This window comes from Nibrella viscosa (genome assembly GCF_039541875.1).
Taxonomy (GTDB): Bacteria; Bacteroidota; Bacteroidia; order Cytophagales; family Spirosomataceae; genus Nibrella; species Nibrella viscosa.
On record NZ_BAABHB010000011.1, the window covers coordinates 172,172 to 213,775 of the forward strand.

The window sequence follows — 41,604 nt, forward strand, 5'->3', positions numbered from 1 at the left end:
TTATCGGTAAATGCATGCTGGAGAGCGGGGCCGCCGAACGTACTGTCCGATCGATGCTGCGGTTCACCGGCATCGAACGGGCCCCCATTGCGTTTCTGGTCAGCAGCTTTTTCATCGGCGTACCCGTCTTCTTCGACACCGTTATTCTGCTGATGATCCCCATCGCCAAGGTAATGACCATGCGCATCGGTAAGAATTACCTTTTGCTGGTACTCTGCATCCTGGCGGGTGCGGCTATGGCTAACTCGCTGGTACCGCCCGCGCCCGGCCCACTGTTTCTGATCGGCGAAATGCGCATTCCCATCGGACTGATGATGGTTACCGGTACCATTGTGGGCCTGATTACCATCTTTTTCGGGTATTTGTTCGCCGTTTGGGCAAACCAGAAATGGCCGATTGCCCTGCGCGATTCGCTGGATGCGCGGCTGGAAGATATTAAGCTGGTAGCGGCCAAAGATGATACACATTTGCCGTCGCTGGGCGTATCCCTGCTGCCGGTGCTGATCCCGCTGATCTTTATCTGTGCCGATACGTATGCCGATGCGATGCCGGTTGCCCAGAGCACAAGCGTTAAACAGGCTGCTGTGCTGGGTCAGATCTTTGGAATCGTGCAGTTTTTCGGGGATAAGACCATTGCCCTGATCACCGGGGGGGTGGTGGCGCTGCTGGTGCTGGCTGCCAACAAAAAAGACAGCAAAGAAGGCATGGGCGCATTCCTGCAGGCGGCCCTGATGAGCGGAGGGAGCATTATTCTGATCATCGGAGCCGGGGGCGCGTTTGGCGGTATGTTGCAGCAAACCGGCATCAGCACGCGCATTGCCGGCCTGACCAGCGGCTACCAGATGGCCCTGATTCCGCTGGCCTTCCTGATCTCAGCCGTGGTGCGCACCGCCCAGGGATCGGCTACGGTGGCGCTGATTACGGCATCGGGTATTCTGTCCGGCCTGGCCATCAACGGCAAGCTGGATTTTCATCCCGTGTATCTGGGGCTGGCCATCGGTTGCGGCTCTAAACTGATACCCTGGATGAATGACTCCGGTTTTTGGATCGTGTGCAAGATGAGCAACCTGACCGAGAAAGAAGCGCTGAAAACCTTTTCGCCGATGCTCTGCATCATGGGCATTGTGGGTCTGATCGTCATCATGATAGGCTCTCAACTCTTTCCGCTGATTTGATACCTGGTATAACCCGTTTTACATGGAAAAAATAGGATTTATTGGTTTGGGCATCATGGGTAAGCCCATGGCGCTGAATATACGCAAAGCCGGCTTTCCGGTGACGGTGCTGAACCAGAGCAAAGCGGCCAATACGCTGGCCGAAGCCGGGGCCGACATAGTGGCTTCCGTTAAAGAACTGGCGGAGCAATGCGACATCATCATCACCATGCTGCCGGACTCGCCCGATGTAGAGCAGGTGGTGTCCGGGCCGGATGGGGTGCTGGAAAGTATCCGGCCGGGTTCGCTGTTTATCGATATGTCGACCATTGCGCCTTCTACCGCCCGGACTATCGCCAGACAGATGCAGGAAAAGGGCGTAGAAGCATTGGATGCACCCGTATCCGGCGGGCAGGTGGGTGCCGAGGCTGCGTCGCTGTCTATCATGGTCGGTGGGCGTGAGGCCGCGTTTCAGCGGGCGCTGCCGGTCTTTCAGGCCATGGGCAAAAACATTGTCCATATCGGTGAGCCGGGCGCAGGGCAGACAACCAAAGCGGCCAACCAGATGATCGTCGGCATGACTATTCAGGCCGTAGCCGAAGCCTTTACGATGGCCCGAAAAGCGGGTGTTGATCTGGAAAAAATGCGGGAGGTGCTGTTAGGCGGTTTCGCACAAAGTCGTATCCTTGATCTGCACGGTAAGCGCATGATTGAGCGAAACTTTGCGCCTGGTTTTAAGCTCAAGCTCCATAAGAAAGATATGCGTATTGCCCTGCAGGCAGGCGAGGAGTTTGCCGTGCCGTTGCGGGGTACGGCCCAGGTGGCTGCGCAGATGGACGCTGCGCTGGCGCAGGGCAACGGTGAGTTAGACCACAGTGCTCTTTTGCTGGTGCTGGAACAGGAATACAAAAACTAAACCCTTAACTGTCGAAACAACATGGAACGTAAACATTTTATCCGGGTCATCACCGCCGGTTCGGTGGGGGCAGCTGCATTTAGCCCTGAGTCGGCAAATGCCGCCAGCAAAGCAAAGCCGATTAAGAAAGTGTTGATGAAAGTGGGCTGCCAGTCGGGCGGCACCACCAAAGAAAATCTGGAGTTCAAAGCCCGGCATGGCGTGTATAACCTGGATGGGGGTTCGCCCAAAACCATCCCGGGCAAAGGATGGGATCTGGACGATTCGCTGGCGAAGAAAGAGGCCTGCGAAAAGTACGGTATCAGCCTCGATGCCTATCACTTTCCGCTGACCTCGGCCGGCATCGACAAGGTTGAATACCCGAACATCATGCTCGGCAAAAGTCCGGAGCGGGACCGCGAAATCGAGATTCTTCAGCAGATGATTCAGGTAGCCGGCAAGACAGGCATCAAGGTACTGAACTACAACACCACCATTCTGCCGGTATTGCGCACCGGCCGCACCATCGACCCCAAGCGGGGCAATGCCGATTACAGCACCTGGAACTACGCCGAAGCTATCAAGCGCAACGATCCGAAAACGATAGCCGGTGATGTGTCCATCGACCAGATGTTTGAGCGCATCACCTATATGCTCGACCGGCTGCTGCCCGTGGCCAAAGAGTACAAGGTTAAAATGGCCAACCACATTGCCGACCCGCCGACGCCGGTCGGGTACCGGGGTATTACCCGCTGGAACAGTCCGGATGTGTTTGCCGGTATCCAGCGTTTTGCCAAACTGTACGATAGCCCCTACCACGGGTTCAACTTCTGCATCGGCTCCATCGCGGAGGGACTGAAAGACCCCAAAACAGAGATCTTCCCCATCATCAAATGGGTGGGTGAGCGAAACCAGATCTTCAACGTACACCTGCGCAACATCAAGGGCGGCTGGAACAACTTTCAGGAGGTATACCCGGATAACGGCGATATGAACTTCCTGCACGTGGTGCGTGCCCTGCGCGATGTGGGCTTCGACGGCATGGTTATGCCCGATCACGTGCCGCACCATGCCGATCCGAACAGTGGGTCACAAGCCTTCTCGTTCTGCTACGGGTATATCAAGGGCCTGATTCAGGCCGTATCCGATGAGGTTGAACTGGCTTCGGTCAGAAACTAATTTCAGGGGCGCTCCCGGTATGTTCAGGCCGGGAGCGCCTTTTCTGTTCAGATAACCTCATCTGTACCGTACCAACGTCGTTACTGCCCTATGCCATCCCCTGCTCTTTCTACCGCTAAAGCTGGTCCGAGAATCAAAGAAATTCATATTACCCCCATTGCCATTGTTGACCCTCCGCTGCTGAATGCCGCCGGTCTGCATGCCCCGTATGCCCTGCGTACCGTGGTGGAACTGGTGACGGACGACAATATTTCCGGCATCAGCGAGATTCCCGGCAATCGGGCGATTGATGAGGCTCTGGCGGCTTCCCGGCCCCTGCTGATTGGCCGGGACGTATTTCAGCTCAACGACATCCGGCAGGTGCTGGAAAGCAATTTCGGCCGGGAAACCGCAGCCGAGCGGGGGCTCACGCCCTGGGATCAGCGGAAACTGGTGCATATCTTCAGCGCCATTGAGGTAGCCTGCCTGGACATTATCGGCAAAGTTGTCGGTCGGCCGGTGGTCGATCTGCTGGGCGGCAGAATGCGCGACCGCGTACCGTTTGCGGCTTATCTGTTCTATAAATACGAAGGAGCCGGCGGTGAACTGGGCTTCGGTACCGATCCGGAGGCCGCCGGTTGGGCCGCTGCCCGGCAGGCCGAAGCCCTGGACCCCGCCGGCATTGTGGCGCAGGCTAAAGCCATGTGTCACGAGTTTGGGTTTCAGTCGATCAAGCTGAAAGGGGGCGTATTTGAGCCGCAGCAGGAAGTGGACGCTATGTTTGCGCTGTACGAGGCCTTTGGGCCCGACGTACCGCTGCGGGTCGACCCGAATGCGTTATGGACCGTTGAAACGGCTATTCGGTACGGCCGGATGATGGAGCCGATTCTGGAGTACCTGGAAGATCCGGTCAGGGGGCAGGCCAATATGGCCGAAGTTCGCAGAGCCGTCAAAACGCCCCTGGCCACCAATATGTGTACCACCTCGTTTGCCGATATTCCCAACAGCATTGTGCTGGGTTCGGAAGACATCATCCTCAGCGACCATCATTTCTGGGGCGGCTTGCGGGCTTCTATGACGCTGGCGGGTATCTGCGAGACCTTCGGGCGCGGCTTATCCATGCACTCCAACAGCCACCTCGGCATCTCGCTGGCCGCTATGGTTCATCTGGGGGCCGCTTTACCGCAACTGCCCTATGCGCTGGACACCCATTATCCCTGGCAGTCGGATGAGATCATCACCGCCGGGCGCTTCACCTTCGAAGACGGAGCCGTTGCCGTGCCGCAGGAACCCGGTCTGGGCGTTGAGCTGGACCGGCAGGCGCTGGCTAATTTGCACGAGTGCTACCTGGCCTGCGGCCTGACCAAACGCGACGACGAGATTGAAATGCAGAAAAAACAGCCCGGCTGGACGTTTCAGGCTGTGCGCTGGTGAAGCGGCCAACCGGCCATGTAGCAAAACCCTGAATTAGGTGTAAGACCGTCTGCAACCCCGAAAACCGTGAAGAATTCATGAGGGCTACGGCTAGCCTGCAAAACACCACGGCGTGGCCGCGCTTCGGCAGGCGACTACCACGTCCAGCGATTTATTTGCCTCCAGCTACGCCACTTACCTGGAAGTTATTACGGCGCAACGTAATGTGCTCGATGCCGAATTGTCGCTGATTAACACCAAACAGGCCTGGTTTCAAACGCTGATCGATCTATGTCGGGTACTGGAGGTGGTTGGCAATAGTCGGTTGTTCGCGTACCTTAGTCCACCGGAATGTTGCTGCCGACCCTAACCGGTTGCGCAGCACCCTCTCTCACGCTTTACTGGTTTCGGAATGATTGTTAATTTCTTATTGACCTTACTTCTGGTGGGCCTCAACGGTTTTTTGTGGCGGCTGAATTTGCCATCGTCAAGGTACGTGCGTCGCAGCTTGAACTCCGGGCGCAGGCCGGCAGTGCGCCCGCCCGGCTGGCCACAACCATGCTCTCGCACCTCGACGGCTACCTGGCCGCTACGCAGTTCGGCATCACGCTGGCCAGTCTGGGGCTGGGCTGGATCGGCGAACCGGTAGTAGCCGAGATGCTGACTGCCCTGTTCAACGTACTTGGGTTAGCGTTAAGCGATGAGATGGCCCACCGGGTATCCCTGCCTATCGCCTTCGCCTTCATCACCGTGCTGCATATCGTTTTTGGCGAACTGGCTCCTAAGTCACTGGCTATTCAGCGATCCGAAGGGACTACCTTGCTGGTGGCTTATCCGTTGCAGGGGTTTTACCTCCTCTTCCGGCCCTTCATCTGGCTGTTGAACGGATTCGCTAACTTCATTCTGAAAAGGTTTGGTATTGAAGCCAGTCATGGCAATGAAGTACACAGCCCCGACGAGTTAAAGTATCTGGTTCGTCAAAGCCAGGAAGAAGCTGAATCATCCGATCATCCTACCCCCTCGTCGGATTTGACGATTGTAGAGCGGGCGTTTGACTTTTCCAATCGTACCGTCCGGCAGATTATGGTACCCCGGACGCAGATTTTTGGTTTGGATGTCAATGAATTTGACGAGGAGGTGCTGGAACGCATCCTGGACCAGAAGTACTCCCGAATACTGTGCTACGAAGACGACCTGGATCATGTACTGGGCGTTATTCACCTGCGCGACCTGCTGATCGCCCTGCGCCAAAACGCGACGGTTGATCTGCGCTCACTGGTCCAGCCCGTGCTGGTTGTGCCGGAAACCAAAACCATTCGCTCGTTGCTGCGCGATTTGCAGCGGCAACGCAAAGTCCTGGCCCAGGTGGTTAACGAATACGGCGGCACAGAAGGACTGGTAACCATGGAGGATATTCTGGAAGAACTGGTGGGCGAAATTCAGGATGAAAAGGACGATGAACATCCGCTGGTGGAACACGTTAGCGAAGGCCTGTACATAGTGGAGGCTACTCATTCCCTCACGGACCTCAATCCATTGCTCCCCCATCCCATTCACCGGCAAAGCGCCTACGAAACGCTGGCGGGCATCCTGCTGGGGCGGTTTGGCCGATTGCCCAATGAAGGCGAACGGATTACCCTGAATGGATACGAAGTGACTGTTTTGACAAAAATCAGGAATTTCATTGAACGGGTACAGTTGCGGGATTTGATTAAAGGGGAGAAGGCCAACGGACCCAAAACCTAAAAACAGCCGGTTTGCCAGGTAGATGCCGGTATCCTATTAAGCAGGTCGCTAAGGACCTGCTACCTCAGCGTGAATGCCGTAGATCAGAATAGCCGGCCACTCGCTTCGTTATAAACCCAGCGGTCGGCTGCTCCGGCCGGTAGCTCGTTCCAGTTCATCCTGAATCACCGGCTGATTTTTCAAGTCCTGGGTTTACTTTCCTTCTGTATTCATAGGCTGTAGCGTATCCTCTGGCTAAGAATAGGCCAGAAGCCGTAGGGCGGAAAACGGGCTTCCCCAGTAAACCAAAGTAGCCCTTGTCCAGGAAAAGGAGATAGTTGTTTAACCACATTACGGTATTAGAGGTTATAGGCTTTAAGAACAGAATACACTTCCCGAACAGATTCAAAAATTTGCGCAGGGCTCCGCTAATCAGATTCTAACCTGATGTTAAGCTTCTGCTAATTAATATGATGGTTTATTGCAGAGGGGCCTTTGGCAACTGAAGACTCAACGTGTTACCCCGCTTTGCCGGACCACTTACTGTAGTTGCAGTAATAGAACCAAAAACAACGTTAATGAATCCTAATCAGGCTAACCACCCCAATACCTATACGGCAAAACAGGTATTTATCCAGCGGGCAGGGATTGTGCTGGCCCTTACCCTGACGGCACTGTTGGTTTTGGGGCTGCTGGGAGCCGCTTTCGACGTGCTGTTGCTGGTCCTGGCGGCTACCCTGATCGCCCTGCCCCTGCGGGCGGGTGCGAATTGGTTAAGCAAAAAAACAGGCTGGAAAGAAGGGATTGCGCTGGCCATTGTGGCGATCCTCACCCTGGCGTTGCTGGTTGGCATGGGCTGGTTTATGTCCTACTCCATCGGCGGACAAATTGACCAGTTGAAAGCAATGGCTCCCAGAGCCATTCAGAACGCCGAAGCACATCTCAGGCAAACCCCATTTGGGGAATGGTTGCTGGAGAATAACGTGAAGCCCCAGCGTTTTCTGGAAGGCGGCTCGTCACGCTGGCTGGGAAAGATTTCAGGGGTGGTGTCTACTACGCTGGGGAGTTTGGCTAATGTATACGTGATTTTGTTCCTGGCCGCTTTTTTTGCTGCGGAGCCTAATCTTTACCGGCAAGGCATTGTTCTGCTGGTGCCGAAGTCGGGCCGCAAACGGGCCGCGGAAGTCTTAGACCAGATAGGTACCACCTTACGGGGCTGGTTAATGGGAAAATTGTTTTCGATGACGGTGGTGGGCATACTGACCTATGTGGGGCTGCGGCTGCTGGGTATACCGATGGCCGGCGCACTGGCCCTGTTTGCGGGGCTGATTACCTTTATCCCCAACTTTGGTCCCCTTCTGGCGCTGCTTCCCGCCGTGCTGTTTGCCCTGCTGCAGGGACCGCAACTGGCACTCTACGTCTTGCTGCTCTACACAAGCATTCAGTTTATTGAAAGCAATATACTGACACCCCTGGTCCAGCAGCGGATCATTTCCCTGCCCCCGGCCCTGGTCCTCATCGCTCAGTTGATCGTCGGTATTTTCGCCGGCATACTTGGACTGGCGCTGGCCACCCCAATCGTGGCCATTGTGCTGGTTCTGGTCAAGATGCTATACGTTCAGGATGTGCTTAAAGACGACTCGGTTAAGGTATAAATAAACTGTAGCGCTGACTCAGTAGCTAACCTATAAAGTTTACCCCATGCACGTATTCCGACGAATTCTACTGTTTTTTCTGATCAGTATAAGTTTCCTGATTACTGTGCTTAGTGTAGCGTCGCTGTTTCATGACGTAACCCGCTGGTACTTCGAGATGGTCGATTTTCCCCGGCTCCAGTACATGCTGGCAGCGGTTGTATGTATTCCGGCGCTGATAGTCGTAAAAAAGCACCGGGACTGGACCCTCTGGCTGCTGATTACGGGTTTAGCAGGCACGATTGTGATTCAGGCAACCTACATCTTCCCTTATTGGCTGGGTGAAAAAAAAGTACCCGACGCCACGGCCACCAGGACCTCCAACTCCGGTTCTGTTGGCATACTCATCGCCAATATCCTGATAAAAAACCGGCAGGCCGATACGTTTCTGCGGTTAGTGCGGGAGGTAAACCCCGACGTGGTGCTGGTTATGGAAGTGAACACGTGGTGGGTCAATCAGCTTCAGGCTCTGAAAAATACCTACCCGCACGTCATGGAATGCCCCCTCGACAATGGCTATGGAATGGCACTGTACTCGCGCCTGCCCCTGAGAGACGAACAGATAAAATACTTCGACGATGAAAAGATACCTTCATTCCTGGCAAAAGTCCTGCTGCCAAACGGGCGGTCCTTCCAGTTCTACGGCGTTCACCCGGTAGCCCCCTATCCGAGCGACAAATACCCGGACGGCAAAGGCGAAAAGGAAGTTACGCTCCTGCAGGTGGGCAACATGGTGAATCAGGATACCATACCATCGGTAGTAGCTGGCGATTTCAATGATGTTTCCTGGTCGTACACCTCCGAACTGTTTAGCGCCAGGGGTAAGCTCAATAATGTTCGCTTAGGCCGGGGGCTGTTCAACTCGTTCGACGCAGATTCGCCCGTTGCCCGCTGGCCGCTGGATCACTTTTTCGTCACGAAAGAGTTTCAGTTGCAGCAACTCGAACGCCTGCCCGACATTGAATCGGATCATTTCCCGGTTTTCACCCGGCTGGTGCTGCCAGAGTAGAGTCCTCTGTGGGCGGTTAAACGCACTTTGGTAAGTTTGTTTCTGTACCGATACACTATTGCGACTAAGGTTTAGAAAGTTTCAGACCGCAGTCAACACCGTGTTCTGAAAACACTACTGATAAAATTCATAGGTTAGGGAATAATAGGTCAGGGGCGGCCCGGTTGGGCTGCCTTACTGCCTTTGCTCCAATGGAATACCAAAAAGTCCCTTTTTTACAATCCGGTGCAGGGGCGGTCGGCTACTTTTGACCAAATTAAATAGCTGCACAACATGAAACGATCGGTATTCCTTTCTCTGGTAATCAGTTCTCTGGTAATCAGTCTGGTTGCCCTGTTCGCCGATGAACCCTTCAGCAAACTCAACGGTGCGTTCCGGCAAGTCCGCTATAAATACGGAGCTATGACCAACTGGGGCTCACGCGACTCGGTAACGGTCATTAAGGTATTTCGGGATGGTTATTGGCTGGGTGCTTTTTACGACGACAAACGGCAAAGTCGTTATGATGAAAAAACAGCGGGGATCCGCTCGTTCAATGGGGCCTGTGGCGGTACCTATGAACTGAAAGGAGGTAAGTACATCGAGACGGTAAACTTCTATTCCTGGGATTCTACGGCGGTAGGCAACACGTTTGCTTTCGACTACAAGGTGTCTGGTTTATGCAGGAAGGCACCTGGGGTGGCAACAGTCACTTTGGAGAGGGTAAGTACAAAGGCGTTCAGGCCATCAAGATTTTCAACTATCCAATGGTAGTTTACGCCTACTATAACCCCACCACGCGGCAGTTCGACGGAGCCGGCGGTGCCCGCTACCAGTTTGACGGGAAGACGCTGACGGAAACCAATGAGTTTTGGTCGTGGCAGGAAAATGGTGCCCGAAAAGGGAAGGTCGAGACCTTTCGCGTTACGGTGAAAGATGGCCAGTACATACAGGAGGGCTGGTCCGGAGTCCTGCGCGAAGTATGGAGTAAAGCCCCGGCCCGTTCCAGTGTTGCGTTGAAAAAGTAATAGCCTGATTGGTGGTTTATTGGGGCCTTACCCGGGACAAGTCTGACGGATTCAGGAAGCTGATGATCCCCAGATTTGGGGATTGCCCCGCGTTCGCTATTGTTTGAATTTAACGCATCTTTTGCTAAAGGTTAGGTGTATTGCTCAGGGGTGGCTCAGTTGAGTCACCCCTATGACTTGCTTGATACAGCAGACGGATTCTGGCGAGGACCTGGCCGTTAGCCATTTATTTTCTTTATCGTATGTTATATATTTACCAGCCTCTACCTGTACCAACCAAATCATGCAACGGCGAACCCTACTCCACTCTCTTACGGCCATAACTGCTGCGGCCGTATTGCCTGCCCCGGCTGCCACAAAACCCCAGGCTGCTCCTAAAGATGCCTTTCTGAAGGATTTTCTCGAACGGTGGGAAACGTCTCATCAGTATACCCTGGCGGTAGCCGAAGCGATGCCCGACAACGGGTATGATTTTAAACCCACGCCGGAGGAAATGACCTTTGCCGAGCAACTCATGCACATGGCTTTTGTCATGGACTGGCATGCCTTTGCCAAAGCCGATGGGCAGGAATTTAAACCGCGCCGGGACGCTTATAAGCCTGAAGGTTTATCCAAGCAGCAAATTATTGGGGTGCTGGATAAAGAGTTCGGGCGAGTTACCAAACTCCTGAATGAATACGATCCGGCCAAACTGGAGCAAACCAGTACGTACATCAATTTTACACGTACCCGCCGGCAATTTTTTATGCTCCTTACCGACCACGTCACGCATCATCGGGCGCAGTTGCTGGTATACCTCCGGCTTAAAGGGATTGTACCGCCGAAGTACGTGGAATTCCAGTAGCGCAAATCAACCATTCATCCTTGAATATAACCGCTAAAGTACTATGCATTGCAAGGTACTATGGTTAGGCCTACCTTTGACTCAACAATTAGCCAACAGGCTATCCACACCAGAAAACACAGAACCATAAAAACAATCATCCACACCATGAAAACATTCATTGCTTCCGCACTTTTTGCCCTGGTCAGTGTATCATCCACCGTATCGGCAGTAGCCGGTGATGACCATTCGAAAGCAGCTCCTACCGCAGCAGCTTCCGTCCAGTCCTCGATGTATGTCGTCGCTAATTCCACGAAAATGGTGGTGGCGGTCGATAAAGCGGCCGGCGCAACTGCCGACATTTTGATTAAGAATGTAAACGGAGATGTGCTGATGGCTAAGCACCTGGGTAAGAAGGAAACAACCTTTCGGGGTCGCTTCGACATGAGCCAACTCGCCGACGGTACATACCAGCTGGTAATTACCAACGGCAAGGAGGAAACAAAGAAAGAGGTTACGCTGTCAACCAAGCCGGTCACCGCCACCAACCGGGTCATTGCGCTTCAGTAAATCCGCTCATCCACACCAGACCAGTGCCCAACGCCGGGGTATCCCCCCGGCGTTGGGCGTTTTTATGAGTAGATAACTGATTTTCTTCTGTATTCTACGGCTCAATTCGGGGATTCGCGTTACAAACGCGGACGAGCGTGGGTTGCGCGAAAGATCTTAGCCTTGCAACCTTCTTAACGACAGCAGACACAGCGCCACCGAACCCGAGACGTTGATCTGGCCGGATAGGACCATCGCTTCTACCTCGGTCAGTGGTACGGTCAGGACTTCAATGGCTTCGCTTTCGTCCAGATCCTGCTCCGCCACTTTACGGACGTTGCGAGCCAGAAAGAAATAGATCCGGTTGGTGTCTTTGGTGGGGTTGTCAATGACTTCCAGCAACGGCTCTATGTCGTCGGTGACGTAGCCGGTTTCTTCCAGCAGTTCGCGTTTGGCGGCTTCGGCCGGGCTGGTTTCGCCTTCGTCGATGACACCGCCGGGGAGTTCGATAAAAATATCGCCGGCGGCATGTTTATACTGGCGCACAAAAATCACCTGGTTATCCGCCGTAATGGGAAAGGTCAGCACCACATCCGGGCGCACGCTGATGAAGTAATCATCCAGCACCTGGCCGCTGGGTAGCTCCACATGGTCACGACGGAGCTTGTACCATCTGTGATCAAAAACCAGATCGGACTTCAGTATCTTCCAGCGCTCGATTTTGCTGCTCATTTGACAATATGATAAGGAAAGGATAGACGTAAAAACAAAAATTACCGGGCTCGGTTGTGAGTTAAGTAGCAGCTACAAAGCTGCTGGCGTTCGAAATTGATCCGGAATGGCAAACTTACGGTAATATGGTGAAACTGGCTGCTCAGGCCGTAAAAGCCGAAAACCCCGGCATTCTCCGCGTGCTTGGCGGCATTTCACCCATCGACCCTTTCTTTATCAGAACCCTGCAGCAACACGGTGCCCTCGATGAACTGAACACGGTGGCTGTTTACGGCTTTCCGCTCGACTGGAACAACGGGCAGATCAACGAGTGACCCACCAAAATTGCCGGAATTGAAGCTGTAACGGAACTGTCCGTCTGGGTAACCGAAGTCGGAATTTCCACGTTTGGGGCCGAAGAAGTACAGGGTTTTGGCCTGCGCCGGACCGCCGAACTGTTGCTGGGCCGGGTCGACCGCATACACTGGTATAGCCTGTACGACCTGCCCCGCGCCTGAGGACGGTACGCACATCAAGGAGGGGGCTACCAAAGCCGCCCTGGCCAGGCATGATATTTTCAAGCAACTGATTAAATTGCAAAACATCCTGCGTCACCTGATGGGCGAAGACCTGATTACGCACCTGGGTCTGGGTTACTATCAGGGCCTGATGGAAGCCCGTTGATTGGTTGACTGGTTCATTCGGTAACTGGTTAATTGGTTGACTCACTCCACGTACCGGGTGTGTGACGTTTCTTTTATAGCTATGCCTACCCTGAACCCTACCACGACCATTTTTTCGGCGGAACAACTGCGCCGGTTTACTACCCGGGTATTTATCCATTTTGGCGTTCCCGAAGACGATGCCGTACTGGCGGCCGATGTGCTGGCCTACAGCGACGAACACGGCATTGACTCCCACGGCATCGCCCGGCTTAAAACCTACGTCGACCTGCTCCATGCCGGTCGCATCAACCCCCATCCGGAAATTAAAATCATTCGCGGCAAAGGCAGCGTGGCTACCGTCGACGGCGACAACGGCCTGGGCCTGGTAGTTGGGCCGAAGTGCATGGAACTGGCGATGCAGAAAGCCCAGGAACACGGCTCCGGCTGGATCAGCGTCTCTAATACCAATCACTACGGAGCCGCCGGTTACTACCCGGTGATGGCCTTGAAGGAGGACCTGATCGGCTTGTCGATGACCAACACCACTAAAGGCGTTGCGCCCTTCAACGGAGCTGAAAAGATGTTAGGCACCAACCCCATTGCCATGGCCTTTCCCGGTCTGAGCGAACCGCCGGTACTCATCGATTTTGCGTCCAGCGCTGTGGCCTACGGGAAGGTGGAGATTGCCAGTCGGAAAGGTCAGACCATGCCGGTCGGCTGGTGCATCGATAAGGATGGCTATGCTACGCAGATACCAGCCGAGATGATGCAGGGCGGTGCCCTGTTGCCGCTGGGCAGCACCACCGAAGGCAGCGGGCATAAGGGCTACTGTCTGGCCGCGATGGTCGATATTCTGTCGGCGGTGCTGAGCGGAGCCAACTGGGGGCCGTACGCCACGCCCTTTGCCATTACGGTAGCGGCTATGGACCGGCAGGTGGGCAAAGGCATTGGCCACTTCTTCGGGGCGCTGGACATTGAAGGCTTCCGCGACAAAACCGAGTTCAAACAAGACATTGACGATTGGATACAGACCATGCGTAGCACCAAACCGCTACCCGGCACCCAGGGTGTACGCATCCCCGGCGATCCGGAACGCGAGGCTTATGCCAGCCGGATGCAGGAAGGCATTCCCGTCAACCACGAAGTAGTGGCTTCACTGGAGGATGTTGCGGCTTTAACGGGAGTTGCCTTATATTAGCCGCTTGTAGTTGATGCTGGACGTTGGATACTAGACTTTAGACTACTCTCTCGTAACAGAATCTATACAAAACGGCAGCTTGCTACTTCTATCTTAAGTCTAACATCCAACATCTAACGTCTGATCCTAAACACCGAACCTGACCATGAAAGCAAAAGCCGCCGTCGCCGACGGGACCGGTACGTTTACCATTGATTTTGTTGAGATAGATGCACCCCAATCGGATGAGATTGTGGTGGAGATGAAAGCCGCCGGCATCTGCCATACCGATTACGATTCGCTGTCGTGGGGTAAGCCGATCATTATGGGGCACGAAGGAGCCGGTATTGTCCGCAGCGTGGGGCCGGCCGTTACCAAACTGCAGCCGGGCGATGCGGTGGTTCTGAACTGGGCCATTCCCTGCGGGCAGTGTTTCCAGTGCCTCGAAGGCAATCAGCATATCTGCGAAGTCAACTCGCCCGTCACAGCCGGCAACCGTGCCAGCGGAGGCCACGCCCGGCTGGAATCGACCACCTACCAGGGTCAACCCATTGAGCGGGCGTTTAGCCTGGGTACACTGTCGCAACTGGTGGTGGTCCGGCAGGCGGCAGCGGTGAAAATTGGGGTCGATATTCCGTTTCCGTCGGCGGCAATCATTGGTTGCGGAGTGATGACGGGCGTGGGTTCGGTGATCAACGCGGCTAAGGTAAAGCCGGGCCGGAGTGTGGTTGTGCTGGGCACCGGGGGCGTGGGCCTGAACGTCATTCAGGGTGCCCGATTAGCTGGAGCGGGCCTCATTATCGGGGTCGACGTAAACCCGAACCGCCTGGAGATGGCGAAACAGTACGGCGCTACCCATACCCTTCTGGCCGACCGTACTGATACTGGTCTATTGCAGGCGGCTGCGCAGGTGAAGCAGATGACGGGCGGTCGCGGGGCCGATTACGCCTTCGAGTGTACGTCGATACCCGAATTGGGAGCGGCCCCGCTGGCGATGATCCGGAACGCCGGCCTGGCCTGCCAGGTGAGCGGTATCGAGCAGGAGATTGCCATCGACATGAACCTCTTCGAGTGGGACAAGGTCTACATCAACCCGCTTTACGGACAGTGCCGGCCGGAGATCGACTTTCCGATATTGCTGAACCTCTACGCCAAAGGCGATTTGCTGCTGGACGAACTCATCACCCGAACCTATTCGCTGGACAACCTTCAGCAGGCCCTTGACGATATGCTGGCCGGCCGCAACGCCAAAGGCGTCATAGTATTCGACTAAACCAACCACCTGACTACCCGATGCACCCACCGTTTCGCACCATCCGTATCTCCGATCCTCGTTTCAGCAGTGAGGGTCTGCGGTATGTAACCGTCAAATCAGCCAACCTTGCCGGGCGCGGAGACATTACCTTCTGGTGTCCTGAGCTACCGGACGCTCATACCGAGCCACTGCCGCTGGTCATGCTGCTGCATGGTGTGTACGGCAGTCACTGGGCCTGGACCCATAACGCGGGTGTTCACCGCACAGCAGCCCGATTAATGGAGGAAGGGTACCTGCAGCCGATGGTGCTGGCTATGCCTTCCGATGGTCTTTGGGGCGACGGCAGCGGCTACCTGCCGCATCCGCAGCAAGACTTTGAACGGTGGATTCTAGACGATGTACCCCTGGCAGCCGCAGCCGCGTTTCCGGAGCTGTTTCCGACGGGTGCCGCCAGTACCCTGTTCCTGACGGGTCTGTCGATGGGTGGCTTCGGTGCCTTACGGCTGACGGCCAAATACCCGGAGCGGGTGCGGGGTGTGTATGGACTGTCGTCCATCACCCACCTTGACCAAATGAGCCTGTTTGTCGAAGAGCCGTTGAGCGCGTACCGGCAACCAGACCCGGCCAATGAATCGGTGCTGGAACTGATGCTGCAAAACCGGGAGCGCCTGCCGCCCATCGGCTTCGACTGCGGCACCGAGGACTTGCTGCTGGAACACAATCGCGAACTGCACCATGCCCTCACCAGCCACGGCATTGCGCACACGTACCGCGAGTGGCCGGGCGGTCACGAATGGCCGTACTGGGAGCGGCATATTGAAGATGCGTTGCTGTTCTTCAACGCGCTGCTCCCGGCCGGTCGGAACTCGTAATTTGGGTTACCTGCTGATGGCGAGTCTAAAGCAAAGCACAGACAGGATCAGCGTCAGGGGTGTAAACAGCAGCTTTTCGAGCGGGTTTGTCGACAGCAGGTTGCCCAGCGTATTCAGCAGGAAGAGACCGCACATGAGCCAGAAGACTACCTTCAGCACCGTTGGGTTGAGGTTGACGCGCAGAAAGCCACCTTTCACAGCAACAATAGCCAGCATAACCAGATTGGCAGCTATCGAAATGGCCTCAAACCGCAGCATTTCCGCTCGGGTATTCATTCGTCCACCCCACACCATATCGAACGGGATAATGCCGAGCATGATGGTTGCGTGAAAGAGAACGATAAACGTAAGTGTGGCAAACACGCCAAGTACGGCGGTGCGTTCAGAAATTAGGTTGGCCATTGGGTACTAAAAAAGAAGGTAAAAGGGTTTGGTTAGCGGCTGCAAAAGCATACAAACATATGCATGGGAATGCATTGTGTTATAGGGCCTGTTCGACAATTCCGTTACATAGCCTCTGCCAATCTTTGGCGACCAGCTTCTGCTAATACATAAGTGCGGTGACAAGATAAAGCGAGAGCGTCGCTCAGAAATTTTACAGCGTCATTTACAGCGTCACTTACAGCGTCATTAAGAAGAAAAGGCATACAGATAGTGCTAACATCCCTACTTCAGTAAGGCAACTATGTGCGTTCGTTTACGACTCGCATAGAAGATGAGTAGACGACTAAAATTATTACATCCAGTCAATCGCCAGTTGTTCTGATTTAATTTTCTGTTTCAGGCCGTGGTTGTGCGGAGTAAAAGTGTCAACATCAAAGTTACAAACGAGCGCTTCAACGACGGTTCGTCTGTTTTCGATGCTCGCACCATTGTGATAGAAATGGTCTTTTGTAATAATATTGAATTTGTTCCAGAATTTTTTAATCATTTCATTTTCCCGCCAATCGTTATGGTGCCAGGTAGACAGAATAAATTTAGCCGGAGTTTCCCGTAATAAGTTAAACAACAGTTCTTCGTCCTGTTCTTTCCAGCCATTGTAATAATCAACATGCCGGCCGAAATAAGGTGGATCGCAATAAATCAGGTCATTTTCGGTAGCTAAGGGAATTATAGTAGAAAATGACTGATTGTAAAAAGTCCAGCTAGGTTCAGGCTGAATAATTTGTGAAACTGCTGCAACCTGATTAGTTATCTTTGTGATATAAGCCGGTGCAAAGCGGTCGGGCTTTTTGCAAAAAGGAATGTTCCAGTTACCTTTACTACCAAAGCGCATCATACCGTTAAAACCAGCACGAGACAGAAAAACAAAGTCGTAAGGAGAAAATTCACCACTATTGAACCGGGCTCTAACTTTCAGATAATGCGTATAACCCTTGTTCTCTGACTTACTTAATAACTCTCCTTCCTGCTCAAGGTATTGCTTCATCAAAGGAGCAGTAATCGTCTTTCGCTGTACCCCCTGGTAGAAGTTGATTATATGCGGATTAGTGTCGTTAAGAATTGCTTTTTTTGCCCCTGAATTAAATGCAACAACACCTGTTCCCAGAAAAGGCTCTATCCACCGGCCGCTAACCTTGGGGGCTACGTCCATTATCCAGGGAACCAATTTAGTCTTGATACCCTGGCTTTTTATAGGTGGAATAATTACTCTCATTTTATTTTTCGTAACTATTTAGCTAGTCTATTCTTAGCTAACCGACTGACAATCAGGAGGTATTTGGCTTTCCTCTATGCGAAATGGCGTCAAGATATTGCTCCATTTTAGCTAAAATCCTCATATTAGTACCAAAAATTGTACTTTTCTTAGCCAATTTAAGCCTTATCATTGCATAATTTGGCTAAAATGGGAACCTAAATAGTTACTATTTTTCTGTTATAGGTTTTGCTGACTATTTTCTCCCACAGATCGTTTCTGCCTTTGAATTCCAAAAAGTCCTTAAGCGCGGTAATTTTAACGAGCTTTCCGTTCTTTAGCATGGTTGCAGAGCCGAAATTAATCCAGTACTCATCAAACCATTCTTCGCCTAACTGGCTAAATACTCCGTTTTCAGTTTTCAAATCTTCAATATCAACAATGGAGCCGATATTGGCTGTGTTACCAGAGCCTTGCTTATCACTGGCAATTTTCCATTTTTCGGCCGCAAAGAAGTCAAAGTCCTTAATTACAGAGGTGATAAATTGTAAATTCTTAACAGTCGTGACTTCACGTTCGCCAACTTTTTTATTTGGCTCATCATATTCTTCCTGTAATTCTTCAACCTGATAAATATCAGTCTCCGGAAAATCTTCGCTTACGGCCGTTCTTGAGTAGATAACGCCAAGGCAATAATGGCCCAGATACTGGTTATAAGGGAATTGGATATTTTTATCTTTATCCCTTTCTTTGAAGTAAGCACCGTGGCTTCCCAGCGTAAAGCCGGCAATCTTGTCCTTTCTTCTAAACGTTGTTTTAATATCGAGCGCAAACTTTATTTGCTCATTATCAGTATGTATGAACGTGATGTCAGGATACCAATTTTGCTTTTCTGCAAATTTGATTTTATAACCAATAATCTCGGCAAATTGTAGAAGCTGAGGGAAGATATGTATTTCCAGAATTTTGGAGATTATTTTGGTGTCTGCCGATATGGTGTAAATATTTTTGACAACATCAATAAATCCCTTTACGGTCCAGTCTCCCTTATCCGTCGAAACGTAACCCTGTAGCTTATTGGCAAATATGTCGAGTTCCTTCTTAAATGCGGATTTATAGACTTCCTTATCTGACAGGTTCATTTTTCAAATATAATGAAAATTGCCGTCAGTGAACAAGCCGCTGCACTGCCTGCGCCGTTGACTGTCGGATAACCAGCTCGGCCTGAAGGTTTACCTGCGTAATTTTGCTGGTTTTGTCGATGTTCTCCAGCAGAATTTTAGTGGCCTGCTGCCCGATCTCCCGCAAAGGCTGGCGGATGCACGTAACCGGCGTGGAGAACAGGTCGAGCGCGTCGGTTTCGTCGAAACAGACAATGGCCAGATCGTCGGGGACATGCAGCCGCAGCGATTGAATGTGTTTAAGACCGTGCAGCGCTACCGTATTGTTGGTAAAAAATAAGGCTTCTACCGGTTGCGGTCCGGCCAGCAGATCGCCGATTGCTTTTTCGGTCTCAGCTTTTACCTGTTCTTCGGGTACCTCTTTAAGCCAGCTCTTATCCAAGGTCAGGCTGTGGTCTTTCAGCGAAGCAAGATACCCCCGCTTCCGCTCATTCATGTGGTAAAGAGACGATTGCAGGGTAATCAGGCCGATGCGCCGGTAGCCCTGGGCGATCAGATGATCAACGGCGCTGTAGGCGACCGCGCAGTTGTCGAGCGCTACATAGCTGGTTTTCAGGTCGGGGAAATACCGGTCGATAAGCACAAACGGAACGTGTTGCCGTTGCAGGTCGGCAATCTGCGATTCAGCTTCCTGGGGCGGGGCAATAATCAATCCGTCTACCTGCCGTTTCAGGAGGGTGTCGATCAGTTTGCGGGACTTTTGCGGGTTTTCGTCCGAACTGCCGAAAATGACCGTATAATCATGCCGGCTGGCTTCGTCTTCGATGATGCGGGCCAGGCTGGATGAAAACGGGTTGGCAATATCGGCCACGATCAGCCCCAGGGTAGCCGTTTTCCGCGTCTTCAGGCTTTTGGCAATCTGGTTGGTGCGGTAGTTCAGCTCCTGCGCCACCTCTCGTATCTTTTGCGCCACCTCTTTTTTGATGCGGTTCTCTTTCTGGTTGTTCAGTACGTACGATACCAGCGTGGTCGACACTCCAACCCGCTGCGCAATGTCCTTCAGCGAAACCTTCCTGTTCATGGGACTGAGAATTAGATGTGGCACCTCTTTTTGTTAATCGTTTGACCACCTAAAAGTTTTGAATACGGCCGGAGACGGTCAAAGGTTCTTCGTTAAATCAAATTTACAATTCATTTTTTGTACTATCCTAATAACAGTAGGGTTAATTATGATGAATTTAAGCCGTATGAAGGAAGATTCGTTGAAACGATTAAACAAAAATGAAAACTGTAACGTTTACCGGGCAAGGCTCTCGTACTCAAGTGTTGACACTGGCAGAAGGAGAAAATGGCTGAAGGTTGGCGCCGGCCTAAGGGCTTGGCCCGGTCGGCAAGCCAGGTAGCGGGAGCCTAAGGAACCAGTCCGGAAGCGCCAGGTTTTTCTGCGCCTTCAGGACCTTTAACAACTAGAATCCATGACTGCATTACATAATCAACTCGCTGCTATACAACAACAAATTGACCTCCTGACCGAATCTCTGCTACAGCTTAAGCAGGAGGTGGCCTCCCGAACTGTGGGCAACTCCCGGCAGGAGGATCCGGAAAAAGAAATAGGCATCATCCGGTATCGCAAGCTGCACGGCAAAGACCGGCAGTACAGCCGGGAGTTTATATCGTAAGGGCTCACTTAAACTTGTTAACCATGAAACGTTTTTCGGTAGTGTACCGGCTCAAGGAGCAGTACTACCATATCCCTTGTTTTACCTATATCAAAGCTACAACGCTGTTGCGAAAAGCGCATAGTACCCCGTTTGGCAAGCCCATCGGCATTTACGATGCGAAGACGGAACTGTTTAAGTGGGGACCCCTGCAACAGTCTTTATACAACACCCTGAGTCTGGGCGAGCAGGGCCGGCAGGGCAGTGTCATCATTGACCGGGTTCAGCTTTTGCGCCGGCAGGACGAACGGCTCGCTGAAGAAGAGATTCCCCTTGATCTCTATTAAGTGAACGGGGCTGATCCGTACGGCTGCTTTTTACAGACGTCCAACAAACAGGAGGCATGTTAGAAGATATTGAACATATTTTATAGGTGACAAGATTTTGTTCTGCATATCAGACAGATGTTAATAAAATATTTTGTGAATTTCAGGAAATGTTTGAATTTGGTATTGGCCGCACATTCCTGTTGCTCAATATCCACTCATCTACCTCATTCGGTATGGATCGTCGACATTTTCTGAATGCAGCCGGCCAGAGCGGTCTGGCGGTTGCGTCGGGCGTTGTGCGGTGTACACCTATCCGAGGGTGGTCAGGTGTTTCAACTAACGGGACCAATACCCAATCGGCAGGAGTTACACACCAGACAGCATCCGTTTACGGGCAAGTACGTAACCTGGCGGTCGAACAGGTGTTCAACCTACCCGGCTACCTGCACTACCAGGGAATGGTCTGTTAATCAGGATTCATTACCCGTTACCAACGATGACCGAATCATACTGTAACGGAAGCTCATTTCAAGAATTTTTTTCCTGTAGCTTACTCTTAATCATATACTGGTTTTTAGCGGCCACTTTCTCCCGAACGGCTTCCTGCCAGTTCTGGCCAATGGCCGATAAGTATTCGGAGTGGTTCCAGTGCTGGCTCCGGCGCCGGGAGTCGTCGGCTTCCAGGATAGACCTCTCGTGGCCGGGTCGGGCGGTGACCTGCAGGCCGCAGGAGCGCATCATGGCTTCAAGGCAGGCGTGGTTGGGCGCCCACCAGTTGGTTGTCGCCGGCCATCCGCTTGTCGATGGATGCCATTTTGGGCCAGTCGCGCTTAAGCATCCACTCCCGGTCGTTCAGGTCGAAATCGTGGGGTGGTTCAGCGGCTTTTTTGCCGGGCATGGTGAGTGGGCCAACCGTCAGGAGTATAGTTGGTATCCGAGCCTTACCAGCCAATGCCGTAGTCTTCGCCATGGTTGCTGGAACCGCCCCAGAAGGTATTGTGCGGCCAGTCGAACCAGATGGCGTTGATGGGTCCCGATGTTCGTTCCTGATACGAAATGGTGTAGCCCATGCGGGATAAGTCTTTGCGGGTCCAGGCGGGCATGGCGGAGTTCAGGATCAGGCCCCCCGGTACTTTCTTGTGGTCACCGAAACTGCTGTACATCTGCAGGGTTTTGAAGCTCGGGGCTTCGCAGGCTTCCTGCACCGTCATGTTAAACTCGACCATGTTCAGGAAGAATTGCAGCAGCAGTTGATCCTGTTCGTCGCCGGCCTGTTTGGCAAACGACAGAAACGGCTTCCCGTCTTTCATGGCCAGTGTTGGGGTGAGGGTAACCCGCGGACGCTTGCCGGGGGCCACTACATTGAACGGCCCTTCGGTTTCGTCCAGCACAAAGCTCTGCATCCGCTGGCTCATGCCGATACCCGTATTGCCGGCAATGCAGGCCGGTACCCAGCCTCCGCTGGGTGTAATAGAAACTACCCAGCCTTCCTTATCGGCGGCTTCGACCGAGGTGGTGCCGGCCTGAAACTGCTCCATAAACTGTGCATCGGTCAGCGGATTGCCGGGTGTATGAACCCGGCTTTGCAGGTTCTCCCATTTTTGCAAAAGCTGCCGGCGGGGGTTTTGTTTTCCCTCGAAGGGGTAGGGGTCGCCGGGCGCGGCTTTGCTGTCGTTCACCTCCATATTGATAAGTTTGCTCCGCGCTTTGGCGTACTCTTTGGAAAGCAGACCATTGATGGGGATTTCGGGCGAAAAAGCCGGGTCGCCGTAGTAAAAATCACGGTCGGCAAAGGCCAGGTTCATCGCCTGGTATACCGTATGGATGTACCGTGTGGAGTTGTACCCCATGCTTTTCAGGTCGAAGTTTTCCAGGATGTTCAGGGTCTGCAACATGGCCGGTCCCTGGGTCCAGGGCTGCAGCTTATACACGTCGATGCCCCGGTAGGTCGTCATCACCGGTTCTTCGATTTTTACTTTCCACTGGGCCAGATCCCGTTCGGTAATCAGGCCACCCTGCTCCTGACACCCCCTGACGAATTCTTTGGCAATATCGCCCCGGTAAAAGCGGTCGTAGGCTGCGTAGATCGCGTCTTTCCGCGACTTCCCCTTTTTGAGGGCCTGCTGTTCGGCATCCACCAGTTTTTTCAGCGTCTCCAGCAAATCGTTCTGCACAAAAACCTCACCGGCATCCGGGGCCTCGCGGGTCTGGCCCAGGTGGGGCAGGAACACCCTGGTCGAGTAAGGCCACTGTTTGATTTGTGCTTTGCCGGCCTCGATGGAATTCGCCGTCTGCGCTTCAATGGGGTAGCCTTCGGCCATCTGGATGGCGGGTTCCAGCACGTCTTTCAGGCTCAGCGTGCCGTATTCGGCCAGCATGGTCAGCAGGCCACCCGGCGTACCGGGCGTTACGGCAGCCAGTGGCCCGTATTCCGGCGGATATTTCATGCCTTTGTTTTTGAAGAACTCAGGCGTGGCTCCGGTGGGGGCTACTCCCAGCGCGTTGATGGCAATAACTTTTTTGGTCCTGGGGTTGTAGATCAGGGCCTGGGTTTCGCCCCCCCAGCTCAGCACATCCCACATGGTACAGGTGGCGGCCAGCATGGCACAGGCGGCATCAACTGCGTTGCCACCCTTGTGGAAGAGCCGGGCACCGGCGGTAGCAGCCAGCGGCTTACCAGTAATGGCCATCCAGTGACGGCCGTGCAGGGGCGGTTTCTGGGTGATGACCGGCAAATTGTTGAACGATTGGCTCAGACCGAGTAGAGGAATCAGCAGGCTAACGCAAAGGCTAACTAAACGTGTTTTCATGACAGCGGGAATTAGTCAGGCAAATTAGGAATTAATGCTGTTATTTGGCGGTGTGAATTTACAAATTTAATATTGTGTCAGGAATACACTATTCAGGTAATCACCTGAACGTTATGCTGATGATTTACGGGCCAAAGCCCGATAGTATGTAACCCCAAACCCATGTATACCCTTACACGAACCCTTTTACCTGCCCTGCTCGGCGCTGCTCTGCTGACAGCATGCAGCTCAAATCAGGAAAACAAGCAGAATGCTATGATTGAAAAAAGCTCGTTTGGTCAAACGGCCGATGGTCAGGAGGCTGACCTGTACACCCTCCGGAATACGTCGGGGATGGAAGCTAAAATTACCAATTTCGGCGGGGTGGTAGTCTCGCTGACGGCCCCCGACCGGAATGGTGCCTACGAAGATGTGACGCTGGGCTTCGACTCCCTGGCACCTTACCAGAAAGACAGTCCGTACTTTGGTGCCCTGATCGGCCGCTACGGCAACCGCATCGCCAAAGGCAAATTCACGCTCGACGGAAAGTCGTACACGCTGGCCACCAATAATATGGGTAACCACCTGCACGGCGGATTGCAAGGCTTCGACAAGGTGTTGTGGACGGCCCAGGCTGTAGAAGGGGATGAACCCGCGCTGAAGCTTACGTATACTTCGAAAGACGGCGAAGAGGGCTATCCCGGCACTCTGAACGTGGAGGTGACCTACACGCTACAACGTGATAATGCGCTCCGAATCGACTATAAAGCCACCACGGATAAGCCCACGGTCGTTAACCTGACCAACCATACGTATTTCAACCTGGCCAACAAAGGCGATATTCTCAACCATGAGCTGACCCTCTACGCCGACCGGTTTCTGCCCGTCGACCAGACGCTGATTCCTACCGGTGAGCTAAGGCCCGTTGCCGGAACCGTGTTTGACTTTACGAAACCAACCGCGATGGGTGCCCGCATCAATGATTCGACCGATACCCAGATCAAATACGGCTTAGGCTACGATCATGCCTGGATTCTGAGCGATAGCAGCCAGGGGCTTAAGCGGGCGGCTACCGTGTATGAGCCGACCACTGGCCGCGTGATGGATGTATCGACCACCGAACCGGCCATTCAGTTCTACACCGGCAATTTCCTCGACGGCACCTTAACGGGCAAAGGGGGCGTAAAATACGCTAAACGTACCGGCTTCTGCCTCGAAACCGAACACTACCCCGACTCGCCGAACCAGCCGAAGTTTCCCTCAACCACGCTGCGGCCGGGCGAAACCTACCAGAGCACCACCGTTTACAAATTCTCGGCGAGAAAGTAGGATATAACGCAAATCAGACGTGTAAACCAGAGGCTGCCGTTTATCGGGCAGGGCCTCTGGTTTAACATTTTATAACGTTTCCACCGGGTTTCGCTTTTCGTATGTTGCCCGGCAACTGCTATTTTTGCGGGCAAACTAGTTTCTGGACTCCGGGCGTTACATCCTTATGAGGCTACTGATTGCGCTGCTTTTTCTGTCCTGTTCCCTGCTGGCACAAACCCCGGGAACTACCTCAGGGCCATCGGCACCGGGTACGCCTGCGCCGAAATACATTCTGGGTAAAGTGCTGGATCAGGAGACCGGGACCCCCGTCGAGAATGGCAGCGTTATTAACAAACGCTCGCAGGCGGTGGGACGAACCAACCAGACCGGCGCGTTTTATCTACAGGTAAAGCCGGGGGATTCGGTTATTGTGACGAGTCCCAGCCACGGGCGGGCCGGCATCAAATGGGATGGGGTTACGCCCGACCCGGTCATTAAAATGCAGCGGCAATACAGCGGCATTACCCTGGCCGAGGTTACCATTACGGCCAAGCGCGAAGCCGAGATCCGCCGGGAGCTGGAAATCCTGCTCCGCGAACCCGAAGCGCGTCGCAATCTGTCTGCCGATGAGATTGTCGGGCTGGCGCAGTCGCCGGTTACGCTGCTGTATGAGCTGTTTAGCCGGCAGGCCAAAGCCAACCGGAAAGCAGCCGTAATTTCCCAGGAACACCGCCGGCATATGCTGGCCGGCTACCGCATAGGACTTATTGCCGGCCGGGCCACCGACCTGAAAGGGGAAGATCTCGAACGCTTCATCGACTACTGCAACTTCAGCGATGAGTTCGTGCTGTTTTCGTCGGAGTACGACCTGACATTTGCCACCCTCCAGCGCTACAAGCAGTACCGCAGCCGGGGTTAGAAGCTGAAATGAATGGCCCCCTTCACACTTATTGAAGCAACATCCGGCCGCTGATAGGTGAGCCGGTGAATCACCTGAATCTGCAGGCACTGAAAGATGTTGTCGATACCATAGCCGACTTCCGCGTACGGAATCTTCGGGTCCAGGGCACCAAAGTGGGTTGGGCGGGTACCATCGGGCAGCGGGCGCCTGGACGGGACGGCCTGATTGGCTTTGCGCTGACTGCCCCACAGAATATCGGCGTTGGCGATCATCCGCCAGTTCAGCTTCTTGATAAGCGGTATCCGGTTGAACAGAAAGCCTTCAAACTGATGCTGAATGTGCAGGGCCGCATACTGGTCGCTGACAAACTCGAAGAACTGCATCTGGTTGAAGCTGTTGGGTACGTAGAAGAACGTAGGGTTTCCCATATGCGGGAACAGCAGGGGGGCCGGCAGGGTTGAGGGCGTATAGCCGGCCCGCAGTGTATAGGAACTCCGACCCAGCGAACCCATCCGGATGGTCTGAAACGCCCGCAGCGTAAACCGGTGGTAGTTGAAATCGCCCCCCAGCAAACGAACTCCCTTCGTGTAGCGGATCGTTACGACCGGCGTACGCTTGGTGCCGATGGTGATGCGCTCATTGCCGTCCATGATGTAGTTCTCTTTGCGGGCTAGCCGGGCCTCCACCATAAAGTGTACATCCTGAAAGTCACCGCGCAGCGGTGACTGATCTCCCAATTCCGGCACCCGGCGGTAGTGGAACGGAAACAGCGGGGTAAAAGAGTTATACACCGCAGCCGCCGACAGAATGACTCCCCGAATCGGCTCGGTTCTGACAAAGAACTCATCTTTTTGGGAAAAGAAACTGCCCCGGCAACGGCCAAAGCGGGCGAATGCCATAAAGAGCGGATTGGCGTTCATCATCTCGGGCGTCATGCCCAGCCGGTCGATGTCGGCGGTATGCCGTACGCCCAGGATGGTCCAGTGTTTGCGAGACAGCAGGTAATCCAGTTCCAGACCCCCTTTCATTTTGCGGTCCTGGGTTCCGTAAGCGGCATAGCCCCGCAGAATCCAGTGCCGGCTGAAACGTTCGTTGGTGCGGAATCCCATGCGAAGCCGTATGCCTTCCAGTTGGTTAACGGCAAAGAAAAACGGATAAGGCCCCCAGTCGATCATGCCCCGCTGGTACCAGCCCGTGGCCAGAATGGTACCGGCCGTTTCGGCGGTCCTGACAATGGGTACGTTCCGCAGGGAATCGATCAGACGGGCGGCCAGTTGGTCTTCTTTGGGCAGGGTTGCCGAGCCGGTTATGCTCCGGCGGGCCTGCTGCCAGTACAGGTCGTCGGATACCTGGTTGTCGGCGGCAATGGTAACCGGCTGGTTGTAAAACTCAAGTGGGTGCGATTCATTCACCAGAAAACCGCTGTTGCTGATGCTCATGCGGGTGCGCATCCCCAGCGATTTCTTGCCGATGCCGGTAAGGTCGGCGGTAAGCATAATGGACGAAGGCAGCCAGCCGATTGTTTTACCGTCGGCGTTGGTAATCGGCTCCAGTTCCTGCTCGATCACCAGTTGGTTCACGTAGTTCAGGTTGGCTTCGCGGCCGACGCGGCTTTCGATGCGGCAGAGCGCAAACGACGTGGTATCTACCCAAAGCTTACCGGTAAAGGCCAGGTCTTGCAAGCGCTTCGGCGTAAAATCGATGCCGTAGCAGATCCGGTCGCCAACCAGGGTGGTATCGGCCAGGTAAAATTCATAATAACCCCGCCAGTTGTCACCGATGGGCGAGGCAAAGTCTTTGGTCAGCAGCGAGAGTGAATTATTGTAGAAGTTGAAGGTCTGAAACGAGTTGCCGCCGATGAGCTGCGTGATAAACTCGGCATCCTGTACGCCCACGCCCTGCACCCTGGTTTTACGGATTTCCTCGTGCCGACGCTGGAGGGCCTGCTGGAAATAAAACCGGGATACCGATTCGGAAATGAGCAGGGGCAGCAGCCGGTTACCGTTTTCGTCTACCAGCGAGTCAGTTTTGCTGGCTCGTTTGGCAAGCCGGCTGAGTCTTCCCGTTGGTGCGAGGTTGTTCAGCGCAATTTCCGTTTTGGCGTACGTATCGTGTTCGTAAAAAGAAAAATTACCGCGGTCATTCTGTTCCCGTAACTTGCGCAGGTTGCGAATAACCTGATAGGCCGGATTTTCGCCCGCCCGTACAACCACTTCCTGTAGCACCAGACCGCCCGGCTCCAGCTTTACATCGATTACCTGCGTGGCTTTGCTGCGGTTGAGCGCCCGCCGTTGGGTGGTGTAGCCCATCGAGCTGATAACCAGCGAGTCGGTGAGCGCCCGGCTGCTGAATGTGTACCGGCCCTGTTCGTCGGTCACCGTGCCGATGGATTTGCCCGATAAGGCGACGGTAGCAAATGGAACGCCGGTACCCGTGCGGGCGTCGAGTATAGTTCCGGAAACGGTAAACGAGGGCTGGGTCTGACTCCAGACAGGGAAGCTACTTATCGCCAGAACAAAGAACCAGCAGGAGTTGAGTATACGTAGTGCCATAGGCGCAGAAACCGTTCAGGAAAAAGAATTAGAGACGCGCTTCGTTTAATCGGAGCTACACAAAGTTAAGTACTTGTACGTATAGGCCAAAATTTAAAAAAGGTTAAAATTACATAAGAATCATATTAATAAAATGCGTTTGATTATCAGTTAGTTGGGCTATGCGTGAGATTTATTGTCAGCTGATTTTAATGTCCCCGTTTATTCCGCTACGTCTGGGTAATGATCGGGATAAAACGGGCGCTGGCCCTGGCGGCTGCCGCCAACGACAACGCCACCGTGAGTAATAGAAAAGAACTATCCGGGCTGCTGCGGGTTGTGTGTAAAAAATAACGGTATGATTGGAACAATTGCTTCACTGGAACCCCTGCTAAATGCCGGTCTGAGCCCCGGCGAAAAACTAAGTCAGCTCATTGAGCAACTGGGAGAAATTCTCCGCACCGACCGCTGCTTTCTGTACATACGGGAGCCGGCGGCCGGCAAAGGCCGCATTGCGTTCTGCTGGCGTCGGGACACAACCATCGCCGATGTGTTTCAGCCGGAATGGCAAGACGAAACCGGCCTGCCTGACAGCGATCCGCTTTTTGCGGCCGCCCTGGCCGGTAAGCCTTCGGTGTATGTGGATGATGTGAAAATGGCGGAACCCGACGTGCTGAACCGGGAGTTTGAAGCGCAGACTTTCGGCCATAGTGCGCTGGTGCATGCCCACATTGTTGAAGACGATACGCTTTGGGGTATTCTGCAGCCGTGTATGTTCGGCAAGCCCCGGCACTGGACCGAGCAGGACCGCGCCTTTATTGAACCGCTGCTGCCGCAGTTGGCTCCCATTATCAGAGATTATGTGCAGATGATGTAGCTTGCACCGGATACAAACGCCTGCAAGCTACATGCTCACACTCAATAAGGTTCACCATATAGCCATTATCTGCTCCGAATACGCTGTTTCGAAACGGTTTTATACAGAAATCTTGGGCCTGACCGTACTACAGGAAGTGTACCGGGCGGAGCGGAATTCGTACAAACTGGATCTACAGCTCAACGGGCAGTACGTGATCGAACTGTTCTCGTTTCCCGATCCGCCCCGGCGTCCCTCGCGACCGGAGGCAACCGGCCTGCGTCACCTGGCATTTGCGGTGGCCGATGTGGCTGCCGCCAAAGCGATACTGGAGCAGCAGGGCATTGCTGTAGAGCCCATCCGAACCGATACGCATACAAACCGGAAGTTTACCTTTTTCAGCGATCCGGATGGCCTGCCGCTCGAATTGTATGAAGACTGATAGTAAATAGATTAAACCTATAGAATTAAAAGGTAGTTTGGAGGGGACGTATCCAAAGGCCTCCGGTATAGGCTTTGGCTGGCATCCGGAAACAAAGGAACGGCACGGACTGAACCTATGGTCTTTTATACCGGTAACCGTTTCCCGGCCGATTACTGCAACGATGCCTTTATAACCATGCGGGGCTCCTAAAACCGCCGTAAACCATCGGGTCAGAAGGTGGTACAACTCCGGTTCGGGAACGGCAGGCCAACGCGTTTTGAGGGCTTTGTAACGGGTTTTCCGGTCGATAACAACCAGGGGCGGTTCGGGTGGCCGGTGGGGATTGCTATGCATACCGATGGTGCCCTGCTGTTCTCAGACGATAACAACGGGATTAGCTACCGGGTAGCGTATGCCCGGTAACGGCAGATAAGTTCGACAAACAATCCGGGCATCAGTTTGTTGACCTGACAAACACATAGAGAGGCATATCAACTGCCTCTCCGCTCAACTAATCAGGTAAGTATGGAATCACAAACGTTGCCCGAAACCCGCGACGACGAACAGTCGCCGTATTCGGTTGCCCACGATGTGGCCGGCATGAAAATCGTGTTTGTCAACGTCTTTTTCGTGGGCGAACCGCGTCCGGGTGCCGACTGGGTGCTGGTGGATGCCGGTCTGCAGAGCACGGCAGGCCGTATCAGGCGGGAGGCCGCCCGGCTGTTTGGCGAGAATAATCCGCCGAAAGCCATTGTGCTCACACACGGTCATTTTGACCATGTGGGGGCCTTACCCGAACTGCTCAAAGACTGGAATGTGCCCGTATACGCGCATCCGCTGGAGCTGCCGTATCTGACCGGCAAATCCAACTACCCGCCACCGGACCCGGCCGTGGGTGGGGGCGCTATGGCATATATGTCGTGGATATTTCCGACTGGTGCGCCAAACCTGGGCGATAAGGTAAAGCCGATGCCGGAGGGGGAAATCCCCGAAATGCCCGGCTGGCAGGTTATTCACACGCCTGGTCACGCCCCTGGTCATGTATCGCTGTACCGCGACAGTGATCGCGTGCTGATTGCGGGCGACGCTTTTACGACCACCGACCAGAACTCGGCCTTTGCCGTAATGACGCAGAAGGAAGAGTTTCACGGACCACCCGCTTATTTTACCATTGACTGGCAGGCGTCTAAAGAATCCATCTGGAAACTGGCCGAGCTCAACCCAACCGCAGTTGGTACCGGTCATGGGAAATCGTTCAGGGGGGTGCAACTGGGTATGCGGTTAAGAACGCTGGCGGAGAACTTTGAGGAGCAGGAAGTACCCACCGGCGGTCGGTACGTAAAGCAAGCCGCCCAAACCGACGAAGACGGTATTGTGGATATGCCGGCACCCGTGTCGTATACCGTAGCCCGTACTATCGGCATTGGCTTACTGGCGGGTACGGCGGCTTTTCTGATTGGCCGTCTGATTCAGGATAATACCGAAGGATTTGGCCGGGAGGTCAAACGGGAAGGCCGGAAGTTACGCCGGCGGCTCGGCTAAGGCAGTTAGCCCTGCGGGTTCACCTGTGCAATTGAAAACAAACAGACCAGCCCCGTTCCGGCTGGTCTGTTTGCGTAAAAAATAGCCGGGCGAGGCAGCGCGTGCAGCCATCAGCCCATCGGTTTAGGGCTGACAGACCATTTCAGCCGCCAGACCCAGACCAGGCCGGCCAGCACCGGTAGCAGAATGTTTACCAGCCAGAGTGTCAGCGTGGCCGTCAGCACGAGCGAAACGGCCAGGCCATAGGGCGCAAAGACCCAGAGCGAAGCCGCTTCGCGCACGCCCAGATCGCTGAGCAGGTTAAAGGCCGGGGTGATGGTTTTGGCCAGAAAAACCAGCCCGATGCCGGCCAGCATGTCGGGGGCAGACAGGCTAATGCCGTACAGCCGGAGCGCCAGATAAAACTGGAACGAAAACGTGAGGTAGCGCAGCGAGGCTACCAGCACCGCCTGTGTGAGTTCGGCCGGAGTGTATTGCCCGGCTACCGCCAGATAGGTAAGGAGTTGGCGAAGCCACCGCCGGCGGGTATGGGCTTTCGGCAGTCGATGGCGTATGGGTACCAGGATGCCGCCCAGCAGCAGCATACTGAGCAACAGCCCGGCCAGAATCCAGCCGGCGGGGGTGTTGCGCGAGGGTACCGTTACGAGCTGATACCCCCAGGCCGCAGTACCAAACAGCAGCGCCACAAAAAACTGCATACCCCCCGACACCAGCGACGCCCCGACGCCTTCGGCCCGGCGCCCCGAGCGCAGGGAGAGCACCCGGCCGGTGGTGTCGCCCAGTTGGGCCGGTAAGGCGAAACCGAGCGCTAAGCCCGCCAGTACCCCCTGATAGGCTTCGGCCAGACTGACGGCTTCGACGCGCCGGATCAGAATTTTCCATTTAAGCGCTTCCAGGGCCCAGTTTACCGGCGTAAGCAGGAGTAACGCGAGCGCCCAGCCGCCGGCCCAGTTGGTTTGCCGGAGGTGCTGCCAGACGGCCGGCCAGTCGGCCGGTTGCCGGCGCAGCGTATAGCCAATGTAGGCCAGGAGTCCGGCCAAAACGGCCAGTTTGAGCCAAAAAAGGTTTTTTTTGGAAGACGGTGGTATTGAATCAGCGGGTAAATCGTTACTTTGCATAAAGCATAAACGCCTGACAATGGCTTCAACATCCGTAAGCAACGCTGAGAAAATTATTTTGGGAGTCGATCCCGGCACCCAGATAGCCGGTTACGGCATTATTCAGGTGCAGAACGGACAAATGCGGATGTTGCAGTACGGCGTGGTTCACCTCAGCAAATATAGCACCCACGAGCTGAAGCTGAAGAAACTATACGATACCATTCTGCGGCTCATCGACGACTACCTGCCGGACGAGATGGCGATTGAAGATCCGTTCTTCGGCAAAAACGTGCAGGCCATGCTGAAGCTGGGCCGGGCGCAGGGCGTTTCTATGGCCGCTGCTCTGTCGCGGGGTATTCCCATTGTCGAGTACTCACCCCGGACGGTGAAGCAGTCGGTCACCGGTAACGGCAATGCGGCTAAAGAGCAGGTCTCGCATATGGTGAGCCACCTGCTGAATGCCGAGCTGGCTCCTGAATTCTTCGACGCTACCGATGCCCTGGCTATCGCCATCTGCCACTACTTCCACGAAAACTCCCTGCCCGGTGTTAAGAAGTCCGGTGGTAAAAAAGACAAAAAAGGCGGCTGGGGGGCGTTCGTCAGCGAAAACCCGGGAAGGTTAGCTTGAGGTTTGAAGTTTGAGGTTTGAAGTTGCTTCGCCATTTTAACTTCAAACGTTAAACTTCAAACGTCAAACCAGCATTCGCCAGACTTCCGCAACATCGGTTACCGGCAACTGACAGGCCCGGTTGTAGCAGACGTAAATGGTGGTCTCTCCACGAATCATGCCCCGGTTTTCCAGCAGCGGCAGCCGGCTCTCGGATTCGGTGCCGCACAGCACTTTATTGGGATAAAAGCGGGTGTCTATGGCCTGGCGAACTTCCCGGAAGTTGGGGCCTATAATGGCAATCTCGGCTGTGGGGCGTACCCGCATTGCATACAGGGCGGCCCAGTTGGTCAGCTCGCCCGGATACTGCTGAAGCAGGGGCTGTACCCGGCCGAGCATCCGGTCGGCCTGTGTGCCGTAGTCGGGGCGGTCCATCAGCAGGCTTAGCGTGTACAGGTTGCCGGCCATCAGGGAGTTGGACGCCGGAATGACATTATCCAGAATCTCCTTGCGCCGGGCAATCAGCGCTTCGCCGGTACGGTCGGTAAAATAAAACAGCTCACTGCCTGTTTCGTCGGTGCGGGTTTCGCCGAAGTGGTCGAGCACGTACCGGGTAAGCTGGTCGGCGGTCTGCAGCCAGTGTTCATCAAACGTAGCCTGGTACAGGGCCAGGTAGCCGTCGATCACGGCCGCGTAGTCTTCCAGGTAGCCCGTCAGGCCGGCTTTTCCGCTCTTGTAGGTATGATAAAGCCCGCCGTTGGCCGGATTGGTCATGGGCCCGTTCAGGAACTGAGCCGTCTGCTGCGCCAGATCCAGAAAGTCCGGTTCACCAAAGACCCGGTAGGCCGTAGCCAGCCCTTTTAGCATCAGGCCGTTCCAGGAGCAGAGCACTTTATCATCCAGGCCCGGCCGCACGCGGCTGCTGCGGGCGCTCATCAGCCGGGCGTGCGCCACCGACAGCATTTCGTTCAGCTCCTCCAGGCTCCAGCCGGCCTGGCGGGCAAACTCCTCATCGGTCACGGTCCGGTGCAGGATGTTCCGCCCGTTTTCCCAGTTGCCTTCATCCGTACTATGGTACAGGTCGGCAAACCACTCAAAATCGTTGCCCAGTATTTTCTTTAATTCGGGGGTGGTCCAGGTATAGAATTTACCTTCTTCGCCTTCGCTGTCGGCATCGAGGGCGGAGTAGAAGCCGCCTTCCGGGCTGAGCAGTTCGCGCCGGGCAAAGGCGATGGTCTGGTACACCACGCGCCGGTACAGCGAATTCTGCGTTAGCGTATAAGCGTCTGCATAGAGGGTGAGCAACTGAGCGTTGTCGTACAGCATTTTTTCGAAATGGGGCGCAAACCACATATCGTCTACCGAATACCGGGCAAACCCACCGCCAAGCTGGTCGTAGATACCACCGAGGGCCATCCGGTTGAGGGTGACGATGATCTGCCGCAGGGCCGATTCATTTTGCGTATGGTGGTAGTACCGCAGCAGAAAGGTGTAAATGCTGGGCATCGGGAATTTCGGCGCCCGGTTCATGCCGCCTTTTTCGGTATCGAACTTCAGCGCCAGTTTGCGGTAGAGCTGTTCCAGCGTCTCGGGCGTAAACAGCGTGTCGGAACGGGTCAGGTTATACAACTGAATGTCGGACGCGTTCAGGTGGCCGGCAAAACCTTCGGCCGACTCGGCCAACTGGTCGCGGTGCTCGTTAAAGGCCGCCCGCACGCTGGTGAGCAGGTTGGCCCACTGGCGTGGGGGCAGGTACGTGAGGCCGTAAAAAGGCTTGGCGTCAGGCATCAGAAAAACGTTTAGCGGCCAGCCCCCCTGCACTCCCATGGCGTGTACGGCTTCCATGTAAATGGCATCTACGTCGGGCCGCTCTTCCCGGTCTACCTTAATGCACACAAAATGGTCGTTCATCAGCCCGGCAATCTGTTCGTTCTCGAACGATTCCCGCTCCATCACATGGCACCAGTGGCAGGCCGAGTAGCCGATACTCACCAGAATCGGCTTGTCTTCCTCGCGGGCTTTGGTCAGGGCTTCGTCGCCCCAGGGGTACCAGTCTACCGGATTGTGGGCGTGCTGCAGGAGGTAAGGGCTGCTTTCAGTGCTCAGTCGATTCGCCATAACAGGAGTTTTGCCGGCCGGAAACGCGGCCAGTGTCGTGTTCCTATCAGTAACCCGAACGGCCGGGTACTGTTTGGTCTTACCGGTTGATAACCACTTTTTGGGTATAGGTGGAGCGGCTATCGGTGATAATGACGGTGTACAAACCCGATTTGAGCGGGCTGACCGGCACGCTCTCGTTGACGTACGCGGTGCCGGCGTCGACGACCCGCCGGAGTACGGTTCGGCCGAGCAGGTCGACAAAGGAGATCTGAACCGGGCGGGTGGGCAACCGGTCGAAGCGGACCGTCACCTGGTCGACGGCCGGGTTTGGAAATACCTTCAGGTTCGTCAGCGCTATCTCCTCGTTGTTGCCGGTCACAACGGTCAGGTCAAACTGACAGAGATATACTTCCCGGCCTTTCAGCGTCAGTGTCGTTTGCCAGGAGCCGTACGAAACCGGAACCCGCGTGGTTTGCGTCTCCGTGGCGTAAGGATTGTGGGCGGCAATGAGAATGCGGTTGTCTTTGACGGCTCCCCGCCAGATCGGGGTCCGGTCGTCCATATGGTCGCGGGCTGATTTTGGAATAACCAGTTTATAGTCACCCGTAAACACATCGGCAAAGCGCGAGAGCCGGTACAGGCCGTGGACGAAATGCTCGTAGGCCGCAAAGCTGGCGGTTGGGTCTACGCCATGGTCCCAGAACCAGAGGCCTTTGGCACCCGAGAAAAACGGGAAGATGGCGGTGGCTTCGGCCATGAACGGCTGCAGGAACTTGGGAAAGCTGCCGCAGCAGTCGTGGTAGCGCATCCAGACATACGGAATAATAGGCTTATCGCTCCACGCCTGGTTGGCTTCAATCTGGAACAGCATGTACGCCAGGTAATCGGGAGCCAGCGGACTCGGATAGTCGTAGTAATAGTAAGCCGATGGCCCCAGGGCATCCAGTTGCTGGTAGAAGGGGCCACCCACCCGGTTGGTTGTCTGGTCTTTCACCAGAAAGCTGACCCGTTCGGGGTTGGTGCGCCAGTCGGTCCAGGTATTGCCGGTTACGTTGAAGAAGGTATTCCGGATGGGCACATCGCTGTAGGTCATCAGAGGAATACCGGTGAGGTCAACTTTCTGGCGGATGTAGCGCAGCCCCATGCCGTACAGGGCGGTCATATCCCGTTTGTAGGCGCTGATAAAATCGGCATCCGGCAAATTGCGGTAGGCCGCCGGTATTTTCGGTTCCTGCTTAAGCCGCACAATACGGTCGTCGGTGGGCAGAAACCGCTCAATATCTACCGCCAGAAAACTGATCGGAAAGATGAATTTCCCCTTGGCATTGGTATAGCCCCCCGACGTCTGCGTGATGAACCAGTCCCATTTAGCCTGGTAGGCCAAGGTATCGTTGTCCCAGGGGCTCAGCAGGGTTTCCCAGGGCTGATTGAGGCCAAACGCAAAACCAGACCAGTCGAGGGCGCGCTCGCGGGGAGTGACCAGCGTCCCGAACTCACTGGGCAGCACAGTGGCCAGGTGACTGAAGCCATGCCGCAGCGGACTGGCGAGCGTATCGCCCAGGCGGGGTGCCCCGTAGATAAGGGTAAACGGGAGTGTAAACTCCGGGAATTTTTTCCAGTTGACCTGTCCGGGCGGGGTGGCCGGGGTCAGCGATAGCGGATCGGCACAGCGCACCTGACTTTTTGCCGGCAAAGCGATACCGGTAAAAAGCCAGCAGAAAAGAAGCGCAATAGGGTGGGTAGCCGGAAAACGCATACCTGTTTTTTGCTCAAAGCTACTATTTTATGCTATTATTGTCACTGAAATAACAGACCAAGACTATTCAACGGGTTTATACCGTTTTAGAGACTGCTAATTTTTGATTGACTTAACGTATCCAATTATGAGAAAAGTGATGTATTGGCTGATGCTGCTTGGGATACCCGTTTTGCTGGCCGACTGCAAAAAGAAAGATCTGGATGCGGGCGGAGACCGGGCCGAGATCATGATGAGCACCGGCTGGAAACTGGAGCGGGTAACCGATACCAAAGGGCAGGTTATCAGCCAGTCGCAGTTGAATCTGGCCACCCAGGCGCTGTATTTTCTGGAAATCCAGTTTCGGGATAACAACACCACCCGGGCGCTCGACCGCGTAACCAGGCAGGTTGTCAATGGCGGCACCTGGTACCTGGTTGAGAACAACCAGGCGCTGGATGTGGAAATCAGTCAGTTCAAAGGCCGTTTCCAGATCGTGGAGCTTTCCCGCAGTAAGCTGACGCTGAAGAACAAAGTACCGGTGGGCGGGACCGAGACCGACGCCCACCTGGAATTTGCACCTTCAATTTAAAAACAGACCGGCAACATCGTAGCGTAGACGGTGAAACAATTCCTGAATGGAAACAATTCGGACCAACAATCAGGCCAGAAGGCTTACGTTTGAAACAGAAACCGGCATGTTTATTGCCGCCGATGCCTACGGCGTACCGTCGGAACGCTGCGTGATTCTGCTGCACGGGGGCGGGCAGACCCGGCACTCCTGGGGCGAAACCGCCCGCTGGATGGCCAGTGCCGGCTGGTATGCCGTTGCCCTCGACATCCGGGGGCATGGCGATAGTAGCTGGTCGCCGGAAGGTCATTATACCGTCGATTATCTGATTGCGGACCTGAACGAAGTAATCCGGCAAATCGGTAGCCGTCCGGCGCTGGTAGGCGCTTCGCTGGGCGGGATTATCTCCCTGCTGGCCATTAGCGAGTCGGTCCAATCCATGGCGTCGGGGCTGGTGCTGGTTGATGTGGCTCCCCGCGCCGAGCAGCAGGGCGTAGAGCGGATATTCCGGTTTATGAGCGCGAACCTCGATGGGTTTGGCAGCCTGGATGAAGCAGCCGATGCTGTAGCGGCTTACCTGCCCCAGCGGCCCCGGCCCTCAGACCTGAGCCGCCTGGAGAAAAACCTCCGTCTGAAGCCCAGCCCCAACGGTGGGGCCGATCGCTATTACTGGCACTGGGACCCGCAGTTTCTGGCCACCTGGCAGCAGTTTGCCTCGGCCACTACCGAGCAGCGGATCGGCTACGAAGAGCGCCTGTTCAAGGCCGCCAAAGCGCTGAGCGTGCCGACGCTGATTGTGCGGGGCGGCATCAGCGACGTAGTCAGCGAAAAAGTGATGACCGAATTTCTGGATGTGGTGCCCCACGCCCAGAGCGTCAACGTGGCCGAAGCCGGCCATATGGTGGCGGGTGATTCCAACCATGCGTTCAGCCGGGCGGTTATCCAGTTTCTGAACAGCAGCCTGTAAACAGCCAGGCGTGTTTACCGGGGCATTGAGTACCAACGCAAGTAGTTGATTAGCTTATATTACAACCTGTATGAACATACATGGCTTACGGAGTTTGAGCCTGGGCTATTTATTATTGCCAAATCTCCTCTTTTACCACTTCTGGTTTAACCGGGCCATTGCCTGGGTTGCCATCCCGCTACTGCTCTACCTGTTCTACACGCAGGTGCGAAGTTCCCGGCGAACCGATACAGAACCCATCAGCCTGACGAACATTCTGGTAGTAGCGGCCTTTGCCCTCCTGATAACGCTGGTGTCGGGGACAAGCGGAATCTGCTACCAGACGTTCGACTACTGGAGCCACAACACCAAGTATTACGACTTGTTCAGGCATAACTGGCCGTTGCGCATGCAGGAAGACGGGCCATCCATATCGTACTACTTCGGCTACTATGTCGTTCCGTCACTGCTGGCCAAAAGCTGGAATACCATCAGCGATACCATTATTTTTACCTGGGGGTATATTGGCTTTTTTCTGGGACTGATGTGGGTTTACCTGGCGCTGAACCGAAAGCTCATCCTGGTGTTTCTGGCGCTGACGGTTGGCGACCTGGCGCATGTGTTCAAAACGTTTTTCCATAAATTTGGCAAGTCTCTGTATATCTATGGTGATTTTGGCATTGAGTTCTGGTCTAACTTTGAGAACCTGTTGTGGGTGCCTAACCAGGTGATTCCATCGATGATTCTGGCCGGCATGCTGTTTTACGTGATCAAACGGGGTCTGGCTGTCGAAGATCTGTTTTTTCCAATCGTGCTGACCCTCTGGTGGGCGGTGTTTCCGGCCCTCACCATGCTGCTGCTGACGGGCGTGCTGACTATTCGGAACATTATGTTGTCGGGTTTCCGGATCAACTGGGTGGTGCAGTTCCAGAAAGCCATCCTGCCCGGCCTGCTCTGCCTGCCGGTAATGCTGTTTTTCTCGTCGCACAATGAACTGCCGATCTCCGGTTTTGTCTGGACCTTCCGCAATGATTACCGGAACAGCATTATCGAATTCTGCGTCAACATAGGGACAAATATTACCCTGTTTCTGCTGCTGGGTGCGTACTTTCGGAAGACCAAACCGGGTGTGCAGAATTTCCTGTTCTACGTGGTGGTGATGCTGCTGTTTGTGTTTCCGTTCTACCGGATTGGCAAGGTGAACGATTTTCTGTTTCGGGGGGCCATCCCATACTTGCTGCTGGTGGGCATGTATCTGTATGAGCCGTTTGCCGCCGGCAAACCCCTTCAGGTTGTGCTCAGCCGGGTCCGGCAGTCCTTGCCGTTCGGTCTGCTGCTGTTGCTGCTGGGGGTTTCGTCCGTTATTGCCGTAGACCGGATTGTCAGAGCCGCGAAGGTGAACCGGATTACAGCCAATTTGTATCCGGACAAGGTGAGATTCAGTGCCATTCCCTATGACGCTTATCCCAACACCTACCTCGTGCTGAAAGAACGGTGGTCGCTGCGCGAGGCCAATCAGTACCTGGGAAAAGAAAACTCCTTTTATGAATTATACCTGGCACCCCGGTAACGCAGAGCGCCTATGCACCCGTTACGTATGAAGAACAACCCCCGTATTCTGAACGCCTGGTGCCTATACGACTGGGCTAATTCGGTGCATTCGCTGGTGATAGTCTCCAGCATTTTTCCGGTCTATTTTTCGGCCACGGCGCTGAACGAGGCTGGTGGACCGGTCATTGATTTCCTCGGCTTCGAGGTTAAAAACTCGGTACTGTTTTCGTACACCGTGTCGGCCGCGTTCCTGCTGGCGGCCCTGCTGAGTCCGCTCTGCACAGCCATTGCCGACTTCAGCGGCCGCAAAAAGCTGTTCATGAAAGTGTTCTGCTATACTGGGGCCATCAGTTGCAGCCTGCTGTACTTCTTTACCCGCGAGACGACCACCTGGTCGGTAATCCTCTTCGGCATCAGTCTGGTAGGCTGGAGCGGCAGCATTGTTTTTTACAACTCCTACCTGCCCGATATTGCCACCGAAGACCGCTTCGACCGGGTGAGCGCCCGGGGCTATGCGTTGGGTTATATCGGTAGTGTGCTGCTGATGGTGTTTAACCTCACCATGATTCTGTTTCCCGGCTGGTACGGGGGGATCTCTCAGGGGCTGGCCTCGCGCATCTCGTTTCTGACGGTGGGTATCTGGTGGTTCGGCTTTGCGCAGATACCGTTTAACCGCCTGCCCGATTCCGGCAAGCGTATGGTGCCGCAGGATGGCTGGCTGTTCAACGGCTTCCGGGAGTTGAAAAAAGTGTTCGGCGAGCTGAAGCACCTGTCCCTGCTGAAGCGCTTTCTGGTTGCTTTTTTTGTGTACAGCATGGGTGTGCAGACGGTCATGTACGTGGCCACCATCTTCGGCAGCGACGAGTTGAAAATGCCCGCCGAAAGCCTGATCATCACCATTCTGCTGATTCAGCTGGTGGCCATTGCAGGGGCTTATCTGTTTGCGCGGCTGTCGGAGCGGCTGGGCAATACCTATGCCCTGATGATTGCCGTCTCAGTGTGGGTGGTGATCTGCACGGGAGCGTATTTTGTGAATACCCAGAACCAGTTTTTTGCCCTGGCGGCTCTGGTGGGTATGGTGATGGGCGGTATCCAGTCGCTCTCCCGCTCGACCTACTCCAAGCTGATTCCCGAAGAAACGACGGATACGGCCTCGTTTTTCAGCTTCTACGACGTAACCGAGAAACTGGCCATTGTGCTGGGTACAGCCTCTTACGGGCTGATTGAGCAGATCACGGGCAGTATGCGCAACAGCGTGCTGGCGCTGCTGGTCTTTTTTTTGCTTGGTTTTGGGCTACTGGCACGAATTCCCTCGCAAAAAGTGTATCGCGTCCGTTTGAAAACTCCGGAAGTTGCTTAATTTTGCGTCGAACCTCGTCGGAAGGCGACCTACATACAGGATGTTAGCTCAGTTGGTTCAGAGCGCTGCCTTGACAGGGCAGAGGTCAGCGGTTCGAGCCCGCTACGTCCTACCGAAAGCTCCAAATTAGCTCAATTTGGAGCTTTTTTGTGCTATAACCCCGAAGGGGTGACAGGATTATAGCATCCAACCCGCACCCGTTATAATCCTGTCACCCCTTCGGGGTTGTCTGGTTAGGTCAGCTTCCCCATTTACAAGCTATAATCCTGTCACCCCTTCGGGGTTGTCTGGTTAGGCCAGTGCTATAATCCTGTCACCCCTTCGGGGTTGTCTGGTTAGGCCAGTGCTATAATCCTGTCACCCCTTCGGGGTTGTCTGGTTAGGCCAGTGCTATAATCCTGTCACCCCTTCGGGGTTGTCTGGTTAGGC

The 41,604-nt window shown here is 54.5% G+C and carries 43 protein-coding genes and 1 tRNA gene (1 of these 44 running past the window's edge); 32 read left to right on the forward strand and 12 right to left on the reverse strand.

Annotation, left to right across the window (positions count from 1 at the left end):
- The 12 genes from ABD931_RS22070 to ABD931_RS22125 all read left to right on the forward strand — a co-directional run.
- Positions 1 to 1,175: the 3' portion of a GntP family permease gene (locus ABD931_RS22070; RefSeq protein ID WP_345270136.1), read on the forward strand. It extends 274 nt beyond the left edge of the window; the window shows 1,175 of its 1,449 coding nt (coding positions 275–1,449); its start codon lies beyond the left edge, outside the window; the stop codon is at positions 1,173 to 1,175.
- Positions 1,176 to 1,197: 22 nt separating this feature from the next.
- Positions 1,198 to 2,070, forward strand: a complete 873-nt coding sequence (locus ABD931_RS22075) for a 2-hydroxy-3-oxopropionate reductase (RefSeq protein WP_345270137.1) — start codon at positions 1,198 to 1,200, stop codon at positions 2,068 to 2,070.
- A gap of 21 nt (positions 2,071 to 2,091) precedes the next feature.
- Positions 2,092 to 3,228: a mannonate dehydratase gene (locus tag ABD931_RS22080; protein ID WP_345270138.1), complete on the forward strand. Its 1,137-nt coding sequence runs from the start codon at positions 2,092 to 2,094 to the stop codon at positions 3,226 to 3,228.
- A 90-nt stretch (positions 3,229 to 3,318) separates the two neighbouring features.
- Positions 3,319 to 4,641 (forward strand): enolase C-terminal domain-like protein, encoded by a 1,323-nt coding sequence (locus ABD931_RS22085; protein WP_345270139.1) that lies wholly within the window; start codon positions 3,319 to 3,321, stop codon positions 4,639 to 4,641.
- 112 nt (positions 4,642 to 4,753) lie between these two features.
- Positions 4,754 to 4,990 carry a hypothetical protein gene (locus ABD931_RS22090; RefSeq protein WP_345270141.1) on the forward strand — a complete coding sequence of 79 codons (237 nt, stop codon included), beginning with the start codon at positions 4,754 to 4,756 and terminating at the stop codon, positions 4,988 to 4,990.
- 95 nt (positions 4,991 to 5,085) lie between these two features.
- Positions 5,086 to 6,366, forward strand: a complete 1,281-nt coding sequence (locus tag ABD931_RS22095) for a hemolysin family protein (RefSeq protein WP_345270142.1) — start codon at positions 5,086 to 5,088, stop codon at positions 6,364 to 6,366.
- A gap of 557 nt (positions 6,367 to 6,923) precedes the next feature.
- Positions 6,924 to 8,000, forward strand: a complete 1,077-nt coding sequence (locus tag ABD931_RS22100; protein ID WP_345270143.1) for an AI-2E family transporter — start codon at positions 6,924 to 6,926, stop codon at positions 7,998 to 8,000.
- Positions 8,001 to 8,046: 46 nt separating this feature from the next.
- Positions 8,047 to 9,048, forward strand: a complete 1,002-nt coding sequence (locus tag ABD931_RS22105) for an endonuclease/exonuclease/phosphatase family protein (RefSeq protein ID WP_345270144.1) — start codon at positions 8,047 to 8,049, stop codon at positions 9,046 to 9,048.
- Between the two features lie 273 nt (positions 9,049 to 9,321).
- Complete coding sequence (locus ABD931_RS22110) at positions 9,322 to 9,801, forward strand: hypothetical protein (protein ID WP_345270145.1); 480 nt, start codon at positions 9,322 to 9,324, stop codon at positions 9,799 to 9,801.
- Positions 9,795 to 10,055, forward strand: coding sequence for a hypothetical protein (locus tag ABD931_RS22115; protein ID WP_345270146.1), 261 nt, complete (start codon positions 9,795 to 9,797; stop codon positions 10,053 to 10,055). Before ABD931_RS22110 ends, ABD931_RS22115 begins: the two co-directional genes overlap by 7 nt.
- Before the next feature lie 283 nt (positions 10,056 to 10,338).
- Complete coding sequence (locus ABD931_RS22120) at positions 10,339 to 10,899, forward strand: DinB family protein (RefSeq protein WP_345270148.1); 561 nt, start codon at positions 10,339 to 10,341, stop codon at positions 10,897 to 10,899.
- A 147-nt stretch (positions 10,900 to 11,046) separates the two neighbouring features.
- The gene (locus tag ABD931_RS22125) at positions 11,047 to 11,448 is read left to right on the forward strand and encodes a T9SS type A sorting domain-containing protein (protein ID WP_345270149.1); all 402 of its coding nucleotides are present in this window, start codon (positions 11,047 to 11,049) and stop codon (positions 11,446 to 11,448) included.
- Positions 11,449 to 11,604: 156 nt separating this feature from the next.
- Here ABD931_RS22125 and ABD931_RS22130 read toward each other — a convergent pair whose 3' ends face one another.
- Entirely contained in the window at positions 11,605 to 12,159 is a 555-nt protein-coding gene (locus tag ABD931_RS22130) for an NUDIX hydrolase (protein WP_345270150.1), read from the reverse strand.
- A 125-nt stretch (positions 12,160 to 12,284) separates the two neighbouring features.
- Here ABD931_RS22130 and ABD931_RS22135 point away from each other — a divergent pair, with 125 nt between their 5' ends.
- The 5 genes from ABD931_RS22135 (at position 12,285) to ABD931_RS22155 (ending at position 16,107) form a co-directional block, all read left to right on the forward strand.
- The gene (locus ABD931_RS22135) at positions 12,285 to 12,473 is read left to right on the forward strand and encodes a hypothetical protein (RefSeq protein WP_345270152.1); all 189 of its coding nucleotides are present in this window, start codon (positions 12,285 to 12,287) and stop codon (positions 12,471 to 12,473) included.
- Between the two features lie 97 nt (positions 12,474 to 12,570).
- On the forward strand, positions 12,571 to 12,822 hold the full coding sequence (locus tag ABD931_RS22140; RefSeq protein ID WP_345270153.1) for a hypothetical protein: 252 nt from the start codon (positions 12,571 to 12,573) through the stop codon (positions 12,820 to 12,822).
- Positions 12,823 to 12,903: 81 nt separating this feature from the next.
- On the forward strand, positions 12,904 to 14,001 hold the full coding sequence (locus tag ABD931_RS22145; RefSeq protein ID WP_345270154.1) for an Ldh family oxidoreductase: 1,098 nt from the start codon (positions 12,904 to 12,906) through the stop codon (positions 13,999 to 14,001).
- A gap of 145 nt (positions 14,002 to 14,146) precedes the next feature.
- Positions 14,147 to 15,253: an alcohol dehydrogenase catalytic domain-containing protein gene (locus ABD931_RS22150; protein ID WP_345270155.1), complete on the forward strand. Its 1,107-nt coding sequence runs from the start codon at positions 14,147 to 14,149 to the stop codon at positions 15,251 to 15,253.
- Between the two features lie 20 nt (positions 15,254 to 15,273).
- The gene (locus ABD931_RS22155) at positions 15,274 to 16,107 is read left to right on the forward strand and encodes an alpha/beta hydrolase (RefSeq protein WP_345270156.1); all 834 of its coding nucleotides are present in this window, start codon (positions 15,274 to 15,276) and stop codon (positions 16,105 to 16,107) included.
- A 6-nt stretch (positions 16,108 to 16,113) separates the two neighbouring features.
- On the opposite strand, the gene ABD931_RS22160 is transcribed toward ABD931_RS22155, so the two are convergent.
- From ABD931_RS22160 to ABD931_RS22175, 4 genes are all read right to left on the reverse strand, one after another.
- Entirely contained in the window at positions 16,114 to 16,509 is a 396-nt protein-coding gene (locus ABD931_RS22160) for a hypothetical protein (RefSeq protein WP_345270157.1), read from the reverse strand.
- 334 nt (positions 16,510 to 16,843) lie between these two features.
- Positions 16,844 to 17,764: a DNA adenine methylase gene (locus ABD931_RS22165; RefSeq protein WP_345270159.1), complete on the reverse strand. Its 921-nt coding sequence runs from the start codon at positions 17,762 to 17,764 to the stop codon at positions 16,844 to 16,846.
- A 197-nt stretch (positions 17,765 to 17,961) separates the two neighbouring features.
- Positions 17,962 to 18,885, reverse strand: coding sequence for a type II restriction endonuclease (locus ABD931_RS22170; RefSeq protein ID WP_345270160.1), 924 nt, complete (start codon positions 18,883 to 18,885; stop codon positions 17,962 to 17,964).
- 25 nt (positions 18,886 to 18,910) lie between these two features.
- Positions 18,911 to 19,945: a LacI family DNA-binding transcriptional regulator gene (locus tag ABD931_RS22175; protein ID WP_345270161.1), complete on the reverse strand. Its 1,035-nt coding sequence runs from the start codon at positions 19,943 to 19,945 to the stop codon at positions 18,911 to 18,913.
- A 394-nt stretch (positions 19,946 to 20,339) separates the two neighbouring features.
- Between ABD931_RS22175 and ABD931_RS22180 the strand changes: the two genes are divergently transcribed.
- From ABD931_RS22180 to ABD931_RS22190, 3 genes are all read left to right on the forward strand, one after another.
- Complete coding sequence (locus ABD931_RS22180; RefSeq protein ID WP_345270162.1) at positions 20,340 to 20,543, forward strand: hypothetical protein; 204 nt, start codon at positions 20,340 to 20,342, stop codon at positions 20,541 to 20,543.
- 23 nt (positions 20,544 to 20,566) lie between these two features.
- A complete protein-coding gene (locus tag ABD931_RS22185; RefSeq protein WP_345270163.1) occupies positions 20,567 to 20,869 on the forward strand; it encodes a hypothetical protein in 303 nt (100 codons plus the stop codon).
- Between the two features lie 215 nt (positions 20,870 to 21,084).
- Complete coding sequence (locus tag ABD931_RS22190; RefSeq protein ID WP_345270164.1) at positions 21,085 to 21,321, forward strand: hypothetical protein; 237 nt, start codon at positions 21,085 to 21,087, stop codon at positions 21,319 to 21,321.
- 58 nt (positions 21,322 to 21,379) lie between these two features.
- Here the strand turns inward: ABD931_RS22190 and ABD931_RS22195 are convergent, their stop codons facing one another.
- Genes ABD931_RS22195 through ABD931_RS22205 form a run of 3 tightly spaced genes read right to left on the reverse strand, consistent with a single transcriptional unit; the run spans position 21,380 to position 23,661 of the window.
- Entirely contained in the window at positions 21,380 to 21,592 is a 213-nt protein-coding gene (locus tag ABD931_RS22195) for a hypothetical protein (protein WP_345270165.1), read from the reverse strand.
- Positions 21,593 to 21,596: 4 nt separating this feature from the next.
- Positions 21,597 to 21,821: a hypothetical protein gene (locus ABD931_RS22200; protein WP_345270166.1), complete on the reverse strand. Its 225-nt coding sequence runs from the start codon at positions 21,819 to 21,821 to the stop codon at positions 21,597 to 21,599.
- Positions 21,793 to 23,661 (reverse strand): gamma-glutamyltransferase family protein, encoded by a 1,869-nt coding sequence (locus tag ABD931_RS22205; RefSeq protein WP_345270167.1) that lies wholly within the window; start codon positions 23,659 to 23,661, stop codon positions 21,793 to 21,795. The genes ABD931_RS22200 and ABD931_RS22205 overlap by 29 nt, the downstream gene beginning before the upstream one ends.
- Before the next feature lie 162 nt (positions 23,662 to 23,823).
- Between ABD931_RS22205 and ABD931_RS22210 the strand changes: the two genes are divergently transcribed.
- A complete protein-coding gene (locus tag ABD931_RS22210) occupies positions 23,824 to 24,969 on the forward strand; it encodes an aldose epimerase family protein (RefSeq protein ID WP_345270168.1) in 1,146 nt (381 codons plus the stop codon).
- Between the two features lie 166 nt (positions 24,970 to 25,135).
- The gene (locus ABD931_RS22215) at positions 25,136 to 25,870 is read left to right on the forward strand and encodes a hypothetical protein (protein WP_345270169.1); all 735 of its coding nucleotides are present in this window, start codon (positions 25,136 to 25,138) and stop codon (positions 25,868 to 25,870) included.
- Here the strand turns inward: ABD931_RS22215 and ABD931_RS22220 are convergent.
- Complete coding sequence (locus ABD931_RS22220; protein ID WP_345270170.1) at positions 25,867 to 28,404, reverse strand: DUF5686 and carboxypeptidase-like regulatory domain-containing protein; 2,538 nt, start codon at positions 28,402 to 28,404, stop codon at positions 25,867 to 25,869. The two genes, ABD931_RS22215 and ABD931_RS22220, sit on opposite strands and share 4 nt — an antisense overlap.
- Before the next feature lie 337 nt (positions 28,405 to 28,741).
- Here ABD931_RS22220 and ABD931_RS22225 point away from each other — a divergent pair, with 337 nt between their 5' ends.
- The 4 genes from ABD931_RS22225 (at position 28,742) to ABD931_RS22240 (ending at position 31,205) form a co-directional block, all read left to right on the forward strand.
- A complete protein-coding gene (locus tag ABD931_RS22225) occupies positions 28,742 to 29,260 on the forward strand; it encodes a GAF domain-containing protein (RefSeq protein WP_345270171.1) in 519 nt (172 codons plus the stop codon).
- A gap of 31 nt (positions 29,261 to 29,291) precedes the next feature.
- The gene (gene gloA2, locus ABD931_RS22230; protein WP_345270172.1) at positions 29,292 to 29,681 is read left to right on the forward strand and encodes an SMU1112c/YaeR family gloxylase I-like metalloprotein; all 390 of its coding nucleotides are present in this window, start codon (positions 29,292 to 29,294) and stop codon (positions 29,679 to 29,681) included.
- 219 nt (positions 29,682 to 29,900) lie between these two features.
- Positions 29,901 to 30,086, forward strand: a complete 186-nt coding sequence (locus ABD931_RS22235) for a hypothetical protein (RefSeq protein ID WP_345270174.1) — start codon at positions 29,901 to 29,903, stop codon at positions 30,084 to 30,086.
- 102 nt (positions 30,087 to 30,188) lie between these two features.
- A complete protein-coding gene (locus ABD931_RS22240) occupies positions 30,189 to 31,205 on the forward strand; it encodes an MBL fold metallo-hydrolase (protein ID WP_345270175.1) in 1,017 nt (338 codons plus the stop codon).
- Between the two features lie 110 nt (positions 31,206 to 31,315).
- Here the strand turns inward: ABD931_RS22240 and ABD931_RS22245 are convergent, their stop codons facing one another.
- Positions 31,316 to 32,323 (reverse strand): lysylphosphatidylglycerol synthase domain-containing protein, encoded by a 1,008-nt coding sequence (locus ABD931_RS22245; protein ID WP_440590448.1) that lies wholly within the window; start codon positions 32,321 to 32,323, stop codon positions 31,316 to 31,318.
- A gap of 19 nt (positions 32,324 to 32,342) precedes the next feature.
- Here ABD931_RS22245 and ruvC point away from each other — a divergent pair, with 19 nt between their 5' ends.
- The gene (gene ruvC / locus ABD931_RS22250) at positions 32,343 to 32,933 is read left to right on the forward strand and encodes a crossover junction endodeoxyribonuclease RuvC (RefSeq protein ID WP_345270177.1); all 591 of its coding nucleotides are present in this window, start codon (positions 32,343 to 32,345) and stop codon (positions 32,931 to 32,933) included.
- Between the two features lie 63 nt (positions 32,934 to 32,996).
- Here ruvC and ABD931_RS22255 read toward each other — a convergent pair whose 3' ends face one another.
- Both ABD931_RS22255 and ABD931_RS22260 read right to left on the reverse strand, forming a co-directional pair.
- Positions 32,997 to 35,030, reverse strand: a complete 2,034-nt coding sequence (locus tag ABD931_RS22255) for a thioredoxin domain-containing protein (protein WP_345270178.1) — start codon at positions 35,028 to 35,030, stop codon at positions 32,997 to 32,999.
- Between the two features lie 79 nt (positions 35,031 to 35,109).
- Positions 35,110 to 36,768: a T9SS type A sorting domain-containing protein gene (locus ABD931_RS22260; RefSeq protein WP_345270179.1), complete on the reverse strand. Its 1,659-nt coding sequence runs from the start codon at positions 36,766 to 36,768 to the stop codon at positions 35,110 to 35,112.
- Positions 36,769 to 36,895: 127 nt separating this feature from the next.
- Between ABD931_RS22260 and ABD931_RS22265 the strand changes: the two genes are divergently transcribed.
- From ABD931_RS22265 to ABD931_RS22285, 5 genes are all read left to right on the forward strand, one after another.
- Entirely contained in the window at positions 36,896 to 37,339 is a 444-nt protein-coding gene (locus tag ABD931_RS22265) for a hypothetical protein (protein ID WP_345270180.1), read from the forward strand.
- Between the two features lie 46 nt (positions 37,340 to 37,385).
- Positions 37,386 to 38,285: an alpha/beta fold hydrolase gene (locus tag ABD931_RS22270; protein WP_345270181.1), complete on the forward strand. Its 900-nt coding sequence runs from the start codon at positions 37,386 to 37,388 to the stop codon at positions 38,283 to 38,285.
- A gap of 70 nt (positions 38,286 to 38,355) precedes the next feature.
- Complete coding sequence (locus tag ABD931_RS22275; protein ID WP_345270182.1) at positions 38,356 to 39,834, forward strand: hypothetical protein; 1,479 nt, start codon at positions 38,356 to 38,358, stop codon at positions 39,832 to 39,834.
- A gap of 27 nt (positions 39,835 to 39,861) precedes the next feature.
- A complete protein-coding gene (locus tag ABD931_RS22280; RefSeq protein WP_345270194.1) occupies positions 39,862 to 41,175 on the forward strand; it encodes an MFS transporter in 1,314 nt (437 codons plus the stop codon).
- A 37-nt stretch (positions 41,176 to 41,212) separates the two neighbouring features.
- Positions 41,213 to 41,287 (forward strand) — tRNA-Val (locus ABD931_RS22285).
- Positions 41,288 to 41,604: the final 317 nt, after the last annotated feature.

Coding starts and splice junctions, on each gene's coding strand:
- ABD931_RS22075 (WP_345270137.1), top strand. CDS start 1,198: ATGGAAAAAATAGGATTTATTGGTTTGGGCATCATGGGTAAGCCCATG.
- ABD931_RS22080 (WP_345270138.1), top strand. CDS start 2,092: ATGGAACGTAAACATTTTATCCGGGTCATCACCGCCGGTTCGGTGGGG.
- ABD931_RS22085 (WP_345270139.1), top strand. CDS start 3,319: ATGCCATCCCCTGCTCTTTCTACCGCTAAAGCTGGTCCGAGAATCAAA.
- ABD931_RS22100 (WP_345270143.1), top strand. CDS start 6,924: ATGAATCCTAATCAGGCTAACCACCCCAATACCTATACGGCAAAACAG.
- ABD931_RS22105 (WP_345270144.1), top strand. CDS start 8,047: ATGCACGTATTCCGACGAATTCTACTGTTTTTTCTGATCAGTATAAGT.
- ABD931_RS22110 (WP_345270145.1), top strand. CDS start 9,322: ATGAAACGATCGGTATTCCTTTCTCTGGTAATCAGTTCTCTGGTAATC.
- ABD931_RS22115 (WP_345270146.1), top strand. CDS start 9,795: ATGGTAGTTTACGCCTACTATAACCCCACCACGCGGCAGTTCGACGGA.
- ABD931_RS22120 (WP_345270148.1), top strand. CDS start 10,339: ATGCAACGGCGAACCCTACTCCACTCTCTTACGGCCATAACTGCTGCG.
- ABD931_RS22125 (WP_345270149.1), top strand. CDS start 11,047: ATGAAAACATTCATTGCTTCCGCACTTTTTGCCCTGGTCAGTGTATCA.
- ABD931_RS22130 (WP_345270150.1), bottom strand. CDS start 12,159: ATGAGCAGCAAAATCGAGCGCTGGAAGATACTGAAGTCCGATCTGGTT.
- ABD931_RS22135 (WP_345270152.1), top strand. CDS start 12,285: ATGGTGAAACTGGCTGCTCAGGCCGTAAAAGCCGAAAACCCCGGCATT.
- ABD931_RS22145 (WP_345270154.1), top strand. CDS start 12,904: ATGCCTACCCTGAACCCTACCACGACCATTTTTTCGGCGGAACAACTG.
- ABD931_RS22150 (WP_345270155.1), top strand. CDS start 14,147: ATGAAAGCAAAAGCCGCCGTCGCCGACGGGACCGGTACGTTTACCATT.
- ABD931_RS22155 (WP_345270156.1), top strand. CDS start 15,274: ATGCACCCACCGTTTCGCACCATCCGTATCTCCGATCCTCGTTTCAGC.
- ABD931_RS22160 (WP_345270157.1), bottom strand. CDS start 16,509: ATGGCCAACCTAATTTCTGAACGCACCGCCGTACTTGGCGTGTTTGCC.
- ABD931_RS22165 (WP_345270159.1), bottom strand. CDS start 17,764: ATGAGAGTAATTATTCCACCTATAAAAAGCCAGGGTATCAAGACTAAA.
- ABD931_RS22170 (WP_345270160.1), bottom strand. CDS start 18,885: ATGAACCTGTCAGATAAGGAAGTCTATAAATCCGCATTTAAGAAGGAA.
- ABD931_RS22175 (WP_345270161.1), bottom strand. CDS start 19,945: ATGAACAGGAAGGTTTCGCTGAAGGACATTGCGCAGCGGGTTGGAGTG.
- ABD931_RS22180 (WP_345270162.1), top strand. CDS start 20,340: ATGACTGCATTACATAATCAACTCGCTGCTATACAACAACAAATTGAC.
- ABD931_RS22185 (WP_345270163.1), top strand. CDS start 20,567: ATGAAACGTTTTTCGGTAGTGTACCGGCTCAAGGAGCAGTACTACCAT.
- ABD931_RS22190 (WP_345270164.1), top strand. CDS start 21,085: ATGGATCGTCGACATTTTCTGAATGCAGCCGGCCAGAGCGGTCTGGCG.
- ABD931_RS22195 (WP_345270165.1), bottom strand. CDS start 21,592: ATGATGCGCTCCTGCGGCCTGCAGGTCACCGCCCGACCCGGCCACGAG.
- ABD931_RS22200 (WP_345270166.1), bottom strand. CDS start 21,821: ATGGCGAAGACTACGGCATTGGCTGGTAAGGCTCGGATACCAACTATA.
- ABD931_RS22205 (WP_345270167.1), bottom strand. CDS start 23,661: ATGAAAACACGTTTAGTTAGCCTTTGCGTTAGCCTGCTGATTCCTCTA.
- ABD931_RS22210 (WP_345270168.1), top strand. CDS start 23,824: ATGTATACCCTTACACGAACCCTTTTACCTGCCCTGCTCGGCGCTGCT.
- ABD931_RS22215 (WP_345270169.1), top strand. CDS start 25,136: ATGAGGCTACTGATTGCGCTGCTTTTTCTGTCCTGTTCCCTGCTGGCA.
- ABD931_RS22220 (WP_345270170.1), bottom strand. CDS start 28,404: ATGGCACTACGTATACTCAACTCCTGCTGGTTCTTTGTTCTGGCGATA.
- ABD931_RS22225 (WP_345270171.1), top strand. CDS start 28,742: ATGATTGGAACAATTGCTTCACTGGAACCCCTGCTAAATGCCGGTCTG.
- gloA2 (WP_345270172.1), top strand. CDS start 29,292: ATGCTCACACTCAATAAGGTTCACCATATAGCCATTATCTGCTCCGAA.
- ABD931_RS22240 (WP_345270175.1), top strand. CDS start 30,189: ATGGAATCACAAACGTTGCCCGAAACCCGCGACGACGAACAGTCGCCG.
- ABD931_RS22245 (WP_440590448.1), bottom strand. CDS start 32,323: ATGCAAAGTAACGATTTACCCGCTGATTCAATACCACCGTCTTCCAAA.
- ruvC (WP_345270177.1), top strand. CDS start 32,343: ATGGCTTCAACATCCGTAAGCAACGCTGAGAAAATTATTTTGGGAGTC.
- ABD931_RS22255 (WP_345270178.1), bottom strand. CDS start 35,030: ATGGCGAATCGACTGAGCACTGAAAGCAGCCCTTACCTCCTGCAGCAC.
- ABD931_RS22260 (WP_345270179.1), bottom strand. CDS start 36,768: ATGCGTTTTCCGGCTACCCACCCTATTGCGCTTCTTTTCTGCTGGCTT.
- ABD931_RS22265 (WP_345270180.1), top strand. CDS start 36,896: ATGAGAAAAGTGATGTATTGGCTGATGCTGCTTGGGATACCCGTTTTG.
- ABD931_RS22270 (WP_345270181.1), top strand. CDS start 37,386: ATGGAAACAATTCGGACCAACAATCAGGCCAGAAGGCTTACGTTTGAA.
- ABD931_RS22275 (WP_345270182.1), top strand. CDS start 38,356: ATGAACATACATGGCTTACGGAGTTTGAGCCTGGGCTATTTATTATTG.
- ABD931_RS22280 (WP_345270194.1), top strand. CDS start 39,862: ATGAAGAACAACCCCCGTATTCTGAACGCCTGGTGCCTATACGACTGG.